Origin of the sequence: Pedobacter borealis DSM 19626 (genome assembly GCF_000708285.2) — a bacterium.
Classification (GTDB): Bacteria; Bacteroidota; Bacteroidia; order Sphingobacteriales; family Sphingobacteriaceae; genus Pedobacter; species Pedobacter borealis.
The window spans coordinates 1-43,922 of sequence record NZ_JAUG01000031.1; the positions used below are offsets into that span (position 1 = coordinate 1).

General features: G+C 38.1%; 34 protein-coding genes. 18 read left to right on the forward strand and 16 right to left on the reverse strand.

What is annotated here, in order from left to right:
- The first annotated feature begins 327 nt into the window (after positions 1-327).
- From smc to AW17_RS10700, 4 genes are all read left to right on the forward strand, one after another.
- Positions 328-3,867, forward strand: a complete 3,540-nt coding sequence (gene smc, locus AW17_RS10685; protein WP_029276217.1) for a chromosome segregation protein SMC — start codon at positions 328-330, stop codon at positions 3,865-3,867.
- A gap of 510 nt (positions 3,868-4,377) precedes the next feature.
- A complete protein-coding gene (locus AW17_RS10690; RefSeq protein ID WP_036669648.1) occupies positions 4,378-5,352 on the forward strand; it encodes a M28 family peptidase in 975 nt (324 codons plus the stop codon).
- Between the two features lie 181 nt (positions 5,353-5,533).
- On the forward strand, positions 5,534-5,905 hold the full coding sequence (locus AW17_RS10695; RefSeq protein ID WP_029276221.1) for a BlaI/MecI/CopY family transcriptional regulator: 372 nt from the start codon (positions 5,534-5,536) through the stop codon (positions 5,903-5,905).
- Positions 5,906-6,117: 212 nt separating this feature from the next.
- Complete coding sequence (locus tag AW17_RS10700; RefSeq protein WP_167343664.1) at positions 6,118-7,830, forward strand: M56 family metallopeptidase; 1,713 nt, start codon at positions 6,118-6,120, stop codon at positions 7,828-7,830.
- Between the two features lie 19 nt (positions 7,831-7,849).
- Here the strand turns inward: AW17_RS10700 and rsmG are convergent, their stop codons facing one another.
- Together rsmG and AW17_RS10710 are read right to left on the reverse strand one after the other, a co-directional pair.
- Positions 7,850-8,485, reverse strand: a complete 636-nt coding sequence (rsmG, locus tag AW17_RS10705; RefSeq protein ID WP_029276225.1) for a 16S rRNA (guanine(527)-N(7))-methyltransferase RsmG — start codon at positions 8,483-8,485, stop codon at positions 7,850-7,852.
- A 26-nt stretch (positions 8,486-8,511) separates the two neighbouring features.
- Entirely contained in the window at positions 8,512-9,729 is a 1,218-nt protein-coding gene (locus AW17_RS10710) for a glycosyltransferase (protein ID WP_342421775.1), read from the reverse strand.
- A 141-nt stretch (positions 9,730-9,870) separates the two neighbouring features.
- Here AW17_RS10710 and tgt point away from each other — a divergent pair, with 141 nt between their 5' ends.
- The 5 genes from tgt (at position 9,871) to AW17_RS10735 (ending at position 18,340) form a co-directional block, all read left to right on the forward strand.
- Positions 9,871-11,001: a tRNA guanosine(34) transglycosylase Tgt gene (tgt, locus tag AW17_RS10715; protein ID WP_029276229.1), complete on the forward strand. Its 1,131-nt coding sequence runs from the start codon at positions 9,871-9,873 to the stop codon at positions 10,999-11,001.
- Between the two features lies 1 nt (position 11,002).
- Entirely contained in the window at positions 11,003-12,106 is a 1,104-nt protein-coding gene (locus AW17_RS10720; RefSeq protein ID WP_029276231.1) for an LptF/LptG family permease, read from the forward strand.
- 2 nt (positions 12,107-12,108) lie between these two features.
- Positions 12,109-12,987 (forward strand): DMT family transporter, encoded by an 879-nt coding sequence (locus AW17_RS10725; RefSeq protein ID WP_029276233.1) that lies wholly within the window; start codon positions 12,109-12,111, stop codon positions 12,985-12,987.
- A 2,265-nt stretch (positions 12,988-15,252) separates the two neighbouring features.
- Positions 15,253-18,057, forward strand: coding sequence for a TolB-like translocation protein (locus AW17_RS10730; protein WP_029276235.1), 2,805 nt, complete (start codon positions 15,253-15,255; stop codon positions 18,055-18,057).
- Between the two features lie 4 nt (positions 18,058-18,061).
- Positions 18,062-18,340 carry a LapA family protein gene (locus AW17_RS10735; RefSeq protein WP_029276236.1) on the forward strand — a complete coding sequence of 93 codons (279 nt, stop codon included), beginning with the start codon at positions 18,062-18,064 and terminating at the stop codon, positions 18,338-18,340.
- A gap of 322 nt (positions 18,341-18,662) precedes the next feature.
- On the opposite strand, the gene AW17_RS10740 is transcribed toward AW17_RS10735, so the two are convergent.
- The 3 genes from AW17_RS10740 to AW17_RS10750 all read right to left on the reverse strand — a co-directional run bounded on the left by AW17_RS10740 (position 18,663) and on the right by AW17_RS10750 (position 20,634).
- Positions 18,663-18,959 (reverse strand): hypothetical protein, encoded by a 297-nt coding sequence (locus AW17_RS10740; protein ID WP_029276237.1) that lies wholly within the window; start codon positions 18,957-18,959, stop codon positions 18,663-18,665.
- Positions 18,960-19,122: 163 nt separating this feature from the next.
- Positions 19,123-19,845: a pirin family protein gene (locus AW17_RS10745; RefSeq protein ID WP_029276239.1), complete on the reverse strand. Its 723-nt coding sequence runs from the start codon at positions 19,843-19,845 to the stop codon at positions 19,123-19,125.
- Between the two features lie 108 nt (positions 19,846-19,953).
- On the reverse strand, positions 19,954-20,634 hold the full coding sequence (locus tag AW17_RS10750) for a DNA alkylation repair protein (protein ID WP_029276241.1): 681 nt from the start codon (positions 20,632-20,634) through the stop codon (positions 19,954-19,956).
- A gap of 208 nt (positions 20,635-20,842) precedes the next feature.
- On the opposite strand from AW17_RS10750, the gene AW17_RS10755 reads away from it, so the two are divergent.
- On the forward strand, positions 20,843-22,099 hold the full coding sequence (locus AW17_RS10755; protein ID WP_029276243.1) for a hypothetical protein: 1,257 nt from the start codon (positions 20,843-20,845) through the stop codon (positions 22,097-22,099).
- A 317-nt stretch (positions 22,100-22,416) separates the two neighbouring features.
- Here AW17_RS10755 and AW17_RS10760 read toward each other — a convergent pair whose 3' ends face one another.
- From AW17_RS10760 to ispE, 3 genes are all read right to left on the reverse strand, one after another.
- A complete protein-coding gene (locus tag AW17_RS10760; RefSeq protein ID WP_029276245.1) occupies positions 22,417-23,583 on the reverse strand; it encodes a trans-sulfuration enzyme family protein in 1,167 nt (388 codons plus the stop codon).
- 136 nt (positions 23,584-23,719) lie between these two features.
- Positions 23,720-24,145, reverse strand: a complete 426-nt coding sequence (locus tag AW17_RS10765) for an OsmC family protein (protein ID WP_029276247.1) — start codon at positions 24,143-24,145, stop codon at positions 23,720-23,722.
- A 72-nt stretch (positions 24,146-24,217) separates the two neighbouring features.
- A complete protein-coding gene (gene ispE / locus AW17_RS10770; RefSeq protein WP_029276249.1) occupies positions 24,218-25,021 on the reverse strand; it encodes a 4-(cytidine 5'-diphospho)-2-C-methyl-D-erythritol kinase in 804 nt (267 codons plus the stop codon).
- Positions 25,022-25,509: 488 nt separating this feature from the next.
- Between ispE and AW17_RS10775 the strand changes: the two genes are divergently transcribed.
- The 3 genes from AW17_RS10775 (at position 25,510) to secDF (ending at position 30,558) form a co-directional block, all read left to right on the forward strand.
- A complete protein-coding gene (locus tag AW17_RS10775; protein ID WP_029276251.1) occupies positions 25,510-26,304 on the forward strand; it encodes a thymidylate synthase in 795 nt (264 codons plus the stop codon).
- Positions 26,305-26,572: 268 nt separating this feature from the next.
- Complete coding sequence (locus tag AW17_RS10780; RefSeq protein WP_029276253.1) at positions 26,573-27,076, forward strand: dihydrofolate reductase; 504 nt, start codon at positions 26,573-26,575, stop codon at positions 27,074-27,076.
- A 497-nt stretch (positions 27,077-27,573) separates the two neighbouring features.
- Positions 27,574-30,558 carry a protein translocase subunit SecDF gene (gene secDF, locus AW17_RS10785; protein ID WP_029276255.1) on the forward strand — a complete coding sequence of 995 codons (2,985 nt, stop codon included), beginning with the start codon at positions 27,574-27,576 and terminating at the stop codon, positions 30,556-30,558.
- A gap of 238 nt (positions 30,559-30,796) precedes the next feature.
- Here secDF and AW17_RS10790 read toward each other — a convergent pair whose 3' ends face one another.
- A complete protein-coding gene (locus AW17_RS10790) occupies positions 30,797-31,012 on the reverse strand; it encodes a hypothetical protein (RefSeq protein WP_029276257.1) in 216 nt (71 codons plus the stop codon).
- 211 nt (positions 31,013-31,223) lie between these two features.
- Here AW17_RS10790 and AW17_RS10795 point away from each other — a divergent pair, with 211 nt between their 5' ends.
- Both AW17_RS10795 and AW17_RS10800 read left to right on the forward strand, forming a co-directional pair.
- Complete coding sequence (locus AW17_RS10795; RefSeq protein WP_029276259.1) at positions 31,224-32,558, forward strand: NAD(P)/FAD-dependent oxidoreductase; 1,335 nt, start codon at positions 31,224-31,226, stop codon at positions 32,556-32,558.
- A gap of 112 nt (positions 32,559-32,670) precedes the next feature.
- Positions 32,671-33,531, forward strand: coding sequence for a hydroxymethylglutaryl-CoA lyase (locus tag AW17_RS10800; protein ID WP_029276261.1), 861 nt, complete (start codon positions 32,671-32,673; stop codon positions 33,529-33,531).
- A 130-nt stretch (positions 33,532-33,661) separates the two neighbouring features.
- On the opposite strand, the gene AW17_RS10805 is transcribed toward AW17_RS10800, so the two are convergent.
- The 4 genes from AW17_RS10805 to fbaA all read right to left on the reverse strand — a co-directional run bounded on the left by AW17_RS10805 (position 33,662) and on the right by fbaA (position 36,262).
- Positions 33,662-33,958 (reverse strand): GIY-YIG nuclease family protein, encoded by a 297-nt coding sequence (locus AW17_RS10805; protein ID WP_029276263.1) that lies wholly within the window; start codon positions 33,956-33,958, stop codon positions 33,662-33,664.
- Positions 33,959-34,136: 178 nt separating this feature from the next.
- The gene (locus AW17_RS10810) at positions 34,137-34,559 is read right to left on the reverse strand and encodes a GNAT family N-acetyltransferase (RefSeq protein WP_029276265.1); all 423 of its coding nucleotides are present in this window, start codon (positions 34,557-34,559) and stop codon (positions 34,137-34,139) included.
- Entirely contained in the window at positions 34,534-35,040 is a 507-nt protein-coding gene (locus AW17_RS10815; RefSeq protein ID WP_029276267.1) for a low affinity iron permease family protein, read from the reverse strand. The genes AW17_RS10810 and AW17_RS10815 overlap by 26 nt, the downstream gene beginning before the upstream one ends.
- Before the next feature lie 142 nt (positions 35,041-35,182).
- The gene (gene fbaA, locus AW17_RS10820) at positions 35,183-36,262 is read right to left on the reverse strand and encodes a class II fructose-bisphosphate aldolase (RefSeq protein ID WP_029276269.1); all 1,080 of its coding nucleotides are present in this window, start codon (positions 36,260-36,262) and stop codon (positions 35,183-35,185) included.
- A gap of 320 nt (positions 36,263-36,582) precedes the next feature.
- On the opposite strand from fbaA, the gene accD reads away from it, so the two are divergent.
- Together accD and AW17_RS10830 are read left to right on the forward strand one after the other, a co-directional pair.
- A complete protein-coding gene (gene accD, locus AW17_RS10825; RefSeq protein ID WP_029276271.1) occupies positions 36,583-37,428 on the forward strand; it encodes an acetyl-CoA carboxylase, carboxyltransferase subunit beta in 846 nt (281 codons plus the stop codon).
- A 290-nt stretch (positions 37,429-37,718) separates the two neighbouring features.
- On the forward strand, positions 37,719-38,183 hold the full coding sequence (locus AW17_RS10830; protein WP_029276273.1) for a YciI family protein: 465 nt from the start codon (positions 37,719-37,721) through the stop codon (positions 38,181-38,183).
- 97 nt (positions 38,184-38,280) lie between these two features.
- Here the strand turns inward: AW17_RS10830 and AW17_RS10835 are convergent, their stop codons facing one another.
- The gene (locus AW17_RS10835) at positions 38,281-38,796 is read right to left on the reverse strand and encodes a hypothetical protein (protein WP_036669651.1); all 516 of its coding nucleotides are present in this window, start codon (positions 38,794-38,796) and stop codon (positions 38,281-38,283) included.
- Positions 38,797-39,127: 331 nt separating this feature from the next.
- Between AW17_RS10835 and AW17_RS10840 the strand changes: the two genes are divergently transcribed.
- Positions 39,128-40,675: a M20/M25/M40 family metallo-hydrolase gene (locus AW17_RS10840; protein WP_029276277.1), complete on the forward strand. Its 1,548-nt coding sequence runs from the start codon at positions 39,128-39,130 to the stop codon at positions 40,673-40,675.
- A gap of 254 nt (positions 40,676-40,929) precedes the next feature.
- Here AW17_RS10840 and AW17_RS10845 read toward each other — a convergent pair whose 3' ends face one another.
- Together AW17_RS10845 and AW17_RS10850 are read right to left on the reverse strand one after the other, a co-directional pair.
- Entirely contained in the window at positions 40,930-41,934 is a 1,005-nt protein-coding gene (locus AW17_RS10845) for a cytochrome d ubiquinol oxidase subunit II (protein ID WP_029276279.1), read from the reverse strand.
- Between the two features lie 109 nt (positions 41,935-42,043).
- Entirely contained in the window at positions 42,044-43,363 is a 1,320-nt protein-coding gene (locus tag AW17_RS10850; protein WP_029276281.1) for a cytochrome ubiquinol oxidase subunit I, read from the reverse strand.
- Positions 43,364-43,922: the final 559 nt, after the last annotated feature.

Consider the following 43,922-nt stretch of genomic DNA (forward strand, 5'->3'; position numbering starts at 1 on the left):
TTTTTTTGATTTCTCCGGCCCTTGGGATTGACGGTGCTCTTCGGTTAAACCTGTGTTTTATTAGAGTTGGTTAGCAAAACGAATAAAACCCAAACCAAAAGATGTGTCCACACGGTAGGATTTTGCATCGGGATCAGGATCCTTAATAGATAAAAAATAGATGCTGAATCAAGTTCAGCATGACGAGCGGTATTAAAATTATGTCCAACTCAGTGCCCTCTGCGCTTTTCTCTCTGCGTTCTTTGCGGTTAAAAACACCATGGTTAAAAAGTTGAAAAACCACAAAATTATCCTTATTATTGAACTCGGTTCTCCCGATTACAAACCATGCAACTTACTAGGTTAGAAATTAAAGGTTTTAAGAGCTTTGGCGATAAAGTGACCATCAATTTTAATGAGGGTGTTACCGCTATTGTTGGTCCTAATGGTTGCGGAAAATCCAATGTAATAGATGCTATGCGCTGGGTTTTGGGCGAACAGAGTACCAAAGCACTTCGTTCAGAAAAGATGGAGAACATCATTTTCAACGGAACAAAAAACCGTAAACAAGCGCAGCTTGCCGAGGTTTCATTGAGTTTTGATAATACCAAGAACATCCTGCCAACAGCCTATTCACAGGTTACTGTAACCCGTAAACTCTATAGAAATGGCGATAGTGAGTACCGTTTAAACGATGTTCAATGTAGGTTAAAAGACATTACCGACCTTTTTCTGGATACCGGAATCGGCTCTGATAGTTATTCGATCATTGAGCTGAAAATGGTTGATGAAATTATAACCAACAAAGAGCATAGCCGCCGTTCCTTGTTTGAAGAAGCATCGGGGATCTCGAAATACAAATTACGTAAAAAACAGACTTTCAGCAAGCTAAAAGACACAGAGGCCGATTTAGAGCGGGTTGAAGACTTACTTTTCGAGATCGAAAAAAACCTTAAAACCTTAGAAAATCAGGCACGTAAAGCTGAGCGTTATTATAAGCTAAAAGAGCAATATCGCGAATTGAGTGTTCAGTTGGCTACACACCGCATTGCCTTCTTCCGTACCGATTTAAATGCTTTAGAAACTCAGGAACAAAATCAGCTGGTAAACCGTACAACACTCAGTACCAAAATAGATACCGGTGAAGCCGAACTGCAAAAGCTTAAATTAGGCAGTATCAGTCAGGAAAAGAACCTTTCTGTACAACAAAAGGCCACAAATGAGTTTGTTTCCAAAATCCGTGCTTATGAAAGTGAGAAAAAAGTAAAGAACGAGCAAATGCGTTTTTTACAGGAAAAAGAAACACGTTTATCGGGTGAGCTCGAAAAAGATAAAAACCAGGTTAACCACATTAAATACAACATCAAACGTTTAAATGAAGAAGTTTTAACTGAAACTGAAGTTTTTAACCGACTTGAATCTGATTTAAAAAGCTTAAAATCCACGCTCGACACTTTACGCGAGCAACAGCAGACCGAGAAAAACAGGATTGATAACCTGATCAAATCGGTTAACGAGTTACAAAACCAAGTATACCAGTCGCAAAAAGAAATTGATATCCTGAATATTCAAAAAGATGCGCTGGTGCAGGAAACCAACCGGAATGTTGATGATACAGAAACCAAAACATTAGAATTAAAGGCTTTCGATCATGCCTTGGCCGAACTTGATATTCAGGTTAGGGAGAAGCAAGCCAATATTAAAAACCTAACGGAAGCTGAAGAACTTTTAAAAGAAAAACTGGCTGCTTCAGAAATCAATTTAAGTTCGAACAAGGAAAAATTGACGGCCGAAAACCGTAAAAAAGATGCCAAGCAAAACGAATTTAACCTCACAAAATCACTAGTTGATAGTTTAGAGGGCTTTCCTGAATCGATCCGTTTTTTGAAGAAAAACAACGCTTTTGCTAAAAGTGCCCTGCTCCTTTCTGATATTTTATTCTGTAATGAAGATTACCGCATAGCCATTGAGAATTACCTTGAGCCGGTAATGAACCATTATGTGGTTGATCAATATGCAGATGCTGTACAGGCCATTAACCTCTTAACCGATGCCAGCCGCGGACGGGCAAACTTTTTCATTTTAGAAAATATACCCGATAAAAACCCGGTTATTGGTACGCATGAAGGCCTGGTCTCAGCGCTATCAGTCATTGAAGTTGATAAAAAATACCAGCACCTCTGCAACCTGCTTTTGCAAAATGTTTACATCGCAGTAGCTGAGCAAGAAAGCCTTTTCAAAGCAACACCAACAGATAGTTTAACCATTTTGGCTAAAAATGGAAAATATGCCCAAACTAAATTCACATTGGCGGGTGGATCTGTAGGTTTATTCGAAGGAAAAAGGATTGGCCGTGCCAAGAATTTAGAAAATCTGGCCAAAGAAATCAAAACTTCAGAATCGTTGATTAATCAGTACGATGCTTCAATTAAAGCTGAAACTGATAACATATTTAACCTAAAAGAAGCTTCAAAAATCAATCAGATCAATGCTTTGCAACAAGAAATGAACCGTTTAAACAACGAACATATTTCTGTGCAGACCCGTCGCGACCAGTACCAGGAGTTTATTACGACCAGCGAAAACCGTAAAACAGATATTGCCCAAAAGATCGTATCAATAGAAAAAGCCTTATCGGAAAAGTTGCCAGCATTGGTTCAATTACAAAAAGACCAGCAAGAAGCACATATAAATTTACAGGAACAACAACTTAATTATCAGGAAATTGCCGATCAGGTAAACGAAAGTGCAGGTAAATACAACCAGGATAACATACGTTTCCACCAACAACAAAATAAGTTATCCGGCTTAGAAAAAGATTTGGATTACCGTTTTGTACAGGAAGAAGCTTTGAATAAGCGCATCGCACAAAACGACAAAGAATTACAGGAAGCATTGACCCAAATTACGGCAACATTACAGCACACTGACCTGAACGACGATACGCTTTTAGAGATGTATCAACAACGTGAAGAGATGGAAAAAGGGCTTGCAGAAGCTGAGCAAGCTTATTTCACAAGCAAAGGAAGCATTAACGAGGTTGAAAACGACCTGACCAATATTCGTAAAACCCGCGAAGAAACCGATTTCCTATTAACTGAGATTAAGGATAAAAAGAACGCATTAAAGATCGATCTGAATGCATTAAAAGAACGTTTAGCCGTCGAATTCAACATCGACATCAACGACCTTTTAGAAACAGATACCGAAATTGAAGCTTTAGAAAGTGAGTTTGATCTCCGTCAAAAGGTAGAGCGGATGAAACGTCAACTCGACGAATTTGGTGCCATCAACTCTATGGCAATGGAAGCCTTTAAAGAAATGGAAGAACGTTACACTTTCATCCAGAACCAAAAAAAGGATCTTAATGCAGCCAAAACCGACCTTTTACAAACCATCAAAGAGATAGACGATACGGCTAAAGATAAATTTATGCAGGCCTTTACCCAGGCCCGTGAGCATTTTATCGTAGTTTTCCGTTCGTTATTTAACGAAGAAGATAGCTGCGACCTGATTTTATCAGACATTAACAACCCTTTAGAGGCCGATATCGATATTGTCGCCCGTCCGAAAGGAAAAAGACCTTTATCGATCAATCAATTATCTGGTGGAGAAAAAACATTGACAGCTACGGCACTATTGTTTTCGCTTTACCTGTTAAAGCCTGCTCCTTTCTGTATTTTCGATGAAGTTGATGCACCTTTGGATGATACCAACATCGATAAATTCAATAATATTATCCGTAAATTCTCCGATCAATCGCAGTTTATCATCGTATCGCACAACAAACGGACCATTGCCAGCACTGATATTATTTATGGGGTAACCATGGTAGAGCAGGGCGTTTCGAGGGTTGTAGCGGTCGATTTAAGGGAAGTAGCGGCGTAAAAGCTTAAAGGTGAAAGCTGAAAGACCAAAGCAAAATCTACCGTTTCCGTTATTGCGGGAAGGCTTTTCAGCCGACAGCCTGCGCCGAATTTTCGGGGAAGCAATCTTTTATTTACATTTTTTCAATTCGAAAATGAAAGTCACTACCATTGGCGGTCTGCAGCCCTGCTGTACACTAAATCTTTTATAACATCTGTCATGCTGAGGCACGAAGCATCTGTTTCATAGGTTCGAGATGCTTCGTACCTCAGCATGACAACGTATTCAAGGTTGCTGCAAATAAAAAGTATTCCGTTCCCATCAGGTTTATAAACGCAATACAGTAAAAAAACAGCGTTTTCCCTTCTATAATCTAATAATTAATATCTTTAAGAAAATTTAACGCAATGGTCGTCCTTTCGAGCGGAGTGCAACGAAGTCGAGAAATCTATTCCAATAGATCTCTCTCCCGACTTAACGTCGGGACGATGCTCCAGTCGAGATGACGACCCTAACTTATTACAAAGAAATATGAAAATCCTATATATCCTTCCCTTAGCCATGATGCTAAGCTGCTGTTCATCAGTAAAAAACCAAAATAATACTGCTTCCGGCAAGTTAGATACCCAATTGTTAAAAGACGTTGAGGTATTATCATCAGATGCTTATCAAGGCAGAAAAACCGGTACAAAAGGCGCCGAAATGGCCAGGGCATATATTGTAGAAAGATTTCAAAAATTAGGACTAAAATCTTATCCTCAGCATGTAAACTACGCACAGGAGTTTACTTTTAACGGAAGAGGCAATACAAAAATAAATGGCACCAACATCATCGGCTACATTCCGGGCAAAGGAACCAATGTTATTGTGGTATCTGCCCATTACGACCATTTAGGTGTAGTAAAAGGCGAAGTTTTTAATGGTGCTGATGATAATGCATCGGGAACTGCAGGATTATTGAAAATTGCCGCCTATTTTGCTAAAAACAAACCAAATAACACAATCCTTTTCGCCTCTTTCGATGCGGAAGAAATGGGCTTACAGGGTGCAAAGGCATTTGTAGGCAATCCACCAGTGCCTATTAATACTATAGCCATTGATTTAAATATGGATATGATCAGCCATAATGATAAAGGTGAGCTCTATGTCTGCGGGACTTTCAAATATCCTGATTTAAAGAAGTATGTAGATACGACTAAAACCAATATTAAATTACTTTTCGGCCACGACGATCCAAAACAAGGTCACGATGATTGGACAAACCAAAGCGACCAAGGTGCATTTAATGCTAAAAATATTCCATTTTTATATTTCGGTGTAGAAGACCACAAAGATTATCATAAAGCTACAGACGAATATTCTACCATCACCAAACCATTTTTTAATAATGCTGCAAGCGCTGTGCTGGATGTTGTAAAAAACATCGACAAACAAACCGGCTTACAGCAGTTGTTAAAAGATAAAATGATCATGATGGACAATCCAAGAAAATCGGAAAGGTTTTAATAAACTGATTGATATAAGTCTAAACCTGCCCTATCCGGCAGGTTTTTTTATGCTTTACAAATCTTAAAAACAAAAATTATTTAGCTGTATATCAAATATTTACAAATAAAACTATAAAAATAGTTTACAAACTATTTTTATAGTAGTAACTTCAATTAACCAAACTATAAAAATAGTTGCTATGATAAAAGAACTCACAAAAGCAGAAGAACAGATTATGCTTATCCTTTGGGAAATGGGCGAAGCCTTAGTAAAAGACGTTATAGAAAAAATGAACGAACCCAAACCTGCTTACAACACGGTTTCGACCGTAATTAGGGTTTTAGAAACTAAAGGCTTTGTTGATCATAAAGCTATCGGCAATACGCATATCTACTTCCCCATTATAAAAGAAACTGATTATAAACGCTTTGCATTAGATAAAGTAATGAGCAACTATTTCGAAAACTCTTACGAGAGTCTGGTTTCGTTTCTGGTGAAAGAAAAAAGTATGAGTACTGAAGAACTCAATGAAATTATCCAATTGGCAGAGAAACTTAAAAAAGATAAGTGATGAGCTGGTTATATTATTTACTCGAAGCAAATCTATATTTCGCCTTATTTTATGGCTTTTATAGATTATTCCTCCACAAGGAAACCTTTTATGGTTTAAATAGAAGTTATTTAATTTTTGGCTCTATGCTCGCTTTCGTTCTTCCATTTTTTCAGCTGGGTTTCTTAAAAGCACCTGTAACCGAACAGATTGCGATAGCACCTACTACCGAAATGGTTGCTAGCCAGGTGATGATGACAGAAAACCTGCCACTAGAAACTTATCAACCCAGTATCATCACTATCGATCATGCGATTATCGCGATTTATAGTCTGGTAACCATTGCATTTCTACTTAAAATGCTTTTTAATTTATCCAAAATTATCAGCATGCGTAAACTACCTTCTGTTAAATTGGATAATGGAGTGAAACTAATTGATTTAAAGGATTCAAAAATAGCTTTTTCATTTTTCAACCTCCTTTTTTTAGATCCACAATTAACAGAAAAAAACACCATACTCAAACATGAGCTCGTTCACATTAAACAAAAACACAGTTTGGATGTACTGTTATTCGAAATCATTCAGATCATCAACTGGTTTAACCCAATCGTTTATCTCGTTAAAAAAGACATTAAGTTAATCCATGAGTACCTGGCCGATGAAGAAACAACGAAATGCGATGTAGAAAAATATCATTATGCGATGTTTTTGATTCAAAATTCAACAGGGATCCAAAACCTAACCTTAACTAACCAAATATTCAGTTCATCAATATTAAAAAAGAGAATCAATATGCTAAATCAAAAGAAATCAGCACATTGGGCAAAGCTCAAATTGCTAGTGGTACTGCCCATTACTGCAGGAATATTATGCATTTCTACCATGGCTTTTACGAAAGATTATGGATTTGTGGACTTGCTACCGGAGAATTTATCTGGGAAAATTGATCAATTGGATAGCACAATAATTAGGGAAATACTAACAAAAGGTGAATTAGTTGTTACGAATCTAAACCCGATTCCTAACTCAAAAGATAGTGTAAATATTGAAGCAAATACAAAAGATATGTTTACTGTTTATTTACACAACACTAAGACTGGAAAAAGTATCTTGGAATTGGATTGGAGTTTAGTTCCAAACGGTGTAAATATTAAAGAAGGAAATTATTTTAAAGGAACAAAAGAATTTTCGAAAATTGATACTGCGATCAACATTGCAATACAACTTAAAAAAACGCTAGCTACAGTAAAATATGGAGATTTGAGAAAAATTGAGCTAAGCGATAACCAAAAATTAAAAAGCTTATCTATAAAGCCAGATAAAGTTATATTACCTCCACATATAGTAATGCAGGGTAAGCAACTAACCCTTCCTGTTGCTGATAGTTTTAAAAAACAAAAAAAATTCCCACCCCCAGTACTAATTGAAAGAGACACAACCAAAAAGAAAAGATCACAAGAAGTAATTGTACAAGCTTACCGAACTGCTATGGAAGCTAAAAGAGCTCAAGGCTCAACTGATGCTAAAGACAAAACAATAGAAATTAAGCCTACGCCACAATCCGATAAAAAATTAAAAGAGGAAACTATCAAAGCCTATGAAAAGGCAATGGGTGTAAAATCGGACTACAAGATTTATTTTGGAAAATTAAAACTTCTAATACCTAAGGTAGAGTTCAATAATCTGCGTTCAGATAAAGATTATGCGGGCTTAATTCTTTTAGCCAACATATCTAATGCAAGCCTTAAAATAGAAAAAATAACTACTGATTGTGATTTTTTGGAATTGAAAACACAGTCCAAAACTTTAATACCCAATAAAAATTTCAGCATTGATGTGGTCATAAGAAAAGCGCTGAAGGGTAGCATTTCTCAAAAAATATTTATATACTTTACCGGCCAGGAAGCCCCAATTATTGTTCCTGTTGAAGGGAACTTTATATAATCTAAATTTCTAAAAACAATTACTGCGGTACGTAAACCACATATTTAGTCTCAAAAAAATCTTCCTCAAAATAAGCTGAAAGCGGGTATAATTCTGCTTTCAGTTTTGATTCTTTGATCTCCTCTGCCAAATCACCTCCTTTTAAATACAAAATCCCGTTCGGAATGGCGTTTAACGAATCCTTTTTAAATTTGCCCTGTATCCACGGATAAAATTCTCCTAAACGGGTTACCGCTCTAGATACCACAAAGTTAAATTTCTCTTTAATCTGCTCGGCTCTTAAATGGTCGGCCCTTAAATTCTCCAAACCTAATGCCGAAGCCACCTCTTTTACCACTTTAATCTTTTTTCCGATAGAATCGACCAGATAAAATTCTGTTTCAGGAAACAAGATTGCTAATGGAATGCCCGGAAAACCACCACCTGTACCTACATCTAAAACCGATTCTCCTGCTTTAAAATTGCATACTTTAGCGATCCCCAATGAGTGCAATACATGGCGCTCATATAACTCTTCGATATCCTTTCTCGAAATTACATTAATCTGTGCATTCCAAAAGCTATATAAATCGAACAATTGTGAAAATTGAGCAATCTGTTTTTCACTTAGGTTAGGGAAATATTTTAAAACGATATCGGGCTTTACATCAAGCATATTGTAGTTACTAAAGGATTATTGAATTATTTCCAGTTTACTTTTTTCTTGCCAAACAAGGCTAAAAATCCGTTCAGGGTTAAAAACAGAAACAAAAGTATGTCTAAAATCGGGAACCACCAACGCAAATCGCTATAGTTTAAGCGTTTCAGCAATTTGGGGTAGATAAAACACCTGATGATGATGCTTAATCCGAGGATTCCTAGGGCTACATATTGCGCCTCACGACTGAAAAACATACATGCGGCAAAGAACGCATAAAACAAAAACTGAAAAACAATCTGAAGGCTCAAAATAAACTTGTGCTTCGATTTATAGAATTTTCCAGCGCCAAAATGACGTTTTTTCTGCCTCAGGTAACCTCCCCAGGTATTATTGGGTTCGCTCCAAACATGGCTATCGCGGTGTAAGCGGATCTCTGTATTGTATTTATTGGCATGTGCGTTTACGAATAAATCATCATCTCCAGATAGGATATGCATGTGTGCTGCAAAGCCTTTATTTTTAAAAAAAAGCGATTTTTTATAGGCCATATTACGTCCAACCCCCATATACGGCATGCCTTTTAAGGCGAAAGCCAGGTAATTTACAGCGGTAAAAAAGGTTTCGAAACGAATTAATGCATTTAACAGACTTCTTTTCTTCATGTAGGGCGAGTAGCCCAAGACAATTTCAGTATTTTCATCAGCAGGCTGTTGCATATCCATTAACCAATGCTCAGAAGCTGGTGTACAATCTGCATCAGTAAAAACCAACCAATCGTACTTAGCGGCCTTTATACCCATGGTTACCGCGAATTTCTTACCTGCTATAAATTTATCGTTATCTAAAATCTTAACAACTTTCAGGTTACGGTGTTTCTTCTCTAATTGTTCTAAAAACTCCTCTGTACCATCCCAAGAGCGATCGTTAACCACCACAACTTCGAACTCCGGATAATCCTGGCTTAATAATGCAGGCAGATACTGCTCTAAATTTACAATTTCGTTTCGGGCACAAACAATTACACTTAACGGTTTTTGTGCCGATAACGGGATCTCCTCTATGCTTACATTGGCCAATTTCAAATGAACAAAAAGTACATAGTAAAGCTGAACCAAAAGGCAAAAAGCCAATATCGAGAGCAGAATAATTTCAAGCAGGGTTAATATCACGATGGTAAAATAAATAGGCGCAAATTTCTCATTTTTAATCTGTAAATCACTTTTATGTGGATAAAAAATTAAACAAAAATATGCCCTCAATTTTTGCTATTTTTGGCAGATTTTCGACGAGAAAAAACACGTACAAACCGCCTACCGTCAAAATAACAATTAGTTTTAATAAAACGTAATTTGATGGTGGTAAGCTCCACCTAACAATTGGAGAAAAATAAATAGAAACAGATGAAATTTAGTTTACAGGCTAACGATCCACTATCTAAAGCCAGAGCCGGAACGGTAACAACTGCTCATGGTGAAATACAAACCCCCATTTTTATGCCTGTGGGCACCGCTGGAACGGTAAAAGCCGTACATCAGCGCGAACTGAAAAACGATATTGACGCAAAAATCATTTTAGGCAATACTTACCACTTATATTTAAGACCAGGATTAGATATCCTCGAAAAAGCTGGTGGATTACACAAATTTATTGGCTGGGACCGCCCGATTTTAACAGATAGTGGAGGCTACCAGGTGTATTCTTTAAGTAAAGTCCGTAAAATTAAAGAAGAAGGCGTTACTTTCCATTCTCATATTGATGGATCGAAACACCTTTTCACGCCAGAATACGCAATGGATATTCAGCGTACCATAGGTGCCGATATTATTATGGCCTTTGATGAGTGCACACCATACCCATGCGACTATACTTATGCAGCGCAATCAATTAAAATGACACACCGTTGGTTAAAACGCTGTTGTACCCGTTTTGATAATACAGCACCTAAATACGGCTTCGACCAGACCCTTTTCCCTATTGTTCAGGGTTCTGTGTATAAAGATTTGCGTATAAAATCGGCAGAATTTATTGCCAGCATGAACCGTGAAGGCAATGCCATTGGTGGTTTATCCGTTGGTGAGCCAGCTGAAGAAATGTATGCCATGACAGAAGTGGTATGCAATATATTACCAGAAGAAAAACCACGTTATTTAATGGGCGTTGGTACACCGATCAATATTTTGGAGAATATTGCACTGGGTATCGACATGTTCGATTGTGTAATGCCAACCAGAAATGCCAGAAATGGTATGCTTTTTACCAGAAATGGGATTATAAACATCAGGAACAAGAAATGGGAGAACGATTTTTCTCCATTGGATGCGGAGAGCGATCTTCATGCGGATTTAGTAACCAGTAAAGCATATTTAAGACATTTAGTACATAGTAAGGAGATGCTTGGCGCTCAAATTGCTACCTTGCATAATCTGCATTTCTATCTTTGGTTGGTAAAACAGGCCAGGGAAAAGATAATTGCTGGTGAATTTTACGAGTGGAAAAACAAAATGGTTAAAGTATTAGGCAATAAGCTATAAAATGAATCTGTTAAAAGGAAGGATAAAAATCATCGATCAGTATATTATCGGGAAATACCTGGGTACGTTTATTTATACCCTGGCCATTTTTGTGATCATTATCGTAGTGTTCGATCTATCTGAAAAGATGGATGATTTTATGAAAAGTGGCCTGAGTTTTTGGGGGATTCTCTCTAAATATTACGCAGGCTCTATTCCTTTTTATGTGAATATGCTTTCACCGCTGATCAATTTTATTGCGGTAATTTTCTTTACCGCAAAAATGGCCGATCAGACTGAAATTGTACCAATTTTAAGCGGTGGGGTAAGTTTTAACCGCTTTTTATTTCCTTACCTGGTGTCGGCAACGATTATTTTCTCAGCCAACTTACTTTCAAATCTATACATCCTCCCTTATACCAATACCTTAAAAAATAGCTTCGAGAATACGTATGTAAAACGTAATGATCCTTCCACAAAATCAAACATCCATATGAAACTGGATGACAAAACCTATATCTATATTGATAATTTCGACAACAAAACGAATTCAGGATACCGGTTTTCTTTGGATAATTTTAGTGGAGATGTACTCACCAAAAAGATCGTTGCCGAAAATATAAAGTGGGATTCGCTTAAACGCAAATGGCAGTTGAACAACTACTCTATCCGTAAGATCGATGGATTGAAAGAAACCATGATTTATGGTAATGGGAAGTTAAAAGATACCATTTTGGATATGCGTCCGGATGATTTTTCGGCATATGACAATGTGGTGCAAAATTTAACCACAAAGGAACTCTCTGATAAGATCAGGAAAGAAAAAATCCGCGGAACGGGCGTAATGAACGATCTTCAGTTTGAAAAATACAAACGTTACCTCCACCCGCTTTCTGCTTTCGTATTAACGCTGATCGGCGTAGCGCTATCATCACGTAAAGTACGCGGAGGTGTCGGTGTATCGTTAGGGATCGGAATCTTCATTAGCTTCGCTTATATCGTATTTAATCAGTTCACACAGATGTTTTCTACCAAAGGTGGATTACCTCCTTTTGCGGCTGTTATTATGCCTACATTATTCTTTGGTTTATTAGGTTTTTACCTATTAAGAAAAGCACCAAAATAGCGATGGACGTTACCAAAAAGAATTTACTCATCCTTCATCTTACTGTATTTGTTTGGGGCTTTACGGGTGTGCTCGGTAAATTGATTTCTATCGATGCAGTGCCCATGGTTTGGTACCGGGTATTGATTGCTGCAGCTACACTTTTGGCGTGGTTTTTAATCACCAAAAAGAACATTAAGATTACTAAAAAACAGTTCATCCAATTCTTTTTAACGGGAGGAATTGTAGCCATTCACTGGATATTTTTCTTCCATGCCATTAAGGTCTCTACTGTTTCGGTAACCTTGGTTTGCCTCTCTTCCTTTACTTTATTTACCGCAATTTTAGAACCGCTGATTAAAAAACAACCGATACAAATGGGCGATATTCTGATTGGTTTATTGATCATTTTAGGTATATATATGATCTTTAAATTTGAAGGCCAGTATACTTTAGGAATTATTTTTGGTTTGCTGGCGGCGGTCGCATCAAGCCTTTTTTCAACTATAAATTCTACTTTGGTACAAAAAAGCGAACCTTCCATTATCAGTTTTTATGAGCTTGTTGGTGCACTTTTCTGGATCACGTTATACCGTTTATATGATGGAACACTGTTACACACAGCATTCAACCTAAGCACTAAAAACTGGTTCTTTCTTATTCTTCTCGGCACACTTTGTACATCCGTTGCTTACGTTGCAGGTGTTGCGGTAATGAGAACTTTATCGGCTTTTAGAGTTGCATTAATCACCAATTTGGAACCTGTATACGGAATAATTTTAGCCTTCGTTTTCTTTCAAAGCAAAGAGCAAATGACAGGTGGATTTTATATTGGTGCAACCATTATCCTGGCCTCTATTTTTCTCTATCCGATCTATAAAAAGAGAAAGAATCAACTGTAAACACAAACTAGATAAATTCATTTTTTTTTAGAAATTACACCAGCCGAAAGGACGGTTTCAGTCATACCTATTAACGGCGCATATTTTTCTCCGGGCAGCTCAATACTCAGATTTTCTCTATTAAATTTCGGGATAAAGATTAGGCAAAAGTGTAATTAGAAAGCTTATCAAAGCTAGTCAACACTACGCTTACCTTAGTACCATAAAGCCTCCAGCTCGCTTTATATAGAGATTCAAAATCTTATAATTAAAAGCGGCGAACAATCATCCAAAAACATTAGGAATCTAATGCTTCAGAGACAAGCTACGTAGCCAAGTTAAATCAAACCATCGGAACAAAAACGATAGCTTCAAATGAGGAAAATCAGGTTAAAGAATACAATCTGTTGGAAAGTGAAAGATCAAAAACAGATATTGATCACAAGCATGCACATCTCCCTGAAGGTAGAAAGTGCTCACACAAAAACATACCTAAAGCAAGATGAATCACCATTGAAAGTTATTGAGCTGAATTAATATTTTTGCCTCCAAATTCACGAATTACCAGTCTTAATTTCATCACCATCTATTGCGTATTTCAGCAAACGAAGAAGAGACATAGTCCAGCAATAAGACCAGATAGACGCGAACTAGACTTATATAACCAGCTTTAAATCGGATGCTACAATACAAGTTCAAGACGCAACCCTTAAACTTGATAAACAAAGAATTTCATATAGAAAATGTTTAAGCGATCGTCAACTAAAAACCCTTAATTAAAGACCAGATTTGGAGCTAACAAAACAAAGATTCTGAATATAAAATAGGCCAAAATATTCTTTATTTTAAATCAGAAATAGCAGCCTAACTGTAAGCCTTACCTAGGCTTATTATTAATTTATTTTAGCAAAAAATATATCAATAAAAAGTGCAGAAATCGAAGATACCAATTAGCAAAAATTTACAATTAAAATCTTACAAAACCGGATAGTTAAAGCGGCTAAAATCCCAACCTAAAAAGCCGATCTAAAGCGGCAGAAAACAGGGATAAAAAAAACAAATAAAAAGACCAAAATTCTCGCTTTAAACCCGCACCAAACATGAGGTATTTTCTATATAAATTCTATACAATTCTGAGTTGTCAAGTCACATAGAAACAAGATGGCTTGTCTAAAATCTATCAACCTTCAGTTCAGGGTAGTTTTTAACCACAATAAAAATCTGGCAAAGTAGCACAAAAAGATAAAGCATTTTATGGTTAATCAGCATAAAAATATCGGTAAAAATTACAATCAAAAACCTAATTTTCAACGTGCTTTTCCCCATGCAACTGAGGAAAAGTAATCAATTTCGAATTTCCAGAGGACAAAGCTTAAAAGCGTAAAAAACCTTATTTAAATACCATTAGATACGCTTTTTAGCGCAAAAACAAAAATTACCACAAAGTGTACCGAAAACACCATTATTCACGAATATCGTCAGGAAATTGCATTATAAGGCGGTATTATTACAAAATTAGGGGTTCAAAACCGCGAAAAAATATACAATTTCCACTGCTGAGATCAAATTTATAGCAAGAAATCGAGGTTAAAAACCAGACTTGAAGCTGGATTAAACCCACAATTTATGGGAACATTACTGGCATTTCAACTCATCATATTTATCAAAAACTGATTAACAAAAGATAAGAGTAAGAAGAAACATCTTCAAAATACTCCTCAAGCAATCGCTAAAAAACAAAGACATTTTGTCACACGATTATAATCTCAAATATTAATAGGGATTTTGAATAACCAATTTACGCCATGCATTTCGTTTCAAAACGTTACAGACAGAACGCGATTTCTAAGCAGATTTTCGCATGCTGAAGGTCAATTTTCAAGCAGATAATCCTGATCGAAATCCTAGTAATTCTTCCACCATTTAAAGTCAAAAAGCATCGATGAGAATTACAAAATCCAGTTGCATTTTAAGCCGTTTCCTGAGCCTGACCGAATTCTAAAAAACCATAAGAAAATTAAAAAAGGCAAAAAAATTTCCGAAGAAAATCGATTAATAAGTGTAAATTAAATCAATAAAGTTAATGCGATTAAAAATATTGAGTGAAGCCCAAATCAACAATAAAATTCACTAAAAAACAAAGGCAAAATCAACAAATTAAGGATTTAAATAAAATTCATTAATATTTAAAAATCAATAACTTAAACAATTTTACATAAATTAAATATCCACAAAAATTAACACTTGCAAATTTTAAAAAACTAAATATTTTAGCAAAGAATATAGATGAATTTAAACAAATACAACAAAAGACTAATTATCAAGTATTTAAGTGCAATTACTTTAAGCTTCACGTCACTATCGGTTTTTGGGCAGATTTTCAGCACTGCACAAAACCCACTTAGTGTAAAATGGAACTATATTTATTCAGGTGGCTTTAAAATCATCTATCCGCAAGAACTGGAGAAAGAGGCACAAAGAATGGCCAATACCCTACCCTTTATCTACCCCAAAATAGGACTGGGTTTAAGGCAGCAAAAAACCGCTATTCCACTCCTACTCCAGAACCGCGGAACCGTAGCAAATGGCTTTGTTCAGCTCGCGCCCAAGAAGTCTGAATTCTATGCCACCCCACCTCAGTTTTTCGACAGTCAGGATTGGCTAAACAACCTGGCAGTGCACGAACTTAGGCACATTGCACAGTTTGACAAATTGACAGGAACGCAAGCACATCCCTTCCCCGAACTGGTTTACTTCGCTTACTTTGGCGCAGGTATCCCCACCTGGTTTTTCGAGGGCGATGCGGTGGTTAACGAAACTGCTTTGACTAATTCGGGCAGGGGCAGACAGCCCAACTGGATCATGCCATACCGGGCTTCAATTTTGGAGGGCAAAAAAATCTCTTACAGTAAAGCTTATTTCGGGTCGAACAAAGACGTTACTCCCGGCTACTATCAAACCGGATATTTGATGGTATCGGATATGAAAGAAAAATATGGACAGTTCATTTCCGACAGCATACTTAGCGACATTAGAAAAAGACCGGTAAGGCTGTACCCCTTTTCACAGAGCTTAAAAAAATTCACAAAGCAAAGCTCCAGAACCTACTTTGTTTCTACCCAAAACAAGCTTGCTGAAAAATGGAAAATACAGCAAGAAAAATCCGTTACGGAAAGCTATGAAAGTTTAAATAAAAAAGCTGATTTGGCAACCGATTATTTCCTTCCTGTTCGGCTAAATAAAACCCAGATTTTAGCCCTCAAAGAAAGCAAGACAGATGCACGATATTTTGTGATTATTAACGAGGATAAATCAGAGCAAAAATTATTCGGAATTGGCTACCAGGAACAACCTTGGTTTAGTCTAAAAAATGACCTTTTGGTTTGGGATGAAATACGTTACGATCCGCGCTACAAACAACGGAGTTACAGTGTAATCTGTTCCTACAATTTGAAGACAAAAAAAATCAACAAATTAAGCAGCAAAAGCAGGCTCTTCTCTCCCAGCCTTTCTAACGATGGAAAGAAAATCATCGCTTCAAAAGTGGAGCTGAACAATCAGTTCAATCTGGTTGAGTTGGATGCAGTCTCGGGAAAAATTTTAAAGACCTACCCTAACCTTGAAAACGAAATCCTGCAGATGCCTTCATTTGATCAATCAGGAAATAAGGTTACTTATGTCAGCGTAAATGAAAAAGGAAAAAGTTTATGGTTGATTGACGGAGAAAAAAAAACGCAATTGATTTCTAACAGCCGACAACAGTTAAGCCGACCGATCTTTATCAACGACAAAATTGTTTTCAATGCGCACTTTAATGGGATCGATAATATCTACAGTATAGATCCCGGTTCGAAAAAAATAAATGCGCTCAGCGCATCCGAGTATGGGGCCTTTAACCCTAGCGAAACCGCCGATGGAAAAATCATTTTTAACAATTATAAAATCAATGGTTATGAAATTGCAGAGACCGCATTAACCGAAAAACCAGTTGGAGAAAATAACTTTGTAGATTTCTCGGCTGCTGCAGAAAAGCAGGAAAACGTTGGGAATGTTTTCGACAAGATTCCCGATAGCACCTACCAAGCCAAGCGTTATCATCAGGCCTTAAATCTTTTCAGTTTCCACAGCATTATTCCGGTTATCGACAACGAATATGTTTTCGGTCTGGAGTTACAATCAAACAATCTGCTCAACACGATGGACTTTTATACGGGTGCAAAATACCACCGCGATCTAAAACATTTTGAGTATACAGCAGACATTAGCTATAAGGCGCTTTATCCTGTATTTAGTATATTGTACCGCAACCGCCCGAAAAGAACGTTCTACAGAGCTAAAAACGCGGTACAACAAGGCGACTGGAGAGAGAACTACATCAAGCTTAATGCATCGGTTCCGCTATCGTTCAACATGCGCAATGAGAACTATGCTTTTACCTTAAATGCGGCAACTAGTTTTACGCAAAGGTACATGCCGGAAAACATGCCTACTGGTTTTATACGCGAGCTTAAATTTCCGATGGAATACAATTTTACTTTTAACCACAGTATGCGCACTACCGAAAGAGATATTGCACCCAAATGGGCGCAAGTGTTCAGGGCAACTTATAATCACCAACCCTTCGATAAAAACTTAAAAGGAGAAATTTTAGCACTCGAAAGTTTCCTTTACTTTCCTGGCTTTGCTAAAAACCATTCCTTTTTAGCGAGCTTCAATTATCAGAAAGCAAGCGGCGTAAACCAATACGCCACTGAGATTGCAACCGTTTATGGCTACAACAATATTTTAGCGAAAAGTAAACTGCAAAACAGTCTGCTTTTTAACTATCGTTTTCCCCTTGCTTTTCCCGATTGGGAGTTGGGTCCTTTCGCTTATGTCAGAAATTTTAGGGCAGGTTTATTTTGCCATTATGAGAACATTGGCAAGGGCACAACGTTTAACGATCCGAAAACTTATGGCGTAGAATTAAATACCAGTGTAAACCTTTTGCGCTATCAACCTGTTGTAGATTTAGGAGCGAGATTGGTTTTTGTTAATCAGATTTACAATCAAAATCCGATATTAGAGTTTTCATTTAATTATAGCTTTTAAAACCATGAGTGCAAAAACAATCTCCATCATTATCCTGACTGCATTACTTACCATATTTTTAATGGTGAATACCGAACCTGTTGATTTCGATTTCCTGGTTACCACACTTCCGGTATCTAAACTTCTGGTTATCGGTATTTGCATCATCATCGGTTTTATCATTGGCTTTGTTGTGGGCCGTCCGCGGAAAACATTGAGCAGTTATGATGATGAGATCGAAAGGAATCAGCCAGTTTCGAATAAAAAAGAATTGAGTGATGAGGATCGGGATTATATTAGCTAGAGCCGAATCCTATGATTTGTGTTTCGCAGACCATCAAGTTTTTTTTAAATTGAAATAATTTCTTACAAATATTCTGAAAAGCAAAGCCTGCAGTTCGTTTAACTGTTAATCGGGCTTTCCGCTAAATCTTTTAAAATACTGCTGTCATGCTGAGGCACGAAGCATCTCTTTCATCGCTTACAGATGCTTCGTACCTCAGCATGACAGTGAAACGGAAGTAGGTGCTAATTTTAAAAGGATACTGCTGCAATCCCGTTTAGGTGGCTTGAGCAATTGCTACTATTTAAGCATCCATAGCAAAGAGTATAAAATCTTTCTTTCGCTAATTGAGTGCCGACATAATTTCTCCGTAAAGTAAACCACTTCCCCCACCATAATGCTGGATAATTTTCAGCCCCGGCCTTAAGGCGAGAAGTTTATTTTTCATTTCAATTTCTGATTCGTGATCAATTCCATTTCCAAGTAAAACCAAGTCAATGTGTTGTTCTTTGCAAATGGAAATGGCTTCTTCATTTTTGCAAACACACAAACCTTTCCATTCGGGCCTGGCATTTAACAGGCGGTTCATTACTGCAGTAATTTCTGTATCCCGGCCAATATAAAGTATAGTAGTTTGCATATTTCTTTAAATAAATAAGAGGCTGTATCATAAGTTCTGATTCATTCGAACTTGTCACGTTGAGCTTGTCGAAATGCTTTGAAGGGCATTTAAACAGGTCCTTCGACAGGCTCAGGATGACAATTCTATTTTTATGATACAACCTCTTGGTTAAAATTATTTTTTAATTCAGTTCCATCGGAACATCCATTAATAAAACCTCTGCATCTGCAGTATTGGCTTTAAAACTAATGCTGTCAGTATCCCAAACGCCTAATCCATCTCTTTTGCTCAACACTTGTCCGTTTATGGTTACTTCGCCATTGATTACGAAAGCATAAACACCGTTTCCAGCTTTTTTGATTTTGTATTCCGTTTCAAAACCTTCATCAAACTTACCTAACGAGAACCAGGCATCCTGATGAATCCAAACACCGGCATCATCAGCATTTGGTGATAAAATCTGCTGGAAGTTATTGTGCCTTGCTGCAACATCTAACGTTTGCTGATCGTAACGTGGCGTAACATTTTTCTTGTTAGGGAACAACCAGATCTGCAATAAATTTAACTGCTCATCTGCATTTGCGTTAAACTCGCTATGGCTAACACCTGTTCCGGCACTCATTACCTGAATTTCTCCATTTTTAATTACGGCCGAATTGCCCATACTATCTTTGTGAGCAATTGCACCAGCCAATGGAATGGTAATAATTTCCATGTTATCGTGTGGGTGCGAGCCAAAGCCCATTCCACCATCAATACTGTCGTCATTTAAAACCCTTAAAACTCCGAAATGCATCCTTTCTGGATTGTAGTAATTAGCAAAACTGAATGAATGGTGTGCATCTAACCAACCATGATTAGCATGACCGCGGGTGTTTTCTTTGTGCAAAATAAACTGTGACATAAATTTCCTTTCTTGTTTATGATACAAATTTACAGCAGCGATGTTTACCAAACATTGATGTAGGGTAAGAAAGTAGTCGGGAGTCCAGAGCCCTAAGTCTTGAGTCAATCACCGATTGTGCCTTGCCATTACGGCATCGCTGTTAAGCTCCCTTAACGCATCTAATGCTACCCAATTTGCTTTTTTATTGTTTTGTGCAAGGATATTTTTTGCGGTTTGAATGGCATGCTTATGCAGAAAAACATTTCGCTTGCCAATTTGCCTCAATGCCCAGTTGATTGCCTTTTTAACAAAATTTCGGTTATCGTAAGCTTCTCTTTCGATGATCGGAAGAAAACTCAGAAAAGTTTCGTCAGGTTCTTTCTTGAGGTGCACGGCTGCCTCAGCCATCAGTACAAAACCAGTACGTTTCACAAATTCTGCTTCGGCCTGGGCAAACTCAAAGGCCTTCGACTTAAAATAAGGCGTTTTAACGAAAAGATTTCCGCAAGCCTGATCACATATATCCCAGGAACTAAAATCATTCGTCCACGCATTTATTTGCGTTTCTGACACCTGTTTATAATCGCCGATAATGGTTGCTAAAAGACAGGCCTCATGAAATCCAGTCTCCCAAAGCAATAAAGACAGTTCCTGATTCTTGCCAATTTGCCTGGCCAGTTTTCTGATATTCGGCAAACGGATACCAAAAGCTTTAGAAATATCGATCCCAAAATGAGCCATCCTTTTTAAATATTCAGGTTCACTGATGGATTTTAATTCGGAAAGGACAAAATCTAGATCATTCATTAGACGAATTTAGTTTTTTTGAAAGACTTTCGAAGTTTAGGCATCGCGCAGGCTTTTGAAACTTCGGAAGTCTAAAAAAGGCTGCCGTAAACGATGCCTCATACTGCACTATAACATAACCAATCCTTAACACTGTTTCGATTTTAAGTTTACATCGATCTTTTAAACTTGTTTAAATTTAACCATAACAATCAACCTTTTAAAACCCATGCAAAAAAACATCATCTGGATGCTATTAGCGTCTTGCCTATTCACATTTTCCTGCAAAAAGAACAAATTATCTGAAGAGGAGGCCAGCACAACAAACCAAAAGAAAAATATGCTAATGGCTAACACTACAGTAGCCAGCGCTGCCGCAAGCGTAAATGCCTATTCAAACACATCGGCCTACATCAGCGCTGGTTTTTCATTTTTAAATCCAACACAAATTGATAAAAACCGCCAGGCTATTGGCGGCAGTGCTTACACCGAGGTATATGGCTTTAATGTCCCAGAAGAAAACAGGGTAAGGGGTATTAGATGGAATGAAGATGATGAAACCACATCCATATGGCGGCCACAGGGAATTGCCGGTTTCTCCAGAAATGGTGTACGCTATTTATTGGTAAGCTGGTATGCCAAAGATGCTGCAGAGAGCAAAGGATCTAGAATCACACTGATTGATATAAGCCCAAGTTCGAGTACTTATTTAACGTACAGGCACATTTTACTGGTACAGCCCACCCTTCCAACCGGCACACTTGATTATACGCAATATGGTACTTATGCGCCCTTAAACGTACATGCCGGTGGTGTAGCTTACTTTAATGGTAAAGTTTATTTAAGTAGTACAAGTTTAGGATTAAGGGTTTTTGATTTAGACAAAATTATTGAAGTAACTACAGGAACAGGCACTGATGATAAGTGTGGCAAAGATGCCAGTGGAAATCTTTACGCTTTTAATTACAGATACATCCTTCCACAAATAGGTTATTATAAAATTAACGATGCAAGTCCTTTTTCAACCGTACAGGTAAATTTCGAAAACAATCAATTATGGACAGGACAATATTATGCCGGAAGCGCAGATGCATCAATTGTACCTAAAATATTCGGGTTCCCGATAAACACATCGGGAGAATTGCAGAATTCGGGCATACAGACAGTGGTTCCAAAAAACAGCCTGTTTACTTCAGATCATGCACATGGCATACAGGGCGTTTTTAGAAAAGGGAATAGGACCTGGCTTTCTTGCACCGGATCGCCTAGCGAATCGTACGGATCAACCGCCCGCTTAGCAAGGTATACAGATGGTGATACGAATACTGTTCGATACAGGTGGCCATACGGCGCTGAATCGTTATATCTTGAAGCCCAATACGGGTATTTATGGAGCTTAACTGAATTTGAACCCAATGCCGGAGCTCAAAATGGCAGTCAGGTTAACCGCTGTATATTTGCTGTAGATTTTTCAAAATACGAATAGTTACAACCTAACTTCGATTATTAGTTTTTGCTTTTTGGTGTTTTAACTATTTTTTTTCTAAAACGATCGTCACCCTGACCTGTAGCGCAGCGAAAAGCTACGCAGTAAATTTATTTCAGGGTCTTTCTAACCTGAAGCTTTACTAATTATTATTTTTCAATAATAATTATTGGTTCAGAAACACAAGAGGCTGTATCATATTTATAAATTCTATCCGAATTTGTCACGTTGAGCTTGTCGAAACGCTTTAGCAAGTCCTTCGACAGGCTCAGGATGACAATTATTTATGATACAGCCTATTTCTATTTATGCCTTTATTAAGCCAATGCCTGTTCAATATCAGCTAAAATATCATTGATATGCTCCAAACCAATTGATAAACGGATGGAACCTTGCTCAATACCAACTTCGTTACGTTGTTCTTCGGTAAGTTTGCTGTGTGTACTGGTAGCAGGATGTGTTGCAATTGAGCGGGTATCAGCCAAATTTGCTGAGATAGAGAACATTTGCAAACCATCCATAAATTTACGTGCAGCATCAATACCGCCTTCAACCACAATGGTTACAATACCACCACCCTGTTTCATTTGCTTTTTGGCAATATCGTACTGCGGGTGCGATGGTAAAAACGGATATTTAACCAGTTTAATTTTCGGGTGTTTTTCTAAATATTCTGCAACTTTTAAAGCATTTTCGCAATGGCGATCCATACGGATGGCCAGCGTTTCTAAACTCTTAGATAAAATCCATGCATTAAAAGGCGATAATGCTGGCCCACTGTGACGGGCAAAAGCAATCACATCTGCAATTAAATCTTTGGTTCCTAAAATAACGCCGCCCAATACTCTTCCTTGTCCATCAATATATTTGGTAGCCGAGTGGATCGAAATATGTGCACCATACTTAATCGGCTGTTGCAGATATGGTGTGGCAAAACAATTATCAATAACCAGTAATACCTTGTGTTTTTTAGCCAGATCGCCCAAAAATTCCAAATCGATAATATCGATGCCAGGATTAGATGGCGTTTCTACAAAAATCATTTTGGTATTGGGTTTAATCAAAGCTTCCCAATCCTGTGGTTTATCCAGATCGGCATAATCGAAAGTTACGCCCCAGTTAGAAAAAACATTGGTTAATAATTGATGTGTAGAACCAAAAACCGATCTGCTCGAAACCAAGTGGTCGCCATTTTTTAAAAATGCACCAAATGTGGTAAAAATCGCAGCCATTCCTGTTGCGGTGGCAAAACCATCTTCGGCACCTTCCAACAGGCACATTTTTTCGATAAACTCTGATGTATTTGGATTTGAATAACGGCTATATACATTCCCTTCCTTTTCGTTAGCAAACAAAGCACGCATTTCTTCCGCATCTTCAAACTTATAACTCGAAGTAAGGTAAATTGGCGATGAATGCTCTTTGTGTAAACTGCGTTCGGTTTGAGTGCGTATGGCTATGGTTTCAAAATTTTCGGATTTCATTATTTAATAGTATCAAGATTTGAGTGTCAAGGGATGGGTATCAAGATTTGAGTATTAAGTATCAGGATGTGGTATGAGAATAAAGTCGTCATCATAAATTTTAAGATTTGCTTCTCGATACTTGCTACTTGTTACTTTATACTTCTCTTTTGTTTATTTTATAAGTAAAATTAATCGTTGCAGAGCGGCCTAAAATATTCGATACAGAGCAATATTTATCGAAAGTCATGGCTAAAGCACGCTCAACTTTTTGAATGCTTAAATCGCCAAATAAATCGAAGTGAATATCGATTACATCAAAAATCGGTGGCATTTCTTCCTCTTTTCTGGTGGCATTTATAGCGATTTTAATATCATCAAGTGGTTCCTTCTGCTTGGTTAATACATTTACCATATCAATGCCGCTGCAGCCACCCAATCCAATCAGTAACATCTCCATCGGTCTGAAACCTTTTCCTTCGCCACCAATGGCAGCTTTTGCGTCCAACTCTACAGTAAAACCGCTCTCGTTTTCTGCTTCAAAATTAAATTTACCGCTCTTGCGGATTAGATTTATGTTCATCTTGTTAGTATCCAGTAGCAAGTATCAAGTATTTAGACCATACGCCTCCTACCTTCCAACCTTCTACCTCTTTTAAATATTATAATAAACTAAGTTATTTTTTTCCAGTTCTGGCAACTTAACCGGATGGTTAAAAAGTGCAAAAACCGACGAACCGCTACCACTCATTAAAGCGAATGTTGCGCCTGCATCGTATAAACTGGTTTTTATTTGACGAATTTGGGGATACTTTGCGAATACCGATAGTTCGAAATCGTTGATAACCTTATTTTTCCATGTTGTTGGATGCAAATGTATAATTTCTTTTAACGATTGCAAAGGTTTTTGCGGTTTTACATGTGCATAAGCATCAGCCGTACTTACATGTACAGGTGGTTTTACCAAAACTTTAAACCAGGCTGACAAATCTATTTCACACTTTTCAAATTCATCACCTTTATTAAATGCATAAACGGGTTTGTTCTCAATAAAAAAAGCACAGTCTGCCCCTAGCTGGCGGGCATAACCTTCCATCTTATCAACAGACATCCCCAAAGTGAATTTCTCATTTAATAATTTGATCAGGAAAGCACAATCTGCCGATCCGCCACCCAAACCTGCACCAACTGGAATGTTTTTCAATAAATTGATCTGCTGCGCCGGAATATCATAATCCCTTTTTACCAATTGATAAGCTTTAAAACACAGGTTATCGTTCGGGTCGCCAGGAATATCAATCCCATGAATTTTGCACGAAGTTACCTCTGCATCGGTAATTTCGACCGAATCTTTAATATTGATCGGATAAAAAACGGTTTCGAGGTTGTGGTAACCATCAGTACGTTTTTCGGTGATATTTAAGCCTAGATTTATTTTTGCGTTGGGAAAAGATAGCATGATAGTCCTGAGTCGTGAGTCTTAAGTCGTGAGTCCATGGTGCCGAAACCATTGGGCGGTTCTAACTGCAAACATACAAAAGTGTTTTTTATGGGGTCGTGTTTCTTTACATTTTATATAGTCAGGTTGTTTGGAGCGCAATTGTAGTGGTTCTACGCTTACCTTGTTCCCGTGTTGCGCTTTTACGCTTTCCCGAAAGTTCGGGATTCCTCCTCGCTGCAGGGTAACACTGCACCCGGGGCTAAGGGGCCAGTTGCTACTTCTATCGGGGTTGATGAAGAAACCGTAAATTACAAACCTGATTGTAGTGGAAAGCCCACAGCGCAGCGAGGACTTGAAATGAAAAGCAGGACAGGTGGCCGCCATTGGCACAGCACATTCATTTCCAAAAAACAATTATCAGCACAATGTTAGTAAGTGGACAGTGTGTATAAAAATGATTCTCAACACCTGATAAATTTTAGATATTTGTAAATTATCAGAACAATATGAAACAATATTTAGATTTAATGCAACATGTGCTTGATCATGGCGCTCAAAAGCACGACCGTACCGGCACCGGAACAATAAGCGTTTTTGGTTACCAGATGCGCTTTAACCTTCAGGAAGGTTTCCCGATGGTGACAACAAAGAAATTGCACTTAAAATCTATTATTCACGAACTGATCTGGTTTTTAACCGGCGATACCAATATTAAATACTTAAAAGATAATGGTGTACGCATTTGGGACGAATGGGCTGACGAAAACGGCAACCTGGGACCGGTTTATGGTTCGCAGTGGAGAAGCTGGCCAACACCAGATGGGCAGCACATCGATCAGATCACCAATATCATCAATACGATAAAGAACAATCCCGATTCGCGCAGGATTATTGTTTCTGCATGGAACGTTGCTGAAATCGAAAATATGGCCCTACCTCCTTGTCACGCTTTTTTTCAATTCTACGTGGCCGATGGGAAATTAAGCTGCCAGTTATATCAGCGCAGTGCCGATATTTTCCTGGGCGTTCCTTTTAATATTGCATCTTACGCTTTATTAACCATGATGGTAGCACAGGTGTGCGGTTTAAAAGCCGGAGATTTTATCCACACCCTAGGCGATGCACATTTATACAATAACCATATTGAACAGGCCAACCTACAATTAAGCCGCGAGCCTAAAGCATTGCCAACCATGAAAATCAATCCTGACGTAAAAAGCATCTTTGATTTCAAATTTGAGGACTTTACCCTGGAGAATTACGAAGCGCACCCGCATATTAAGGGGATAGTGGCGGTGTAGTTTGTTTATTTAACCGGAGCTTCGAATTAAAATTTAAACTGGATAGATTGCTTCACTCTTGCTCACGGCCAAACGCTTCGGTTCGCAATGACGCTCCGTTTGTCGTCATTGCGAGGAGGAACGACGAAGCAATCTCATTCAGCTATTGACACAAGTTGATCCAAGATTAAGATAAGTAGCCTACATACGATATTATGAAAAGGGCTCTAATGCTTCAAAACAATGAACTTATGAAAGCTTTAGCAAAATGCCAATAAACAATTGACCAATGACCAATGAACCCAAAAACCTTTCCATTGCCGTAGCTATTGGCGAAAATTTTGCAATAGGCAAAAACAACCAACTTTTATGGCACATGCCAGCCGATTTAAAGTTCTTTAAACAAACCACTTCGGGGCACACGGTTGTGATGGGCCGCAAAACTTTCGATTCTGTAGGTAGACCGCTGCCTAACCGCAGGAATATTGTAATTACCAGAGATCCCAGTTTAAAAATCGATGGTGTTGAAGTGGTAAATAGTTTAGATGAAGCTTTAGCAATTACCAAAACAGAAGAAAAACCGGTATTTATTGTGGGTGGTGCTGAAATTTACAGACAGGCTTTGCCTATAACCACCACGCTTTATTTAACCACCATCCACCACAATTTTGATGCAGACACTTTTTTCCCTGAAATTGACCGGAATGAATGGAAAGTAATCAGCAGTGAAACCCATAAAGCCGACGAAAAGAACAAATACGATTATACTTTTGAGGTTTTAGAGCGAATTTAAGTCGTTAGTCGTCATTGCGAGAAGGCGTTTTCAGCTAACGAAGCAATCTTAATGTTTCGCAGGCAGCGATCGTTGTAAGATTGCTTCGTCGTTCCTCCTCGCAATGACGAAATTTCCAAAGAACTACTAGCCCCTGCCACGGGACTATCGGGGCCGAAGAAACACAGCTATTGCTTTTCAATAACAATGCGTCTTTGTGCCTAAGAAACCCACATATGGAAAGATGCTTCGTTCCTCAGCATGACAGATTTAAAAAAGATTGAAACTATATCAGGGCAGAACCGAAGCCAAAAGCGGCTGCACCTGCTTTTCTAATCATTTGGCAGCATAACAACGTGCGCATTCAGTAAAACAGTTAGCAGGCAAAAAATAAGATTATTGCCCGATAAAAATTAATGTTAATAAATTATCAATTAAGGGGTTCTATAATTTAAAAATTTAATTAGATTTGCCGACTTGTTAAAAAACAGCGAAAGACAAATTATTTTAAACAAACAATGCAAGGAAAAGGTTTTATTAAGTTTATAGCGATAGTATTGGCTATCGTTTGTGCGTACGCACTTTCTTTTACTTTGGTAGCATCCAAGGTGGAAAAAGACGCAAAAAACGCTGCGAAGGGTGATTTGGCCAAAGAAAAGGCTTACTTAGATTCGATGAGTACTGTGAAAGTTTATCCAGTAGTTGGATTTACTTATCAAGAGGTAAAAGCGAAAGAGATTAATTTGGGTTTAGACTTAAAAGGCGGAATGAACGTAACGATGGAGATATCGTTAGCGGAGTTGGTAAAATCATTAGCGGGCAACCCTACTGATGCTAACTTTAACAAAGCAATTCAGAACGCACAGATCCAGTTAAATGCCGGTGGTAAAGATTACATCAAAATTTTTGTTGATGAATTCGAAAAATTAAGCCCTGGAGTAAAACTTGCAGATTATTTTTCTAACCAGGATAACGCATCTCAGTTAAAACCAAGCGCAAGCAATGGCGATGTTGAATCTTTCTTGGAAAAAGAAGCTACTAGTGCGATCGATCGTTCATTTACAGTTTTACGTTCACGTATCGACGGCTTCGGAGTAGTTAGTCCGAACATGCAAAAACAAGAAGGTAGCAACCGTATCTTAATCGAAATGCCAGGTGTACAAGATAAAGAGCGTATTGCTAAACTTTTACAGGGTTCTGCCGAATTGCAATTCTGGCAAGTATACCAGGTGCAAGAAGTTGCACCATTGTTAGAAAACATTAATAAAATTTTAGCGGCAACATTAAAAGCTGATGCGCCTGCAACTAAAGATACAACTGCTGCTCCAGCTGCTGGTGGTAAATTAGCTGGTTTAGAAAAAGCTGCTGCTAAAGATACTACGGCTAAAGGTGGTAAACTTGCTGGTTTGGGTAAAAAAGATTCGAGTGCTGTTAAAGCTGAATTGATTAAATCTAACCCATTGTATGCTGTTCTTAACCTTCCTATTTACCAAGGCGAAAACGGACAACAACAATTAATGCCAGGTGCAGTTGTTGGTATGTCGTTACAAAAAGATACCGCAAAGGTTAATGCTTATTTAAAACTTCCAGAAGTTGCTGCATCTATTCCATCTACGATGAAATTTATGTGGAGTGTTAAACCTAGAGAAGGTTCGAAAATTTTCGAACTATATGCTATTAAAGTGGTTAGTGCTGATGGCAAACCAGATTTAGGTGGTGAGGCAATCAGCGATTCACGTGCAGATTTTGATCAAAAAGGTAAACCAGAAGTAACCATGTACATGACCAGCGAAGGTTCTGCTAAGTGGAAAAAAATTACTGCTGAAGCAGCTGCTGATCCAAACAACAAAAAATCTATTGCAATTGTATTAGATAACCAGGTTTATTCTGCTCCAACTGTTCAGAACGAAATTGCTGGTGGTGTTTCATCAATCACCGGTAACTTTACTCAGGCAGATACTAAAGATTTATCTAACATCTTAAAAGCTGGTAAATTACCTGCTCCTGCTCGTATTGCTGGTAGCTACGTAGTTGGTCCAACCTTAGGTGCACAAGCAATTCACGATGGTTTAATTTCATTCGTAATTGCCTTTATCGTAATCTTAATCTTCATGGCGTTGTATTATCACCGTGCAGGTTGGGTTGCTAACTTTGCATTGTTAATCAACTTATTCTTCATCATTGGTATCTTGGTATCACTTGGTGCAGTATTAACCTTACCTGGTATTGCTGGTATCGTATTAACCATTGGTTTATCGGTAGATGCAAACATCCTTATTTTTGAGCGTGTACGTGAAGAGCTTGCACATGGCAAAAACACGGCCACTGCGATTAAAGAAGGCTTTAAACATGCAATGCCTTCAATTATTGACTCAAACGTTACCTTATTTATTTTAGGTGCTATCCTTTACGTTTTTGGTAGCGGTCCGGTTCAAGGTTTTGCAACTACACTATGTATCGGTATTCTTTCTTCATTATTTGCAGCTGTAGCCATTTCGAGAGTAGTTTTCGAATCGTTATTAAACCGCAAAATCGATGTAAGTTTCGATAACAGCATTACCCGTAACGCATTTAAAAACATCGGTTTCAACTTCGTTGGCCGTCGTAAAATTTACTATGTAATCTCTACCATCATTATTATTGCTGGTATTGGTATGTACTTCAAAAATGGTGGTTTAAATTTAGGTGTAGATTTTAAAGGTGGTAGAACTTATTTGGTTCACTTCGATAAAGCAGTTAACACTGAAGATTTAAAAGCTAAGTTAAACCCGGTTTTCGGTAACGAAACGCCTGAGGTTAAAACTGCAGGTGAAGATAGCCAGGTAAAAATCACTACTACTTTCCACATTGAAGATCAGGACATTAAAACTGATAAAGTTGTAGAAGATGCTTTAAACAAAGGTTTAGCCGGTTCTAAATATGAAATTGTAAGTTCACAAAAAGTAACGCCTATCATTGCAAGTGATATCGTTAACGGTGCTTTCTATGCAGTATTGATCTCATGTTTATTCATGTTTATCTATATCGTGGTACGATTCAAAAAATGGCAGTATGGTTTAGGTGCGGTAATCGCATTGTTCCATGATGTGTTAATGGTATTATCTTTCTACACGATTTTAGATGGTATTATGCCATTCTCATTAGAAATTGGTCAGGATTTCATCGCAGCAATTTTAACGGTAATGGGTTACACCATGACTGAGACAGTTGTTGTATTCGACCGTATCCGTGAGAAATTAAAAGAATCTGGCAAAGAAGATTTACACGGTGAAGAGCGTAACAACTTAATCAACTTCGCGTTGAACAGTACATTAAGTCGTACAATCTTGACCTCATTAACCGTATTCTTCGTATTATTGGTAATCTTTATTTTCGGTGGCGATAGCATCCGCGGATTTATCTTCGCCTTGTTAATCGGTCGTATCATCGGTACATATTCATCATTATGTATCTCTACTCCTATCGTAATCGATTTGGGTAGTTCAGCTGAGAAGAAAAAGTAAGAGATTAATTTCTTAAAATATATAAGCGCTCCGATGTATCGGGGCGTTTTTTTTGTGCGCCTCACCCTGTGAATGTTTGGGATATTTATTCTGCAATCCCCCTCTCCTCGAAGAGAGGGAAACAAAGTGTTGTGGTTTTAACCATTTTTTTTAACCTTTTGTACTAACCAAACCATTCTACTCAAAACAAGGAAGATAACACAATCTTAATTTAACCTGTATTATAGAAGGTAGGGTTTTACCTACTGCTCCAGCCTGTCCTTCTCCTCAAGGAGGGACTCACAAAACTCAACCACCCTTTTAACATTAACAGGGTGAGGTTTTTGAAAAGCAGTACCCTTGCTCCTTCGGTTCCGATAGTCCTGCTATACATTCCAATCTTTTTAATTCGCACTGTCATGCTGAGGAACGAAGCATCTGTTCCATCGTTTGCAGATGCTTCGTTCCTCAGCATGACAAAATCTTCAGGGCTACTGCAAATTAAAAAGGATTTCCATTCCCATCAGGTTTATTTAACTTAGAACACAGCTTAAAACCTACAAAACCCCGCTTCGTCATGCCAGCGTTATATCTTTGTTATTAAGCAAGAATAACGACCAAAACCTCATTTCATAAACCTTTTGGCTATCTTTTTGTTACATTAGTAATAGATAAACCGATACAAAATGGATTTACAACTTCCTAAAAGCGAATACCCTAGAGTAGTTATAGTTGGCGGTGGATTTGGAGGAATTGAGTTAGCTAAACGTTTAAAAAACAAACCCTTTCAGGTGGTTATGCTCGATAAACATAACTATCATACTTTCCAGCCTTTACTTTATCAGGTAGCCACAGGAGGTTTAGAAGCCGATTCGATTGCATTCCCCTTAAGAAAAATTTTTAAAGGTCAAAAGAACCTGATTTTCCGGGTAACCAAGGTTACCGAAGTTAACGCAGCAGAAAACTGTTTACAAACCGATATCGGCAGAATTAATTACGATTATCTTGTTATTGCTACAGGTTCTACCAGTAACTTTTTTGGCAATAAAGAAATCGAGGCCAACTCCATGCCAATGAAATCCATCCCAGAGGCCCTGGATTTAAGAAGTTTGATTTTACAAAATTTCGAAAAATCGCTGATCGAAAAAGATATAGATAAAAAGAGTGCCCTATTAAACTTCGTAGTAGTTGGCGGTGGTCCAACAGGCGTTGAAACTTCTGGTGCTATTGCAGAGCTTAAAAAACATGTTATTCCGAACGATTATCCTGAAATGGATTTTAGCAAGGTGAATATTTACCTGATCGAAAATTCGCCGGAATTATTGGGTGTAATGTCGCCACAGGCACAGAAAAAAGCCAAAGATTTCCTTACCGATATGGGGGTTCAGATCATGAACGAAACCAGGGTAATGAGTTATGATGGACATACCCTTACCTTACAAGATAAAGCACCAATTTTAAGTTCTACCGTAATTTGGAGTGCCGGTGTTAAGGGCGAAGTTTTAGGTGGTTTAGACAAAGCAGAAATTGTTCGTGGCGGGCGATTGAAAACTGATACGCAGAATTTAGTGGTGGGTTATCAAAATGTATATGCCATTGGAGATGTGGCCGCTATTATTGATGAAGAAACACCAAACGGTCACCCAGGAGTTGCACCTGCCGCCATTCAGCAAGGCCACCACCTGGCCAAAAACCTGATCAACATCAAAGAAAATAAACCTTTAGAGAAATTTAAATACTTCGATAAAGGCTCAATGGCTACCGTAGGTAGAAACAAAGCCGTTGTTGATATTGGAAAAATCCGTTTTCAAGGGGTTTTTGCATGGTTTACCTGGATGTTTGTACACTTAATGACTTTGGTAGGCTTCAGAAACAAGATTATTGTTTTCGTAAATTGGGTTTGGAGTTATTTCAGTTACGACAGAGGAACCCGTTTAATTATCAGAACCTTTGCAAAAGACCGAAGCGTGGATTATAGAGATGAGATACCAGCCGTAAAAGAAGAAGTTAAGGTGTCTTAGTCTTTAGTCTTTAGTCTTTAGTCTTTAAGGCAACTTTGATGATAAAAAATTGTTTCCTTTTTCTTCCTTGCTTTGCGAAAAACTTTGCGCATTTTGCGGTTAAACCAAAAATATGAGCCAAAACAACTTCAAATTAGTAGAATGTCCACGCGATGCCATGCAAGGACTACACGATTTTGTTCCAACCGAACTTAAGGCAGAATATTTGAATCTTTTGCTTCAGGTAGGTTTCGATACGCTCGATTTTGGAAGTTTTGTTTCGCCTAAAGCCATCCCACAAATGGCCGATACTGCCGAAGTTTTAGCACAGCTTGATCTAAGCAACACCGGCACCAAACTCTTGGCTATTGTAGCCAATTTAAAGGGCGTAGAGAACGCTGTAATGCACCAGGCAGTCGATTACCTTGGTTTCCCTTTTTCGATCTCAGAAACGTTCCAACAGCGTAATACCAATTCAAGCATAGCACAATCATTAAACACGGTGGAAGAAATGCTCTCTCTTTGCGCTAAAAACAACAAAAAAGCGGTTGTTTACCTATCAATGGGTTTTGGAAATCCTTATGGCGATGAATGGAATTATGAAATTGTAGAAAAATGGGCTGATGTACTGGTGGGTAAAGGTGTAGCCATTTTATCGTTAGCTGATACGGTTGGTGTTTCCACGCCAGCGAAGATAGAAAGCATATTACCAAAACTGATTTCGAGGTTTAAAAATACCGAAATCGGCATCCATCTGCATTCAACCCCTGCCGAACGGTTTGAAAAAATAGAAGCTGCTTATCGTTCGGGTGTAAAACGTATAGATTCTGCCTTAAAAGGCTTTGGTGGCTGTCCAATGGCCGCAGATGATCTTACAGGTAACATTGCTACCGAAGATGTAATTGGCTATTTAACTGCAAAAGGAGAAAAATTGAACCTAAATATGGATAAGTGGAATGAGGCAATGGCTTTATCAGGGAAGATATTTAGGTAGATTTGTTATGAGTGATCGTCATTGCGAGGTACGAAGCAATCCTACTACTATGGGTGGGCATTTAAACCACTAAATTACCCGATGCCTAGCGATCGCTTTAAGATTGCTTCGTTCCTCGCAATGACGGAATCTACGAATCCAATTCATCATATAAATCAACCCAATTTGGATTCGCTGAAGCAACTAAATCTATTTTCTGTTGGCGGCTTCCACCTTTAATTCTCTTTTCTTCATCAATGGCTTCTTCGATATTTGGAAAGAATGTGTAATAAACTAGCTTATAGCATTTATATTTTGAAGTAAAGCTTTTTGGAAATTCGTTGTTTTTATGTTGCCAAACCCTACCCTGTAAGTCTGAAGTTACTCCAGTATAAAAAACAGTGTTAAAAGAATTTGCCATGATATAAACGCATCCTCCTCTTTCCATTATAGTTTAGTTAGTAATTTGGTAATTGTTAGGTCGTCATTGCGAGGAACGAAGCAATCCTACTACTATGGGTGGGTAAATAATCAAATCCAGCGATCGCTTTAAGATTGTTTCGTGCCTCGCAATGACGATTTTCGTTGAATGTGCTGTACTTTCCGTATCTCCTGGCAAATTATCCCTAAACTTTCTTCACCATTTTAAAATGCTGTATCCCAGCCTCCTCAAATTGCTCTCCCTCTGCTACAAAACCAAATTTGGCATACAAACTCATAGAATCTAACTGCGAGTTTAGGTAAATATAATGCGCATCTTCTGGCAGATCAGATAAAGCCTCGGCAATTAGCGCACGACCTACCCCCTGCCCTCTAAAATCTTTTAAAACTGCGAAACGTTCCAGCTTATAACCATTATCTGTTTTACGCCACCTGCAGGCACCACAAGGCTGGCCATTATTTGTTACCAGAAAATGTACAGATTCATCTTCATGCTCCCATTCCAATTCTGGCGGGCAATTCTGTTCGTCTACAAATACAATCTTACGGATCGCAAATACTTTATCTAAATCTTCGGGATGATTAACTTTTTGAACGTGCAGACTCATTATCGTGGTGTTTAAAGTGTTTATTCGATTTTAACTTCGATTCATTTAATGCCTCAGCAACATCAATTGAATGCGAACAATGAATATCGGCCTCTTTTTTGGCAAGTGCAGCAATCGTAACGTAAAATTTATGCAACTGATCCAGTTCTTTTTCACTCAAATCTTCTATATCAACCATTCGGTTACTTGCACCCTGCTGCGCAGCAATCAATTCATTTAATTTTAACTGAATGGCCTTACCATCTTTATTCTGTGCTTTCTGGATCAAAAAAACCATCAAAAAGGTGATAATCGTAGTGCCTGTATTAATTACCAATTGCCAGGTTTCAGAATAATCAAAAAGTGGTCCTGTTACCGCCCAAATAATCACAATCGAGGTTGCAGTTATAAATGCAGCAGAGCTACCTGTAAATTTGGTTGCCGCATTGGCAAATTTTTCGAAAAAATTATTTCTTTTGGTATCGTTTTTAGATTTTGCCATTACAATTTGTTTGCTTAAATATAACCATAAAACATACAAAAGTACCATAAGTTTTTAAACCCATGGCGCTTTTGTATAATTATTGAATGATTGATTTTTTGAATGATTGAATATAAATCCAACCTTAAAAACCAATCAAAACTTACAGCTTATCGTTAACGTTGATACAGTTTAGATCTTCGAAAGCAGTAGTTAAACGCTTCACAAAAGTTTCTTCACCTTTACGTAACCAAACGCGTGGATCGTAATATTTTTTATTTGGTTTATCATCGCCATCAGGATTACCAATCTGACCTTGAAGATAAGCTTCATTCTTTTTGTAGTATTCTAAAATACCCTCCCAAAATGCCCACTGCATATCGGTATCGATATTCATTTTAATTGCACCATAAGAAATTGCTTCTCTGATTTCTTCCTGAGTAGAACCAGAACCACCGTGGAATACGAAGTTGATTGGTTTCTCTGCTGTTAAGCTGAATTTTTCTTTGATAAAATCCTGAGAATTTTTCAAAATTACCGGTTGCAATTTTACGTTACCTGGTTTATAAACACCGTGTACGTTACCAAAAGCAGCAGCAACTGTAAAACGAGGAGAAACTTTACTTAATTCTTCGTAAGCATAAGCCACTTCGCTTGGTTGAGTATATAATTTAGAGCTATCTACATCGCTATTATCAACACCATCTTCTTCACCACCTGTAACACCAAGTTCGATTTCGATAGTCATGTTCATTTTAGCCATACGTGCTAAATATTTAGCAGAAATTTCCATGTTTTCTTCAATCGACTCTTCCGATAAATCCAACATGTGTGATGAAAACAAAGGTTTTCCAGTTTCAGCGAAGAATTTTTCACCGTGGTCTAAAAGTCCATCAATCCAAGGCAATAATTTTTTAGCGGCGTGGTCGGTATGTAAAACCACGGCAACACCATAATGCTCTGCCAATAAATGTACATGTTTAGCTGCCGATACAGCACCTAAAATACATGCTTGCAATTTCTCATTATCTAAAGATTTGCCTGCATAAAACTGTGCACCTCCATTAGATAGTTGAATCATAACAGGCGAATTTACTGCCTTAGCAGTTTCCAATACCGCATTAACCGTATTTGTACCGGTTACGTTAACTGCTGGTAAAGCAAACTGATGTTTTTTAGCCTGCTCAAACAATTCTTGAACGGCATCTCCGTAAATTACGCCTTTGTAGCCTTTTAAACTCATTTCTTGTTAATTTTATTAAGTCCGAAGTTATAAAAAAAAATAACATTCCAAGCTTTTCTAACAACAGAATTATTTGCCTAACAGCAAAATAAGGCCTATTTAGTGTAAAAAACACATTATCCTTAGTGTAAAAAAGACACACTTAAGTTTACAATTAGCAGTTAACAGTAGCCCGAGCTGAGTTTTCAATTACCTATCCAACGCTTGCATTATTGCCAATCGACTATCAACCAACTCACCATTGACTATTTTTACATCTAATAAGGTCCGACTTTATTTTATTTTTCGTTTCTTTGCAATCCAATTCTTCAAAAAATTATATGGCTTGGTTTAAGAGAGAAAAAAAAGGTATCATCACCACAACAGAGGAGAAAAAAGAAGCACCAGATGGTTTGTGGAATAAATGTCCAAATTGTAAAAAACCGCTACATCAGGCAGAACTTCAGGAAAACAAATACGTTTGTCATTACTGTGATTACCACCTGAGAGTAGGCTCAAAAGAATATTTCGAGGTTTTATTTGACAATAACGAGTTTAAAGAGCTGTTCCCTAACTTAACATCAGGCGACCCTTTAAATTTTAACGATAACAAACCTTACACCGATAGAATTAAAGAAAGCCAGGCTAAAACAGGCTTAAAAGACGCTATCCGTGCCGGTGTTGGTAAAATCGAAGGACAAGACCTCGTAATTGCCTGTATGGATTTTGCTTTTATCGGCGGTTCGATGGGTTCAGTTGTGGGCGAAAAAATTGCAAGATCGATCGATTACAGCATTAAACATAAAATTCCCTTCCTGATGATCTCAAAATCAGGTGGTGCCCGTATGATGGAAGCCGCATTTTCATTAATGCAAATGGCCAAAACATCAGCCAAACTCGCCTTATTAGGTCAGGCTAAAGTTCCATATATCTCTTTATTAACCGATCCAACTACCGGTGGTGTAACTGCATCATACGCCATGTTAGGCGATATTAATATTGCAGAACCAGGCGCACTGATCGGCTTTGCTGGTCCGCGGGTAATTAAAGAAACCATTAAAAAAGATTTACCGAAAGGTTTCCAAACTTCAGAATTCGTTCTTGAACACGGTTTCCTCGATTTCATTGTAGATAGAAGAGCCATGAAAGCTAAATTGGGTGCTTTTATTAAAATGATGAACAATTAGACAGGTTTAATCGGTTAATTGTTTAACTGGTTAATTGATATTTAGAAAAGCAGGGCTTGAATAACTTAGGTTAGTTCAGTCCTGCTTTTTGCTTCAAGTCCTCGCTACACTCCGGGCTTTTCGCGGCAATCAGGTTTAGTTAACATGAGCCAATGGTTCTGTTGAGGGGTTTCCCCAGCGAGTATATTAAACCACCCCCACCCCTCCTTGAAAACAAGGAGGGGAGCTGGAATCATCTTAACATCTTGAACAATTTTTCTTATTTTTAAACTAACCAAACCTTAAACTAAATGAAAAAGTTATTCCTATTAATCTCCCTAATCACCGTTACGCTCACTACACAAGCGCAGGAGAAAAAGGCTAAAGCCCCCTATGATGAAGCCTTAGCTAAAAAGCTTGGTGCCGACAACTACGGCATGAAAATGTATGTGCTGGTTATGCTGAAATCAGGTACGAATACAACAGAAACCAAAGCCAAAACAGATAGTTTATTTGCCGGACATATGGCAAACATGGGTAAAATGGTCGATATGCAAAAACTCGTAGTTGCTGGTCCGATGGGTAAAAACGATAAAAATTACCGCGGCATTTTCGTTTTAAATACAAAATCGATCGAAGAGGCAAAACAACTACTGGAAAGCGATCCGGCCATAAAAGCCAAATTACTGGAACCAGAATTGTACAATTGGTATGGCTCTGCAGCACTAGCTGAGTATTTGCCGTTTCACGATAAGATCCAGAAGGGTAGTTTTTAGGGTTGTTTGCCGCGGAAGCACTGAAGGCACGGAGAAGTTAACATAGTGAGGTCGGATGTTACCATCTGACCTTTTAGTTTAGTCAACAGTTTTTATGCTATTTCTTCACTATATTAAAAGAACCTGCATCCCACATCAGATCTTCATTAAATTTTGGCACCATTTTATGAACTTGAGTCGGGGTTTTATCTCCGGTGGTGATAAATTTCCAGGTTTTGCCTTGATCAGTACTGATGGCAAGTAATGTTGTCCTTAAAATCATTAAGCCCTCGTCGCCACTGCTCTTATTTTCCACAGAAATAGCACAATGAAGTTCTTTTCCCGCATGATAAGCTTTTGAGATACCTATTATTTTTTGACTAACCGTTTTTATATTAATAAGTTTACTATGCTCATCGTTAGATTTTAGTAACTCAACAAACTTTTCTTTACCACCTCTATATTTAATTTCTGTAGGGTATAAAAAATTAACATAGCTTTCATAATCTTTTTTTAGATAATTATCTATCATCAATTGTGCTGTACGCTTGGCATTTGCAATAACATTTTGTTGAGAGAAGGAAAATTGTCCAACTAGGAGCATCAACAGTAAAGAGACCGTTTTTTTCATCATTTATAAAAATTTGCCTAAAATATAGAAATATAGGCGAAAATAAAATAGGTTAATATAATTAAGGAATTCCTCTTTATAGGTCAATGGCTCACCAACCTCAATCCCTATCCCAACTATATATCCTCAGCCTATGCCCTTGTAGTGAAGTCAGATGTTACCATCTGACTTTTCAGCTTAGTAAACATTAAAGGATTCAACTTATGAGATTGCCACGGCGATGAAAAATCGCCTCGCAATGACGATCCTATTACTGCAACATTTCCATTAACATCCTTCAACCCTACTGCCTATTTCATAAATTAGCTTATCAAATAATCAACCCTAACTAATTATGAATAAAAAACTACTATTTTCTGCGCTATTGCTATGCACTTCAACCTGCATATTTGCGCAAGACAAAAAAATAATCGACAATATTGTTAAAGAAGTGAATGAAAACGCTCAATTGGAGAAACTCGCTCACGAACTTTTAGATGTTGTAGGGCCACGTTTAGTTGGTTCACCACAAATGAAACAGGCCAATGATTGGGCCGTGAAAAAATATAGCGATTGGGGCATCTCTGCAAAAAATGAGAAATGGGGCGAATGGGCCGGCTGGGAAAGAGGCATTACGCACATCGATTTAATAAGTCCGCGGGTTAGGACCTTAGAAGGTACGCAATTGGCTTGGAGTCCTTCTACAAACGGTAAAGCCATTAATGCAGAAGCGATTATCCTTCCGGCAATTACAGACTCGGTATCTTTTCAAAAATGGTTGCCCAATATAAAAGGTAAAATCGTATTGATTTCTATGAATCAACTATCTGGCCGACCAGAAAAAAACTGGGAAGAGTTTGCCACCAAAGATCTGTTCGAGAAATTTAAAAAAGAAAAAGCCGATGCAGCTAAAGCATGGACAGCCAGTATAGCCAAAACGGGTTTAACAGCAAAAACACTTCCTGTAGCTATAGAAAATGCAGGTGCAGTAGCAGTAGTGATCAATAACTGGTCGCAAGGTTTTGGCGTAGATAAAATTTTTGGTGCAAATACTAAAAAGGTTCCAACTTTAGATTTATCTGTTGAAGATTACGGCTTGGTTTATCGATTAGCCTTAAATGGAGATAAACCTAAATTAAGAATCGAAGCAGAATCTAAAAAATTAGGCGTTGTACCTACTTTTAATACCATAGCAGAAATAAAAGGTATACAAAAACCAAACGAATACGTAATGCTATCCGCACATTTCGATTCGTGGGATGGTGCAAGTGGAGCAACCGATAATGGTTCTGGTACCATTTTAATGATGGAAGCCATGCGTATTCTAAAAAAAATCTATCCTAATCCTAAACGTACCATTTTGGTTGGCCATTGGGGAAGTGAAGAGCAGGGCTTAAACGGCTCAAGGGCTTTTGTAGAAGATCATCCGGAAATTGTAAATAATCTTCAGGCTTTGTTTAACCAGGATAACGGTACAGGCCGAGTAGTGAATATTGGCGGTCAGGGCTTTGCTAAATCGAAAGATTATATTACCCGCTGGTTGGCTGCAGTACCAGATAACATTAAAAACCAGATCAAAACCAATTTCCCTGGGTCGCCAGGTGCAGGAGGTTCTGATTTTGCTTCTTTTGTTGCTGCCGGAGCTTTGGGTTACTCGCTAAGCTCTACCAGCTGGGATTATGGCACTTATACCTGGCACACCAACCGCGACAGTTACGATAAGTTAGTTTTCGACGAGATTAGAAGCAATGTAATTTTAGCGGCCATCATGGTTTATATGGCCTGCGAAGATCCTGAGAAGACTTCAACAGAAAAAGCAACCGATTTACCTGTAAACGAACGTACAGGAAAACCAGCAACCTGGCCGGTACAGACTAAATCGAATAGAAAAGGTGGGCTGTAGATAAAGAATAATTTAAAGAGCATTTGGAAACAGGTGCTCTTTTCATTTAGAATCAAGGATACAAAGAGTATAATCCAGTAATGATTCTTGAGGTCGTCGAGGTTGTATCATAAATATAGATTTGTCATCCTGAGCTTGTCGAAGGACCTGTTTAAATACTCTTTGAGGTGTTTCGACAAGCTCAACATGACAGCATTTGAGGTGAAATCGCCTTTATGATACAGCCTCATGACGATCTTACAATATAAATATACTTATTCCTCTTTCTTCTGAAACTTATAAAACAGATACCCCAAAAAAGGCAGAATCAACACACTCCCCAATAAAAGTGCTAAGCCTAAACTATAAATGGTTTTTTCGGGTCCAACGGTTTCCAGCAACGAAATCGCATCTCCGTTCTTTAAACGGATAAAGTTTGGAAAATGCGCATAACTAATGGCCAAAAGGATCATCGTCACCTGGAAGCCTGCTAAAACGCGTAAAATCTTGGTTCTGCCTTTAATTAGCAGGTACCATAACAATACAAGAGATAAACTGGCCAAAATAATGGCCGATAAACCGACATTGCTTTTAAAAACCCAATCAATCAACGGAATTTTATCCCGCTGTGCGGCAATAAACACCATGGCACCAAAAACTACGGCAGCCACGTTCATAAATTCCGCCTTTTTAATAAAACGGCGTTTATCGTGTGCTTCTTTTGTTTCACCTATGAGGTAAATCGCGGCAAGAAAACCGCAGAGCGCAACCGTAAATAAGCCCACAGCAACAGAAAACCAATTTAACCAGCCAGAAATATACGCGGTATAAAAATCGTTCGCCTGCGTATCGATACGGCCCGAAATCAGGCTTCCGGCAATAATGCCAAGAAACAATGCAGTTACAAAACTCGAATACCTGAATATGCGGTTATAAAACCACTGCATATCATCTTTAACAGCATCGTAATGACGGAATACAAAGGCGGTACCCCGCGCAATAATTCCGATGAGCATAATCGCCAATGGAATATGCAGATAAACCGACATGGTGGTATAAATATGCGGGAAACCTACGAAAAGGATTACAATGGCAATAATCAGCCACATATGGTTAGCCTCCCAAACCGGACCAATGGCCTGATACATGGTTTTACGGGTTTTACTCCTGTTTTTTGTTGAAGTGAATAGCTCTATAATCCCTGCACCAAAATCGGCTCCACCCAATAAAAAGTAGAGCAAAATGGCCATGCATAAAAATGTAATTACAACTTGTTCCATCATTTATTTTTTTACCACAGATTTGCACAGATAAACACAGATTTCAAAGACGTTAAGCAACATACATCAAAATTTTTATTCGTGTTCATCCTTTTTTATCTGTGGTTAATTAATTCGTTTTTGGTTTATTATAGAGTACTGGTACCATTTTTATCTGGCGGTAAAGCAAAAACGTTACAATAATGCTTAAAGAAACGTAAATGGCCGAAAATATATAAAATGAGTAAGCAATACCCGGCATCGGTGTAACAGCATCCTTAGTGCGCATAATGCCATAAATAATCCATGGCTGTCTGCCAACCTCCGTAACTACCCAGCCGGCCTCTAAAGCGATGTAACCAAGCGGAATGGCCACAACAAATAATTTCAACAGCCAGCGTTTCTCGGTTAAAGGTTTCTTTTTAAATAAAGTGAAGAAATAAGTTAAGGATACTAAAAGTAGTAGTGTGCCAATTCCAACCATAATCTGGAAAGCATAATGGGTTATGGCTACCGGAGGATGCTCGTTTTCTGGAATCTGATCTAAACCCTTTACCTCAGCTCTGAAATCGCCATGCGCTAGGAAACTTAAAGCACCTGAAATTTCGATTGCACCTTTCACGGTTTTATCCTTCTCGTTCACAATTCCACCAATCAACAGTGGGGCAGGCTTTTCTGTTTTGTACAATGCCTCCATTGCAGCAAATTTAGCAGGTTGCCTTTTGGCTACATCTTTTGCCGAAATATCGCCACTTAAAGGCTGCAATAATGCACCAATGCAGGCAAATATGGCTGCTATTTTAAAAGCTTTCAAATGAAATTCTTTATTACGGTCTCTCAGGATCATTAAAGCATGTACACCTGCCACGGCAAAGCCCGTAGCGGTAAATGCGGCCAAACACATGTGTAGCGCCTGACTAAACCAAGCTTTATTGAACATGGCCTGTATAGGATCGATATTCAGGTATTGTCCGTTTACAAAATCAAAACCCGCCGGACTGTTCATCCAGGCATTTGCGGCAACCACCAAAATTCCGGAGGCTAAACCACTCACCCCAACAACCATCCCGGTAAACCAATGAAACCATTTATTTAACTTATTCCATCCATATAAGAAAAAGCCAAGGGCTATTGCTTCGATAAAAAAGGCTGTTCCCTCCAGCGAAAAAGGCATTCCGAATATTGGACCGGCATGATCCATAAACTTTGGCCAGAGCAGGCCTAATTCGAAAGATAACATAGTGCCTGATACCGCGCCAGTAGCGAAGAAGATGGCAACACCTTTACTCCAGGCCTTAGTGAGATTTTTATATACCTCATTGTTTGTTTTAAGCCATTTATAATGCGATACGGCCATAAAGAAAGGCATAACCATGCCAATACAGGAAAAAATGATGTGGAAGCCTAACGATAAGGCCATTTGGGAACGGGCTGCGATAAAATCATCCATGAGCTGTAGATTTTGAATTGTAACAAATATAGTTGTTAAACACTAAAGCCTATGGTAATTCAATGACGTTGAAAGGATTATTTTAAATATAGAACGTTTATAAATTGAAAATAGATTTGGAGTGCTGTATTACAGGAACGATAAATTTTTAACTACGACGGACAAATACCGTCATTTCGAGCGGAGTGCAACGTAGTCGAGAAATCTATCAAGGTAGATCTCTCCATTCCACTGCGTTTCAGTCGAGATGACGATATCTTTATTGAAATATACCAATGGTAACAGACCAAAGCATTGCCACAGAGGCACTGAACTCACGGATTTACCTATTTGTCATTTCAAAGCGTAATCCAGCTCCCCTCCTAATTTAGGAGGGGCCGGGGTGGTTAACCAGTAACCTGAGTTCGATTATTAAATCTCATTTTGTGGCGTTTTAATCAAGTTTTCTGTTAAGACGGTCGTCACCCTGAATTTATTTCAGGGTCTTTCACGCTAAAAAGATGCTGAAATAAATTCAGCAGGACGATAAAGCGGGATTAGGCGTAAATAAGATATAATT

Bases quoted from the DNA above. Each gene is read 5' to 3' on its own strand.
- AW17_RS10795 (WP_029276259.1), top strand. From the start codon at position 31,224: ATGGATTTACAACTTCCTAAAAGCGAATACCCTAGAGTAGTTATAGTT.
- AW17_RS10740 (WP_029276237.1), bottom strand. From the start codon at position 18,959: ATGCAAACTACTATACTTTATATTGGCCGGGATACAGAAATTACTGCA.
- accD (WP_029276271.1), top strand. From the start codon at position 36,583: ATGGCTTGGTTTAAGAGAGAAAAAAAAGGTATCATCACCACAACAGAG.
- AW17_RS10720 (WP_029276231.1), top strand. From the start codon at position 11,003: ATGAATCTGTTAAAAGGAAGGATAAAAATCATCGATCAGTATATTATC.
- tgt (WP_029276229.1), top strand. From the start codon at position 9,871: ATGAAATTTAGTTTACAGGCTAACGATCCACTATCTAAAGCCAGAGCC.
- AW17_RS10800 (WP_029276261.1), top strand. From the start codon at position 32,671: ATGAGCCAAAACAACTTCAAATTAGTAGAATGTCCACGCGATGCCATG.
- AW17_RS10695 (WP_029276221.1), top strand. From the start codon at position 5,534: ATGATAAAAGAACTCACAAAAGCAGAAGAACAGATTATGCTTATCCTT.
- AW17_RS10835 (WP_036669651.1), bottom strand. From the start codon at position 38,796: ATGATGAAAAAAACGGTCTCTTTACTGTTGATGCTCCTAGTTGGACAA.
- AW17_RS10725 (WP_029276233.1), top strand. From the start codon at position 12,109: ATGGACGTTACCAAAAAGAATTTACTCATCCTTCATCTTACTGTATTT.
- AW17_RS10690 (WP_036669648.1), top strand. From the start codon at position 4,378: ATGAAAATCCTATATATCCTTCCCTTAGCCATGATGCTAAGCTGCTGT.
- AW17_RS10745 (WP_029276239.1), bottom strand. From the start codon at position 19,845: ATGTCACAGTTTATTTTGCACAAAGAAAACACCCGCGGTCATGCTAAT.
- secDF (WP_029276255.1), top strand. From the start codon at position 27,574: ATGCAAGGAAAAGGTTTTATTAAGTTTATAGCGATAGTATTGGCTATC.
- AW17_RS10850 (WP_029276281.1), bottom strand. From the start codon at position 43,363: ATGGATGATTTTATCGCAGCCCGTTCCCAAATGGCCTTATCGTTAGGC.
- AW17_RS10735 (WP_029276236.1), top strand. From the start codon at position 18,062: ATGAGTGCAAAAACAATCTCCATCATTATCCTGACTGCATTACTTACC.
- AW17_RS10805 (WP_029276263.1), bottom strand. From the start codon at position 33,958: ATGGAAAGAGGAGGATGCGTTTATATCATGGCAAATTCTTTTAACACT.
- AW17_RS10750 (WP_029276241.1), bottom strand. From the start codon at position 20,634: ATGAATGATCTAGATTTTGTCCTTTCCGAATTAAAATCCATCAGTGAA.
- fbaA (WP_029276269.1), bottom strand. From the start codon at position 36,262: ATGAGTTTAAAAGGCTACAAAGGCGTAATTTACGGAGATGCCGTTCAA.
- ispE (WP_029276249.1), bottom strand. From the start codon at position 25,021: ATGCTATCTTTTCCCAACGCAAAAATAAATCTAGGCTTAAATATCACC.
- smc (WP_029276217.1), top strand. From the start codon at position 328: ATGCAACTTACTAGGTTAGAAATTAAAGGTTTTAAGAGCTTTGGCGAT.
- AW17_RS10830 (WP_029276273.1), top strand. From the start codon at position 37,719: ATGAAAAAGTTATTCCTATTAATCTCCCTAATCACCGTTACGCTCACT.
- AW17_RS10780 (WP_029276253.1), top strand. From the start codon at position 26,573: ATGACCAATGAACCCAAAAACCTTTCCATTGCCGTAGCTATTGGCGAA.
- AW17_RS10755 (WP_029276243.1), top strand. From the start codon at position 20,843: ATGCAAAAAAACATCATCTGGATGCTATTAGCGTCTTGCCTATTCACA.
- AW17_RS10700 (WP_167343664.1), top strand. From the start codon at position 6,118: ATGGTTGCTAGCCAGGTGATGATGACAGAAAACCTGCCACTAGAAACT.
- AW17_RS10790 (WP_029276257.1), bottom strand. From the start codon at position 31,012: ATGCTGAGGAACGAAGCATCTGCAAACGATGGAACAGATGCTTCGTTC.
- AW17_RS10760 (WP_029276245.1), bottom strand. From the start codon at position 23,583: ATGAAATCCGAAAATTTTGAAACCATAGCCATACGCACTCAAACCGAA.
- rsmG (WP_029276225.1), bottom strand. From the start codon at position 8,485: ATGCTTGATGTAAAGCCCGATATCGTTTTAAAATATTTCCCTAACCTA.
- AW17_RS10810 (WP_029276265.1), bottom strand. From the start codon at position 34,559: ATGAGTCTGCACGTTCAAAAAGTTAATCATCCCGAAGATTTAGATAAA.
- AW17_RS10775 (WP_029276251.1), top strand. From the start codon at position 25,510: ATGAAACAATATTTAGATTTAATGCAACATGTGCTTGATCATGGCGCT.
- AW17_RS10730 (WP_029276235.1), top strand. From the start codon at position 15,253: ATGAATTTAAACAAATACAACAAAAGACTAATTATCAAGTATTTAAGT.
- AW17_RS10840 (WP_029276277.1), top strand. From the start codon at position 39,128: ATGAATAAAAAACTACTATTTTCTGCGCTATTGCTATGCACTTCAACC.
- AW17_RS10765 (WP_029276247.1), bottom strand. From the start codon at position 24,145: ATGAACATAAATCTAATCCGCAAGAGCGGTAAATTTAATTTTGAAGCA.
- AW17_RS10845 (WP_029276279.1), bottom strand. From the start codon at position 41,934: ATGGAACAAGTTGTAATTACATTTTTATGCATGGCCATTTTGCTCTAC.
- AW17_RS10815 (WP_029276267.1), bottom strand. From the start codon at position 35,040: ATGGCAAAATCTAAAAACGATACCAAAAGAAATAATTTTTTCGAAAAA.